Source organism: Kitasatospora sp. NA04385 (assembly GCF_013364235.1).
Classification (GTDB): domain Bacteria; phylum Actinomycetota; class Actinomycetes; order Streptomycetales; family Streptomycetaceae; genus Kitasatospora.
The window spans coordinates 4,751,895-4,807,910 of sequence record NZ_CP054919.1 but is presented as its reverse complement, the minus strand read 5'-3'; the positions used below and the strand labels follow the sequence as shown (position 1 = coordinate 4,807,910).

Annotated in this window: 51 protein-coding genes and 2 tRNA genes (2 of these 53 running past the window's edge); 14 read left to right on the top strand and 39 right to left on the bottom strand. The window is 75.0% G+C overall.

What is annotated here, in order from left to right:
- From HUT16_RS21545 to HUT16_RS21530, 4 genes are all read right to left on the bottom strand, one after another.
- Positions 1-324, bottom strand: partial view of a cupin domain-containing protein gene (locus HUT16_RS21545; RefSeq protein ID WP_176189749.1) — the start only. It extends 546 nt beyond the left edge of the window; only the first 324 of its 870 coding nucleotides appear in the window; it begins with the start codon at positions 322-324; its stop codon lies off the left edge, out of view.
- Positions 325-388: 64 nt separating this feature from the next.
- The gene (locus tag HUT16_RS21540; RefSeq protein ID WP_176189748.1) at positions 389-589 is read right to left on the bottom strand and encodes a hypothetical protein; all 201 of its coding nucleotides are present in this window, start codon (positions 587-589) and stop codon (positions 389-391) included.
- An 88-nt stretch (positions 590-677) separates the two neighbouring features.
- Positions 678-1,088 (bottom strand): hypothetical protein, encoded by a 411-nt coding sequence (locus HUT16_RS21535; protein WP_176189747.1) that lies wholly within the window; start codon positions 1,086-1,088, stop codon positions 678-680.
- 184 nt (positions 1,089-1,272) lie between these two features.
- Positions 1,273-2,304 (bottom strand): LuxR C-terminal-related transcriptional regulator, encoded by a 1,032-nt coding sequence (locus HUT16_RS21530; protein WP_176189746.1) that lies wholly within the window; start codon positions 2,302-2,304, stop codon positions 1,273-1,275.
- 157 nt (positions 2,305-2,461) lie between these two features.
- On the opposite strand from HUT16_RS21530, the gene HUT16_RS21525 reads away from it, so the two are divergent.
- Complete coding sequence (locus HUT16_RS21525) at positions 2,462-2,641, top strand: hypothetical protein (RefSeq protein WP_176189745.1); 180 nt, start codon at positions 2,462-2,464, stop codon at positions 2,639-2,641.
- A gap of 56 nt (positions 2,642-2,697) precedes the next feature.
- Positions 2,698-2,949: a response regulator transcription factor gene (locus HUT16_RS21520; RefSeq protein ID WP_176189744.1), complete on the top strand. Its 252-nt coding sequence runs from the start codon at positions 2,698-2,700 to the stop codon at positions 2,947-2,949.
- A gap of 91 nt (positions 2,950-3,040) precedes the next feature.
- Here HUT16_RS21520 and HUT16_RS21515 read toward each other — a convergent pair whose 3' ends face one another.
- The 5 genes from HUT16_RS21515 to HUT16_RS38420 all read right to left on the bottom strand — a co-directional run bounded on the left by HUT16_RS21515 (position 3,041) and on the right by HUT16_RS38420 (position 7,968).
- Positions 3,041-3,553 carry a hypothetical protein gene (locus tag HUT16_RS21515; protein WP_176189743.1) on the bottom strand — a complete coding sequence of 171 codons (513 nt, stop codon included), beginning with the start codon at positions 3,551-3,553 and terminating at the stop codon, positions 3,041-3,043.
- 163 nt (positions 3,554-3,716) lie between these two features.
- Positions 3,717-4,343, bottom strand: a complete 627-nt coding sequence (locus HUT16_RS21510; RefSeq protein ID WP_176189742.1) for a SurA N-terminal domain-containing protein — start codon at positions 4,341-4,343, stop codon at positions 3,717-3,719.
- Between the two features lie 115 nt (positions 4,344-4,458).
- Entirely contained in the window at positions 4,459-6,033 is a 1,575-nt protein-coding gene (locus HUT16_RS21505) for a serine/threonine-protein kinase (protein WP_303392087.1), read from the bottom strand.
- Entirely contained in the window at positions 6,030-6,635 is a 606-nt protein-coding gene (locus tag HUT16_RS21500; protein WP_176189741.1) for a hypothetical protein, read from the bottom strand. The genes HUT16_RS21505 and HUT16_RS21500 overlap by 4 nt, the downstream gene beginning before the upstream one ends.
- Before the next feature lie 100 nt (positions 6,636-6,735).
- Complete coding sequence (locus HUT16_RS38420) at positions 6,736-7,968, bottom strand: N-6 DNA methylase (RefSeq protein ID WP_254897924.1); 1,233 nt, start codon at positions 7,966-7,968, stop codon at positions 6,736-6,738.
- 341 nt (positions 7,969-8,309) lie between these two features.
- Here HUT16_RS38420 and HUT16_RS38415 point away from each other — a divergent pair, with 341 nt between their 5' ends.
- On the top strand, positions 8,310-8,900 hold the full coding sequence (locus HUT16_RS38415) for a hypothetical protein (protein WP_254897923.1): 591 nt from the start codon (positions 8,310-8,312) through the stop codon (positions 8,898-8,900).
- 107 nt (positions 8,901-9,007) lie between these two features.
- Complete coding sequence (locus HUT16_RS21490) at positions 9,008-9,628, top strand: DUF4352 domain-containing protein (RefSeq protein ID WP_176189739.1); 621 nt, start codon at positions 9,008-9,010, stop codon at positions 9,626-9,628.
- A 99-nt stretch (positions 9,629-9,727) separates the two neighbouring features.
- On the opposite strand, the gene mfd is transcribed toward HUT16_RS21490, so the two are convergent.
- Positions 9,728-13,360, bottom strand: coding sequence for a transcription-repair coupling factor (gene mfd / locus HUT16_RS21485; RefSeq protein WP_176189738.1), 3,633 nt, complete (start codon positions 13,358-13,360; stop codon positions 9,728-9,730).
- An 810-nt stretch (positions 13,361-14,170) separates the two neighbouring features.
- Between mfd and HUT16_RS21480 the strand changes: the two genes are divergently transcribed.
- A complete protein-coding gene (locus tag HUT16_RS21480) occupies positions 14,171-15,478 on the top strand; it encodes a nucleotide sugar dehydrogenase (RefSeq protein WP_176189737.1) in 1,308 nt (435 codons plus the stop codon).
- Positions 15,479-15,536: 58 nt separating this feature from the next.
- On the opposite strand, the gene HUT16_RS21475 is transcribed toward HUT16_RS21480, so the two are convergent.
- Together HUT16_RS21475 and HUT16_RS38410 are read right to left on the bottom strand one after the other, a co-directional pair.
- The gene (locus HUT16_RS21475; RefSeq protein ID WP_176189736.1) at positions 15,537-16,784 is read right to left on the bottom strand and encodes a hypothetical protein; all 1,248 of its coding nucleotides are present in this window, start codon (positions 16,782-16,784) and stop codon (positions 15,537-15,539) included.
- Between the two features lie 162 nt (positions 16,785-16,946).
- Positions 16,947-17,939: an SUKH-4 family immunity protein gene (locus HUT16_RS38410; protein WP_254898339.1), complete on the bottom strand. Its 993-nt coding sequence runs from the start codon at positions 17,937-17,939 to the stop codon at positions 16,947-16,949.
- Positions 17,940-18,943: 1,004 nt separating this feature from the next.
- Here HUT16_RS38410 and HUT16_RS38400 point away from each other — a divergent pair.
- Positions 18,944-19,156 carry a hypothetical protein gene (locus HUT16_RS38400; RefSeq protein ID WP_254897922.1) on the top strand — a complete coding sequence of 71 codons (213 nt, stop codon included), beginning with the start codon at positions 18,944-18,946 and terminating at the stop codon, positions 19,154-19,156.
- Positions 19,157-19,288: 132 nt separating this feature from the next.
- On the opposite strand, the gene HUT16_RS21465 is transcribed toward HUT16_RS38400, so the two are convergent.
- The 5 genes from HUT16_RS21465 to HUT16_RS21445 form a co-directional block, all read right to left on the bottom strand.
- On the bottom strand, positions 19,289-20,290 hold the full coding sequence (locus HUT16_RS21465; RefSeq protein ID WP_176189735.1) for an SMI1/KNR4 family protein: 1,002 nt from the start codon (positions 20,288-20,290) through the stop codon (positions 19,289-19,291).
- Between the two features lie 133 nt (positions 20,291-20,423).
- Entirely contained in the window at positions 20,424-21,530 is a 1,107-nt protein-coding gene (locus HUT16_RS21460; protein WP_176189734.1) for a DegT/DnrJ/EryC1/StrS aminotransferase family protein, read from the bottom strand.
- A 92-nt stretch (positions 21,531-21,622) separates the two neighbouring features.
- Positions 21,623-22,759, bottom strand: a complete 1,137-nt coding sequence (locus HUT16_RS21455; RefSeq protein WP_254897921.1) for a DegT/DnrJ/EryC1/StrS aminotransferase family protein — start codon at positions 22,757-22,759, stop codon at positions 21,623-21,625.
- A 110-nt stretch (positions 22,760-22,869) separates the two neighbouring features.
- The gene (locus HUT16_RS21450) at positions 22,870-23,853 is read right to left on the bottom strand and encodes an NAD-dependent epimerase/dehydratase family protein (protein WP_176189733.1); all 984 of its coding nucleotides are present in this window, start codon (positions 23,851-23,853) and stop codon (positions 22,870-22,872) included.
- Entirely contained in the window at positions 23,850-24,992 is a 1,143-nt protein-coding gene (locus HUT16_RS21445) for a Gfo/Idh/MocA family protein (RefSeq protein ID WP_176189732.1), read from the bottom strand. The genes HUT16_RS21450 and HUT16_RS21445 overlap by 4 nt, the downstream gene beginning before the upstream one ends.
- A gap of 351 nt (positions 24,993-25,343) precedes the next feature.
- On the opposite strand from HUT16_RS21445, the gene HUT16_RS21440 reads away from it, so the two are divergent.
- A complete protein-coding gene (locus HUT16_RS21440; RefSeq protein ID WP_176189731.1) occupies positions 25,344-25,799 on the top strand; it encodes a YwqJ-related putative deaminase in 456 nt (151 codons plus the stop codon).
- A gap of 92 nt (positions 25,800-25,891) precedes the next feature.
- A complete protein-coding gene (locus tag HUT16_RS21435) occupies positions 25,892-26,362 on the top strand; it encodes an SUKH-3 domain-containing protein (protein ID WP_254897920.1) in 471 nt (156 codons plus the stop codon).
- Positions 26,363-26,408: 46 nt separating this feature from the next.
- On the opposite strand, the gene HUT16_RS21430 is transcribed toward HUT16_RS21435, so the two are convergent.
- Positions 26,409-27,674, bottom strand: coding sequence for a sensor histidine kinase (locus HUT16_RS21430; RefSeq protein WP_176189730.1), 1,266 nt, complete (start codon positions 27,672-27,674; stop codon positions 26,409-26,411).
- 272 nt (positions 27,675-27,946) lie between these two features.
- Between HUT16_RS21430 and ppc the strand changes: the two genes are divergently transcribed.
- Positions 27,947-30,703 carry a phosphoenolpyruvate carboxylase gene (gene ppc, locus HUT16_RS21425; RefSeq protein WP_176192790.1) on the top strand — a complete coding sequence of 919 codons (2,757 nt, stop codon included), beginning with the start codon at positions 27,947-27,949 and terminating at the stop codon, positions 30,701-30,703.
- 81 nt (positions 30,704-30,784) lie between these two features.
- On the opposite strand, the gene HUT16_RS21420 is transcribed toward ppc, so the two are convergent.
- The 6 genes from HUT16_RS21420 to HUT16_RS21395 form a co-directional block, all read right to left on the bottom strand.
- Positions 30,785-31,027 carry a hypothetical protein gene (locus HUT16_RS21420; RefSeq protein WP_176189729.1) on the bottom strand — a complete coding sequence of 81 codons (243 nt, stop codon included), beginning with the start codon at positions 31,025-31,027 and terminating at the stop codon, positions 30,785-30,787.
- Between the two features lie 151 nt (positions 31,028-31,178).
- A complete protein-coding gene (gene pth, locus HUT16_RS21415) occupies positions 31,179-31,754 on the bottom strand; it encodes an aminoacyl-tRNA hydrolase (RefSeq protein WP_176189728.1) in 576 nt (191 codons plus the stop codon).
- Positions 31,755-31,863: 109 nt separating this feature from the next.
- The gene (locus HUT16_RS21410; protein WP_176189727.1) at positions 31,864-32,475 is read right to left on the bottom strand and encodes a 50S ribosomal protein L25/general stress protein Ctc; all 612 of its coding nucleotides are present in this window, start codon (positions 32,473-32,475) and stop codon (positions 31,864-31,866) included.
- Positions 32,476-32,729: 254 nt separating this feature from the next.
- Positions 32,730-33,710: a ribose-phosphate diphosphokinase gene (locus tag HUT16_RS21405; RefSeq protein ID WP_176189726.1), complete on the bottom strand. Its 981-nt coding sequence runs from the start codon at positions 33,708-33,710 to the stop codon at positions 32,730-32,732.
- A gap of 154 nt (positions 33,711-33,864) precedes the next feature.
- Complete coding sequence (gene glmU / locus HUT16_RS21400; RefSeq protein ID WP_176189725.1) at positions 33,865-35,310, bottom strand: bifunctional UDP-N-acetylglucosamine diphosphorylase/glucosamine-1-phosphate N-acetyltransferase GlmU; 1,446 nt, start codon at positions 35,308-35,310, stop codon at positions 33,865-33,867.
- Between the two features lie 123 nt (positions 35,311-35,433).
- Positions 35,434-35,504, bottom strand: a tRNA-Gln gene (locus HUT16_RS21395).
- A 241-nt stretch (positions 35,505-35,745) separates the two neighbouring features.
- On the opposite strand from HUT16_RS21395, the gene HUT16_RS21390 reads away from it, so the two are divergent.
- The 3 genes from HUT16_RS21390 (at position 35,746) to HUT16_RS21380 (ending at position 38,349) form a co-directional block, all read left to right on the top strand.
- Positions 35,746-36,729, top strand: a complete 984-nt coding sequence (locus tag HUT16_RS21390) for a fatty acid desaturase (RefSeq protein WP_176189724.1) — start codon at positions 35,746-35,748, stop codon at positions 36,727-36,729.
- The gene (locus tag HUT16_RS21385) at positions 36,726-37,436 is read left to right on the top strand and encodes a TetR/AcrR family transcriptional regulator (RefSeq protein ID WP_176189723.1); all 711 of its coding nucleotides are present in this window, start codon (positions 36,726-36,728) and stop codon (positions 37,434-37,436) included. The genes HUT16_RS21390 and HUT16_RS21385 overlap by 4 nt, the downstream gene beginning before the upstream one ends.
- 61 nt (positions 37,437-37,497) lie before the next feature.
- Entirely contained in the window at positions 37,498-38,349 is an 852-nt protein-coding gene (locus HUT16_RS21380) for a DMT family transporter (protein WP_176189722.1), read from the top strand.
- A gap of 23 nt (positions 38,350-38,372) precedes the next feature.
- On the opposite strand, the gene HUT16_RS21375 is transcribed toward HUT16_RS21380, so the two are convergent.
- Positions 38,373-39,170, bottom strand: coding sequence for a methyltransferase domain-containing protein (locus HUT16_RS21375; protein WP_176192789.1), 798 nt, complete (start codon positions 39,168-39,170; stop codon positions 38,373-38,375).
- Between the two features lie 118 nt (positions 39,171-39,288).
- On the opposite strand from HUT16_RS21375, the gene HUT16_RS21370 reads away from it, so the two are divergent.
- Positions 39,289-39,786 (top strand): MarR family winged helix-turn-helix transcriptional regulator, encoded by a 498-nt coding sequence (locus HUT16_RS21370; protein WP_176189721.1) that lies wholly within the window; start codon positions 39,289-39,291, stop codon positions 39,784-39,786.
- 16 nt (positions 39,787-39,802) lie between these two features.
- Here HUT16_RS21370 and HUT16_RS21365 read toward each other — a convergent pair whose 3' ends face one another.
- The 5 genes from HUT16_RS21365 to HUT16_RS21345 all read right to left on the bottom strand — a co-directional run bounded on the left by HUT16_RS21365 (position 39,803) and on the right by HUT16_RS21345 (position 44,358).
- A complete protein-coding gene (locus tag HUT16_RS21365; protein ID WP_176189720.1) occupies positions 39,803-41,344 on the bottom strand; it encodes a nucleoside-diphosphate sugar epimerase/dehydratase in 1,542 nt (513 codons plus the stop codon).
- Between the two features lie 57 nt (positions 41,345-41,401).
- Positions 41,402-42,274 carry a response regulator transcription factor gene (locus HUT16_RS21360; RefSeq protein ID WP_176189719.1) on the bottom strand — a complete coding sequence of 291 codons (873 nt, stop codon included), beginning with the start codon at positions 42,272-42,274 and terminating at the stop codon, positions 41,402-41,404.
- A 155-nt stretch (positions 42,275-42,429) separates the two neighbouring features.
- Positions 42,430-43,389, bottom strand: a complete 960-nt coding sequence (gene galE, locus HUT16_RS21355) for a UDP-glucose 4-epimerase GalE (RefSeq protein ID WP_176189718.1) — start codon at positions 43,387-43,389, stop codon at positions 42,430-42,432.
- Positions 43,390-43,459: 70 nt separating this feature from the next.
- Positions 43,460-44,119 (bottom strand): LuxR C-terminal-related transcriptional regulator, encoded by a 660-nt coding sequence (locus tag HUT16_RS21350; protein ID WP_176189717.1) that lies wholly within the window; start codon positions 44,117-44,119, stop codon positions 43,460-43,462.
- A 166-nt stretch (positions 44,120-44,285) separates the two neighbouring features.
- Positions 44,286-44,358, bottom strand: a tRNA-Thr gene (locus tag HUT16_RS21345).
- A gap of 180 nt (positions 44,359-44,538) precedes the next feature.
- On the opposite strand from HUT16_RS21345, the gene HUT16_RS21340 reads away from it, so the two are divergent.
- Positions 44,539-46,452, top strand: coding sequence for an FUSC family protein (locus tag HUT16_RS21340; protein WP_176189716.1), 1,914 nt, complete (start codon positions 44,539-44,541; stop codon positions 46,450-46,452).
- A gap of 237 nt (positions 46,453-46,689) precedes the next feature.
- Here HUT16_RS21340 and HUT16_RS21335 read toward each other — a convergent pair whose 3' ends face one another.
- The 9 genes from HUT16_RS21335 to rsmI form a co-directional block, all read right to left on the bottom strand.
- Entirely contained in the window at positions 46,690-48,501 is a 1,812-nt protein-coding gene (locus HUT16_RS21335; protein WP_176189715.1) for an ABC-F family ATP-binding cassette domain-containing protein, read from the bottom strand.
- 71 nt (positions 48,502-48,572) lie between these two features.
- Positions 48,573-49,559, bottom strand: a complete 987-nt coding sequence (locus HUT16_RS21330) for an aldo/keto reductase (protein WP_176189714.1) — start codon at positions 49,557-49,559, stop codon at positions 48,573-48,575.
- Positions 49,560-49,636: 77 nt separating this feature from the next.
- Entirely contained in the window at positions 49,637-50,563 is a 927-nt protein-coding gene (locus HUT16_RS21325) for a 4-(cytidine 5'-diphospho)-2-C-methyl-D-erythritol kinase (protein WP_176189713.1), read from the bottom strand.
- Positions 50,563-51,450 (bottom strand): 16S rRNA (adenine(1518)-N(6)/adenine(1519)-N(6))-dimethyltransferase RsmA, encoded by an 888-nt coding sequence (gene rsmA, locus HUT16_RS21320; protein ID WP_176189712.1) that lies wholly within the window; start codon positions 51,448-51,450, stop codon positions 50,563-50,565. The genes HUT16_RS21325 and rsmA overlap by 1 nt, the downstream gene beginning before the upstream one ends.
- A 16-nt stretch (positions 51,451-51,466) precedes the next feature.
- Positions 51,467-52,042 carry a Uma2 family endonuclease gene (locus HUT16_RS21315; RefSeq protein WP_176189711.1) on the bottom strand — a complete coding sequence of 192 codons (576 nt, stop codon included), beginning with the start codon at positions 52,040-52,042 and terminating at the stop codon, positions 51,467-51,469.
- A gap of 54 nt (positions 52,043-52,096) precedes the next feature.
- Positions 52,097-52,975: a TatD family hydrolase gene (locus HUT16_RS21310; protein ID WP_176189710.1), complete on the bottom strand. Its 879-nt coding sequence runs from the start codon at positions 52,973-52,975 to the stop codon at positions 52,097-52,099.
- The gene (metG, locus tag HUT16_RS21305) at positions 52,975-54,576 is read right to left on the bottom strand and encodes a methionine--tRNA ligase (RefSeq protein WP_176189709.1); all 1,602 of its coding nucleotides are present in this window, start codon (positions 54,574-54,576) and stop codon (positions 52,975-52,977) included. The genes HUT16_RS21310 and metG overlap by 1 nt, the downstream gene beginning before the upstream one ends.
- A gap of 74 nt (positions 54,577-54,650) precedes the next feature.
- Positions 54,651-55,067, bottom strand: coding sequence for a hypothetical protein (locus HUT16_RS21300; protein WP_176189708.1), 417 nt, complete (start codon positions 55,065-55,067; stop codon positions 54,651-54,653).
- 291 nt (positions 55,068-55,358) lie between these two features.
- Positions 55,359-56,016 carry the 3' portion of a 16S rRNA (cytidine(1402)-2'-O)-methyltransferase gene (gene rsmI / locus HUT16_RS21295; protein ID WP_176189707.1) on the bottom strand. The gene runs 188 nt beyond the window's last position, so 658 of the gene's 846 nt are visible here — the last part of the coding sequence; the start codon falls outside the window, past its right edge; it ends in the stop codon at positions 55,359-55,361.

Here is a 56,016-nt window from a genome sequence, read left to right as displayed (position 1 = left end):
CCAGTGGTTGAGGTAGCGCAGTTGCAGGGTGGCGTCGTGGTCGCGGATCAGGGCGCGGACCCGCTCCGGGTCGGGGCAGCCGTCCAGGGCGCGGCCGGCGACGATCCGCGGCGGGCAGTAGTCGGCCTCGGGGACGGTGCCCTCCGCGGTGAACAGGCCGGCGTAGGGGCTGCGCAGGGTTCCCCCGTCGACGAGGTCGAACAGGCCGTGCACGGTGAGCAGTTCGGTGGGCGGGTCGGCGGGGCGGAGCAGGACCGGGCCCCGGCGCCAGTGCGCGCGCAGGAAGGTCTCGGGGTCGTCGACGCAGCGTGCCAGCCAGTCCATGGCCGTGGGTTCCTCTCCGGTGCGGTGGGCGGTGCGGTCCGGCGCCCCGCGGGGTGGACCGGGATCAGATGACGTCCGGGTAGCACTCGCCGCAGCCGTTCGGGGTGGCGTGGCCGGCGCTGACCGTCCCGGCCTCGGCGGCCTGCGCGGCGGCGGCCGGTGCGAACACCGCACCGCCCACGGCGGCGGCCACCGCCACCGACAGGGCGGCCTGGCGGGCGAGCGCGGCGAACTTCGAGGTGGACTCGGTGGTGGTGATGCCCATGACGGAACTCCTTCGATGAAAGGGGTGAAAGGGATTTTTCGGTCGGCGACGGGCAGGCGGTGCCCCGGCGCGGACCGGGATGGTGCGGTCAGGCGGTCGGGATGCGCAGGGCCAGCGGTTCGGCGCCGGGCCGGCAGGTGAGGTGGCAGCCGCGGCCGGGGGGCAGCAGCAGCCACTGGCCGGGGCGCAGTCGCAGGCCCCGGTCGCTCCCGGGGGTGGACCGGACCTGGCAGGCGCCGTGGAGTTGGAAGAGCAGCAGGGCGCTGCCCTCCCCCGGGGTGAGTTCACCGGCGGGTTCCACGGGCCGGCCGAGGAGCCGGCGCAGGGCGTCGGCCCAGCGGGCCGCTCCGGACGCCGGGGCGGCACCGGACGGCTCGCCGTCCGGGTGGTCGTCCTCGGTCCACAGCAGGGCCGGTCCGCCGCCGAGCCGGCGGCGCAGGAAGGCGGCGACCTCGCGGGCCGGGTCGGCCGCTCTCGCCCCCTCCGGTTCCCACTGCATCGCGTTCGCCTCCCTTCCGCCGTCCCGGTGGGGCCCGGTGTGCCCCGCTGAGAACAATGGTGCGGCGCGGCGCGCCCGGCGGACAGTCACGGACAGTCGGTCCCGGCCCGGCGGTCCCGGGGTCGCGTGACACGGCGGGGCGTGGACGGCGGGGGCGGCGGAGTGCGGACGGCGGGGCGGCGGATCAGTCGTCGAGCAGGCCGGCCCGGGCGGCGGCGACCCCGGCCTGGAAGCGGCTCTCGGCGCCCAACTCGTCCATGATGTCGGCGATGTGGCGGCGGGCGGTGCGCAGCGACATGCCCAGGCGGCGGGCGATCGCCTCGTCCTTGAGCCCGGCGGCGAGCATCCGGACGATGGTGCGGTCGAGTTCCTGGGAGACCTGTTCGAGGCCGTCCTCGGCGGCGGCGGCGAACGGCCGGGCGAGCGTCCAGGTCTGCTCGAAGATGTCGCACAGGTAGGCGAGCAGGGCCTCCTGACGGACCACCAGGGCGCCCGGGGAGCCGTCGCTGAGCGGCAGGAAGGCGAGTTCGCGGTCGAAGGCGATCAGCCGGCCGAACAGCTCGTGCGAGGTGCGGTACTCGGCGCCGAGCGCGGTGGCGGCCTCGGCGTACGCCTGGCTGGGGCCGTGGAAGCGCGCGGTGTGGTGGTAGAGGGTGCGGATCCGCACGCCGCGGCCCAGCAGGGCGCGGTCCCGGAGCAGTCCGGCCTCCATCGCGGCGGGGACCCGGGAGCTGCCGCCGGGCTGGATGGTGAGCACCTCGCTGCGGCAGGCGGCGGAGGCCCGTTCCAGGGCGGCCTGCACGCCGGGGAGGTCGGCGATCACCTCGATCGCGCCGGAGCCGTCCACCGCGCCCGGGCCGGCCTGCCGGTGGTGGGGCAGGAACGCGGCCACCAGGGCCTGGCGGTGGGCGAGTTCGGCGCGGCTGCGCTGGATCTCGGCCTCGACGGGGGCGGCCAGCGCGGTGATCGCGCTCTGCGGGGGCAGCGCGTGGCCGCGGCCGGGGTCGGCCGGGTCCGGGTGGATCAGTCGCCAGTCGGCGAGGCGGCGCAGCGCGTCGGGGGCGGCGGCCGGGTCCAGCCCGCGCTCCCGGAGGTGCCCGGCGAGGGCCGCCGGGTCGAGCCGGCCGTGTTCCAGCACCCAGCAGTAGGCCGCGGCGTCGACCGGGTCGGGGGTGAACTCGGCTTCGAGCGGTGGGGTTTGGGCTATTAGGTCCATTTCCGTCCCCAGGTCATCTTGCTGCCAGAGCAGTTGGTGAGGTGGCCGTGCAATGGCTCGGACGCCTGCGGGTGCCCATGCTGGTTCCCAGGCGCCGGTGCTCCGACCGGGACCCGGGCGCCGACGACCCCCTTCCCACCCTCAGGAGGACCCTGCCATGAAGCGGTTCGCTCGCATCCTCGCCGTCGCCGGTCTGCTCGCCGCCCTGGCCGGTGCCGCGCCCTGGTCGGCTGCGGACGGCCGGTCGGCCACGGCCGTCACGGTGGCCGGGGCGGCGCCCTCGGGCGACACCTCCTGGGGCAGCTGCGACCTGCCGCTGTGCCGACCGCTGAGCTGAGCCGCCCTCCTCCTCGCTTCCCCCCCTCTCCGCCCGCACCGATGAAGGGACCGCAGATGCCGGCCGTTCCGCCCCGCCCCGCCCCGGACCCGACCGAGGGCCTCAGCCGACGCGAGCACCAGGTGCTGGAGCTGCTCACCCACGGCGCCACCTACGCGGCGATCGCCCGCCGCCTGCAGCTCAGCCCGCACACGGTCGACACCTACCTGCGCCGGATCCGGGCCAAGACCGGCGCCACCAACCGGATCCAACTGGCGCTCCTGGCGCACGCCGCCCGGCACCCCGCCCCGGCGGCCCGGGCGAGCTGAGCGGGCGGGGCCGGTGGTGACGGGCGGGCGGGCGCGGCCGGACGGTCGCGCCCGCCCGCCCGGTTCGGTCTCGGCCCGGATCCGATCCGGGTCAGCGGCGGCGGCGGGTCCTGGTCGCCAGGGCCATCAGACCGGCCAGGAGGCAGCCGAGGGCGGCCAGGCCGATCAGCGGGAGGGCCCCGGCGCTCCCGGTCTCGGGGAGCCGACCGCCAGCGCCGGAACCGGGCACCGGCTGCGGGGTGCCGCTCAGGTCCGGCGCGGGGCTCGCGGACGGTGGCGGCGGGGGGACGGTGACCCGGTAGGAGACGGCGTCGCCGGACGCGTTCGGGGCGCTCGGCCCGTACGCGGTGCGGTCGTCGCCGCCGCCCTCGGCGCCGGTGCAGGGCGGGCCGCCGCCCGGGTCGCAGGCCGATTCCGAACCTGCGGCCGTCGTCAGGTGGCCGGGCACCGCCGGGTCCGGCCCGCTCGGCCGCTGGACGCCCGCCCCGCGCAGGGTCGCGGGCACGGCGGGGGCCGCGGCGAGCGGGACGAGCAGTCCGGCGGCGGGCAGCACCGCGCACAGGGCGCGCAGCCTCCTCGGCAGGGGTGGACGGCGCTGGACCACGGACGACCTCGCAACCGGTGCGGCGGGCTGGGCAGGGAACCCAGCCTCACCGGCCCGTCGCCCTTCGTCCGGCGGACACGTCCGACGCGCACGGGCGCTCACTCGTCCGGCCGAGGAGCGCCCGGGGACGGCCCGGAGCCCGCGCAGGGCTAGCGGGCCGCGGTCACAGGGCCTGGGTGCTCGCCGCCGGGAGCCAGTTCTCGGTGCTGCCGGTGAGGCTGATCCGGGCGGTGTCCCAGCTGCCGTAGCGCGGGTTGACCTCGATGTGCAGGGCGGTGCCCGCGTCGACCAGGGCCTTGCGGATGGCGGCGTCACCGGCGGGGCTGTTCGGGTCCTGGCCGGCGGCCAGCTTCACCAGGCCGATCTGCTGGCGGTAGAAGCCGTCGACGTCGCCGGACGGGACGCCCTGCTTGGCGCGCAGCAGTTCGGCGAGCTTGGTGTCGCTGCCGACCGTGCGCGCGTCCGCGGACCTGGCCTGGTCGACCTCGGACTGGCTGACGGTGATCCGGTGGTCCGCCAGGGCGCGGGCGACGACCTTGCCGAGGATCAGGTCGGAGACGGCGTGCCGGGCCAGGCCCGGCTGCTCCTCGGCGGCGGCGCCCGCCTGCGCGGCGCCGTCCCGGACGGCGGCGACCCGGGCCTCGACCTGGGCGATGCTGATCCGGTCGCTGCCGACCACGGCGGCCGCCCCCTGGTGGGCCGGGGCGCCGCCGCAGGCGGCGAGCGCGGCGGCGGCGACCGCGGTGCCGAGTGCGGCGCGCAGTCGGCGGGCGGAGCTGGTGCGGATCACTGGGGCCTCCTGGGCGGTGGAGCGCGGTCCGGTGGTGCTCTGCGTACGTGGCTGGGACGAACACTATTGACCGCCGACCCCGAGGGCCAGACCCCCGCCGCCGTCCGGCGCGGCGCTACGTCGCGTAGGGGTTGGTGGTGGTGCGATGGCGGCCGAGCCGTTCGAGGTGGGAGCGCAGCCGGCGGACGTCGGGGTGGTGCGGGCCGTACCGGCGCTCGGTCTCCAGGAGGAGTTCGAGCAGGGCGTGCCAGCCCTCCTCGGGCCGGCCGGTGGCGGCGAGCAGCAGGCCGGTGCGTTCGCGGACCTCGACGGCGTGCGGGGAGCCGGGCGGGAGGGCGGCGAGGACGGCACGGTACTCGGCGAGCGCCTCGGCGGCCAGGCCGAGGTGGTCGAGGCAGCGGGCGGCGTGCCGGCGGTGGTCGAGCGCGGCGGGGTCGTGGGGCGCGGCCCCGGCGGCGAGTCGGCGCAGTTCGGGCAGGGCCTCGGCCCAGCGCTGTTCGGCGAGCAGGGTACGGGCCCGGATCGCGCGCACGGTGCGCACCAGCGGCGCGTCCTCGCCCTGTTCGGCGGCGGCCCGGGGCAGCAGCCGGGCGGACAGGTCGAGCACCTCGGTGTGGCGTCCGGACTCGACCAGGTCGGAGAGCCGGGCGCAGGCCGCGCCGAGCGTCTCGGTGCCGGGCGCGGCCGGGGGTGCGACGGCCGGGGCGGGGGTCGGCGGCACGGCGGGCGGGGTTTGGAACGCCGCGAGGACGGGGGCGGCGGTGGGCTGCGGGTGGTGGGGGTAGCGGTAGGGGTCGCCGGGGTCGGGGACGGCGGGCAGCCGGGTGCGGACCCGGCCGGTGGCGGCGGGCAGCATCGGCAGCAGCACGGCGTGCACCTCGACGGCGTCGGCGGGCCGCTCCTCGGGGCGCTTGGCCAGCAGCCGCAGGACGAGCGACTCCAGGGCGGCGGGCACCTCGGCGCGCAGCCGGCGCAGCGGGACGGGCGGGTCGTCGACCTGGCGGCGCAGCACGGCGAGCGCGGTGGGGGCGGGGAAGGGCGGTTCGCCGGCGAGCATCTCGTGCAGCATGCAGCCGAGCGCGTACAGGTCGCTGCGGCCGTCGGCCCGGGCGGCCATGGCCTGTTCGGGGGCCATGTAGGCGGGGCTGCCGATCGGGCTGCCGGTGAGGGTGAGCCGGGTGGCACCGGGGTCGAGGGCGGTGGCGATGCCGAGGTCGAGCAGGATCGCCCGGCCGTCCGGGCGGATCATCACGTTGCTCGGCTTGAGGTCCCGGTGGACCACCTGGGCGCCGTGCACGGCGGCGAGCGCGGCGCACAGCTGTCCGGCGACGGCGGCGGCCCGGTCGACGGGCAGCGGGCCCTCCTCGGCGACCAGGTCGGCCAGGCTGAGGCCGGGGACGCGCTGCATCACCAGGTACAGCTCCTCGCCGTCGGTGCCCGCGTCGTAGACGGTGACCAGCCCGGGGTGGTCGAGCCCGGCGCCGATCCGGCACTCGCGCAGGAAGCGCCGGCGCAGCAGGTCGGCCTGGCTGTCGCCGCGCCCGGCGGGGCGGGGCAGCGCGTCGGTGCGCAGCAGCTTCACCGCGACCTGCCGCTCCAGCCGCTGGTCGTGGGCGGACCAGACCTGGCCCATCCCGCCGTGCCCGATCTTCTCGTCGAGCAGGTAGCGCTCGCCGACGACCCGGCTCACTGCGGCCCGTCCCCGGCCTGCCGGCGCAGCAGTTCGCCGAGTTCGCGCAGTTCGGCGGCCCCGGTCGGGGCCGCGGGCGCGACGTGGGCCGCGGGCGCGGCGTGGGCCGCGGGCATCGCGGGCACGGTGGGCGCGGCGGCCGGGTGGGGCTGCACGGGCAGCTGGGGCTGCACGGCCGGGTACGGCCCGGCGGGGTGGGCGGGCTGCGGGTACCCGGCGGTCGGGTACCCGGCCTGCGGATATCCGGGCTGCGGGTAGGCGTACCCGTACGGCTGGGGGTAGCGGGCCGGGGCGGTGGCGGGCCACTGCTCGCGCCGGTTCATCAGCAGGAAGTGCACGGGGGTGGCGAGGAAGAGCGGCAGCAGGAGCAGCCCGGCGGTCAGGTTGTCGATCGGCTCGCCGTTCGGGGTCAGCCCGAGCGAGATGAACAGCGCGACCTGCATCAGGCCGAACACCGCCGCGCCGACCTTGTCCGCCGTCCGGCGCCGGTCGACGGCCAGCACCATCGACGGCACCATGCCGAGCAGTCCGAGGGTCAGCACCGGTATCAGGGCGAGCAGCGCCGTCAGCCCTTTCCGGTACGGGACGGCGCGGGCGGGCATGGTGGCTCCTCGGCGGCGGCGGTACGTGCTGCGCACACGGTACCGGCCCGGACCGACCGGCCGGGAGCCCGTTGCCGTCCCGTTGCGGGCCGACGCGCCGTCAGGCCGGTTCGGTGGCCCCGGCGGCGAGCGTGTCGGTGAGCGCCCTGGTCAGGGTGCGGGCCTCGGCGGTGGCGGCGGCGAGGGCGCTCTCGTAGGCGGCGATCCGGCGGAACGCGGCGCCGAGGCGGCGCTGCCGTTCGATCGGGACGCGCGGCAGCTCGACCCGGCGGATGTCCAGCCGGCTGGTGGTGGACGCGTAGCTGCTGGCCCGCCGTCCGGCGCCGGTGGCGCGCAGCTGGCCGGCCAGGAAGTCGGGGTCGAGCAGCTCGGGGTCGGGCCGCAGCAGGTGCAGCCGGGGGCCGAGGGCGGCCCCGGCGTAGGGGCTGCCGGGGTGCACGGCGCGGGCGCCCTCGTCGCCCAGGGCCGGGACCAGCACGTCCCCGTGACGGACCGTCAGGACGTCCCCGGCGTCGGTGGCGGCGCTCGGCGGGACGGCGGCCTGGAGGTCCTGGTCGGTGAGCAGCGGGGTGCGGCCGCCGGGCCGGGCGGGGGCGCCCTGGCCGGAGGAGTGCACCTCCAGGGCGCCGGCGCGGGCGAGTTCGCCGATGCTGACCTGCGGCGGCGGGGCGTCGGCGGCGGTGGTGACGGCGGGCAGCGCGGTGTCCAGGTCGGCCAGCCGGGCGAGTTCGGCGGTGAGCCGCTCGCGCAGTCCGGCGAGCAGGTCGGGGGCGGCCCCGGCGGGGGCGGCGGGCAGGTGGCGGGCCGGGGTGAGGTCGGTCTCGTCGTCCAGCAGGTCGATCGCGGGGACGGCGCGGGAGCGACCGGGGCGGTCGGCGGGCAGCGGGGCGCCGGTGCGGGCGGCGGTGTCGAACTCCTGCCAGGCGGCCCGCACGGCGTCGGTCGGCGCGGCCCGGTCGGGGCCGCCGTCGGCGGCGGCGTCCAGCAGCAGGACGTGCCGGAACCCGTCGCCGGGTTCCGGTCCGCGCAGCACCCACACGTGCAGCGGCACCCCGTACGGCGGGGCGGTGCCGGCGGGCAGCGCGGCCACGGCGCGCAGGGCGCCGGAGCGGACGAGTTCGGCCCGCACCCGGCGGCCGGCCCGGCGGGAGGCGACGGTCGGCGGGAGCAGCAGGACGGCGGTGCCGCCGGGGCGGGTGTGCGCCAGGCAGTGCAGCACCCAGGCGAGTTCGGACTCGCCGCGCGGCGGGACGAGCCGGCCGGGCCAGCGCGAGTCGTACTGGAGCTGGTCGTGGCCCCAGTCGCGCTCGTTGTAGGGCGGGCGGCAGACCACCGCGTCGGCGGTGCGGCCGGGGAAGGCGTCGGCGCGCAGCGCGTCGCCGGCGCGGACGTCCAGCGGGAGCGGTCCCGGCGCGTCGGCGGGGCGGCCAGGGCGAGGCGGAGCAGGGCGACGCCGGCCAGCGCGGGGTCGCCCTCCTGGCCGAGGCGTTCGGTGCCGGGGGCGGCCAGCAGGGTGCCGCCGGTGCCGCAGGCCGGGTCGAGCAGCGTGCGGGCGGCGTCCGGGCCCGGGGCGTCGTCGGGGCCGGACAGGGCGAGGGCGGTGAGCAGGGCGGCGGTGTCGGCCGGGAGCGGCGGCTGGACCCGGGGGTTGGCCTCGGCGTACCGGGTGAGCAGTTGCCCGTACGCGTCGGCGGGGGCGGTGTCGGCGGTGAGGCGGGCCAGCAGGCGGGCCAGGTCGAGGTGGGTGGCCCCGGCGATCAGCGGCAGGTCGAGGGCGGCGGGGGCGTCCGGGCCGAGGGTGGCGGCGGCGGTGCGGCGCAGGGCCTTGGGGAGGGCGGTGGCGAGCCGGGTGTCGGGCTGCCGGTCGAGGTCGGCGCGGGCGGCCGGGTCGCGGTGCAGCAGCAGCAGGACGGCGCCGGCCGTGACCAGGGGGGCGGCGGCCGGTCCGGCGGGGTCGCGGAGTGTCTCCAGCTGGCGCCAGACCCGTTCCAGCAGCGGGAGTTCGGCGAGTTTGCCCTGGGCGCGGAGCCACTGCTCGACCTGGTCGAGGCGGAAGGCGGGGCTGGTCTCGGTGCCGCCGGCGGGTTTCGGGAAGTCCGGGTGGCGGCGGCGCCAGTTGGAGACCGCGGCCCGGCCGACGCCGGCCAGCCGGGCGATCTCGGCGGCCGTGACCTCGGGGCGGTCCGGCATCTGCGGTCTCCTTCGCGGCGGCGGGCGTGGCCACGCAGCATAGCAACTCCACTCCTCCGAATCGTTCACAGGTGAACGGAGAGGTTTGGTGAATCGCAATTGACACTGTTCACAGCAGAGTGGTTCAGTAGGGCCGTCGCCGGAACCGCCGGCCGCCGCAGACCTCCCTGGGGGGAACCGCCATGTCCGTCCGCATCCGCACCCGTCGCACCGCCGCCGTCCTGCTCGGCACCGCCCTGCTCGCCGCCGCGGCCACCGCCTGCGGCCCGACCGACAGCAGCGTCGCCACCGCGCCCAAGAGCAGCGCCGCCGCACCCGCCGCGACCGGCGGCGAGGCGTCCGCCCCGGCCGCCGCGCCGGAGTCGGGCGGCGCCGGGGCCCCGGCGGTGGCGAAGGTCGGCGACACCATCGCGCTGACCGGCCTGGAGAAGAAGGACACCGCGGACGTCACCCTGGTGAAGGTGGTGGACCCGGCGGAGAGCTCGAACGAGTACCTCCAGCCCGCCGAGGGCAAGCGCTACGTCTCGGTCCAGTTCCGGATCAAGGCGACCGGCTCCGCCGCCTACACGGACACCCCGGCGACCGGTGCCAAGCTGATCGACGCCCAGGGCCAGAGCTTCACCTCGACCTTCGCGGAGACCAAGGCCGGCCCGGAGTTCCCCGGCTCGGTGAACATCGCCCCCGGGGACAGCAGCCTCGGCTTCGTCACCTTCGAGATCCCGGCCGACGCCAAGCCCGACAAGGTCCAGTACGCCCTGAACAGCGGCTTCGCCGAGCAGTCGGGCCAGTGGAAGCTGGCGTGACCCGGGCCGCCGGGGGGCGCCGGAACGCGGACGGGGCGCCGGGGGGCGCCCGCCTGCCGCCCTCCGGCGCCCCCGCTGACGGGTGCGCGGCCGTGCCCGCTACCGCTTGAGGTCCTCGAACATGGTGCTCAGGAACTCGGCGCACCAGGACAGCAGCTCCCGCCCGACCAGCGGCTTGCCGCCGATCCGGCCGCCGCTGCCCGGCCGCGGCACCAGCAGCTGCCGGGCGGCGGACTTGACCTGGGTGCGCGGGTAGAGCCGGTTCAGCCGCAGCTGCTGGGACTCCCGCAGCTCGACCGGCCCGAACCGGACGAAGGAGCCCTGCAGCGTGATGTCGCCGATGCCGCAGCGCCGGGCGAACAGCCGCAGCCCCGCCACCAGCAGCAGGTTCTCCACCGGCTCGGGCAGCTTGCCGTAGCGGTCGGTGAGCTCCTCGCGGACCTGCGCGATGTCCTCCTCGGCGTTGACCGCCGCGATCGAGCGGTACGCCTGGAGGCGCAGCCGCTCCCCCGGCGCGTAGTCGTGCGGGACGTGCGCGTCCACCGGCAGCTCGATCTTCACCTCCAGCGGCTCCTCCTCCGGCTCCCCGCCGCCGCCCTCCAGCGACTCGCGGAACTCGGCGACCGCCTCGCCGACCATCCGCATGTAGAGGTCGAAGCCGACGCCCGCGATGTGCCCGGACTGCTCGCCGCCCAGCAGGTTGCCGGCGCCGCGGATCTCCAGGTCCTTCATCGCCACGTACATGCCCGCGCCCATCTCGGTGTGCTGGGCGATGGTGGCCAGGCGCTCGTGCGCGGTCTCGGTGAGCGGCTTCTCCGGCGGGTACAGCATGTACGCGTAGCCGCGCTCGCGGCCGCGGCCGACCCGGCCGCGCAGCTGGTGCAGCTGGGACAGGCCGAAGGTGTCGCCGCGCTCCACGATCAGGGTGTTGGCGTTGGAGATGTCGATGCCGGACTCGACGATGGTGGTGGACACCAGGACGTCGAACTCCTTCTCCCAGAAGTCGACGACGACCTTCTCCAGCTGGGTCTCCCCCATCTGCCCGTGCGCGGTCGCCACCCGGGCCTCCGGCACCAGGTCCTTCAGCCGGGCCGCCGCCTTGTCGATCGACTCGACCCGGTTGTGGATGTAGAACACCTGGCCCTCGCGCAGGAGTTCGCGGCGGACCGCGGCGGCGATCTGCTTCTCGTCGTACGGGCCGACGAAGGTCAGCACCGGGTGCCGCTCCTCCGGCGGGGTGGTGATGGTGGACATCTCGCGGATGCCGGTGACCGCCATCTCCAGGGTGCGCGGGATCGGGGTCGCGGACATGGTCAGCACGTCCACGTTGGCCCGCAGCTTCTTCAGCTGCTCCTTGTGCTCGACGCCGAAGCGCTGCTCCTCGTCGACGATCACCAGGCCCAGGTCCTTGAACCTGGTCTCCGAGGAGAACAGCCGGTGGGTGCCGATCACCACGTCCACCGAGCCCTCGAACAGGCCCTCCAGCACCGCCTTCGCCTCGGTGTCGGTCTGGAACCGGGACAGCGCCTTCACGGTGACCGGGAAGTTCGCGTACCGCTCGGCGAAGGTCGAGAAGTGCTGCTGCACCAGCAGCGTGGTCGGCACCAGCACCGCCACCTGCTTGCCGTCCTGGACGGCCTTGAAGGCGGCTCTCACGGCGATCTCGGTCTTGCCGTAGCCGACGTCGCCGCAGATCAGCCGGTCCATCGGGACGGACTTCTCCATGTCCGCCTTGACCTCGCCGATGGTGGTCAGCTGGTCGGGCGTCTCCGCGTACGGGAAGGCGTCCTCCAGCTCGCGCTGCCACGGGGTGTCCGGGCCGAAGGCGTGGCCGGGGGCCGCCATCCGGGCCGAGTACAGCTTGATCAGGTCGGCGGCGATCTCCTTGACCGCCTTCTTGGCCCGCTGCTTGGTCTTCGCCCAGTCCGCGCCGCCCAGGCGGTGCAGCGTCGGCGCCTCGCCGCCCACGTACTTGGTGACCTGGTCGAGCTGGTCGGTCGGCACGAACAGCCGGTCGCCGGGGTGGCCGCGCTTGGCGGGCGCGTACTCCAGCACCAGGTACTCGCGGGTGGCGCCCTGCACGGTGCGCTGCACCATCTCCACGTACCGGCCGACGCCGTGCTGCTCGTGCACCACGTAGTCGCCGGCCGCCAGCGCCAGCGGGTCGATCGCGTTGCGGCGGCGGGACGGCATCCGGCGCATGTCCTTGGTGGAGGACCGCTGGCCGGACAGGTCGGTCTCGGTGACGACGGTGAGCTTCAACTCCTCGTCCACGAAGCCGTGCTCGATCGAGCCGCAGGAGACGTACACCACGTCCCGGGTCGGGGCCTCGGCGAGGTCGGCGACCAGCCGGGCCGCGATGCCCTCGTTGCCGAGCACCTCGGCCAGTCGGGACGCCGGGCCGTGGCCCTCGGTGACCATCACCACCCGCCAGTCGGCGGCCAGCCGCTCCCGGGCGTCGGCGATCGCCCGCGCGGTGTCGCCGCGGTAGGCCTCGACGGCGTGCATGCCCAGGGTCAGGGTGTCCGCATCGCCCTGCCAACCGGCGGCCCCGCCGCGGGCGAGGACGTCGTTCACGGTGGAGTCGCTGGTGGCGAACGGGCTGACCGACCACCACGGCAGGCCGATCCCGGCGGCGTGCTCGCGGACGTCCGCCAGCGACCACAGCGAGGCGGCCGAGACGTCGATCGCCTCCAGGTCGATCGGGCGGTCGGCGCCCGCCGCCGCGGCCACCCAGGACGCGGCCAGGAACTCCTGGCTGGTGGCCACCAGGTCGGCGGCCCGGGTGCGGACCCGCTCCGGGTCGCACACCACGGCGATCGAACCGGCCGGCAGCACGTCCAGCAGCAGTTCCATGTCGTCCACCAGCACCGGGGCCAGCGACTCCATGCCCTCGACCGCGATGCCCTGGGCGATCTTGTCCAGGATCTCGCCCAGCTCGGGGTGGTCGGCGGCCAGGGCGGCGGCCTTCGCCCGCACCTCGTCGGTCAGCAGCAGCTCCCGGCAGGGCGGCGCCCACAGGCCGTGCTCGGCGATCTCCAGCGACCGCTGGTCGGCGACCTTGAAGTAGCGGATCTCCTCGACGTCGTCGCCCCAGAACTCCACCCGCAGCGGGTGCTCCTCGGTCGGCGGGAAGACGTCCAGGATGCCGCCGCGCACCGCGAACTCGCCGCGTTTCTCGACCAGTTCGACCCGGGCGTAGGCGGCGGCCGCCAGCTTGCGGGACACCTCGCCCAGGTCGTGCTGCTCGCCGCGCCGCAGCGCCACCGGCTCCAGCTCGGCCAGCCCCTTCACCTGCGGCTGCAGCACGCTGCGCACCGGCGCCACCACCACCTGCACCGGCCCGGCGGCCGCGTCGTCGGCGCGCGGGTGGACGATCCGGCGCAGCACGGCCAGCCGGCGGCCCACCGTGTCGGAACGCGGGGAGAGCCGCTCGTGCGGCAGCGTCTCCCAGGCCGGGAACTCGGCGACCGCGTCGGGGGGCAGCAGCGAGCGCAGCGACGCCGCGAGGTCCTCGGCCTCCCGGCCGGTGGCGGTCACGGCCAGCACCGGCCGGCCCGCCTCGCCGCCGCGGGCGGCCAGCGAACGGGCCAGCGCGGCGATCGCGAACGGCCGGGCGGCGGGCGGGCCGACCAGGTCGAGGTGCTGCCTGTGCCCCGTGGCCGCCGCCTCGATCGCCTCGGCGAGGGCGGCGTCCCGTACGACGACATCGAGCAGTCCGGACAGGCTCATACGTCAGTTTCTCCACGACGGGGAGTGGCCCGGCGCAGGAGGCGGCCGGGCAGCGCGACAGCCCGGAACGCGGTGCGCCCCGGGGGGTGTCCAGCCTACGCCGCACCGCCGCCGCGCACGCGGTGCGGCGCTCACAACGGCCCGCGGCCGCCCCCGCCCCGGGTGCTCCCCGCCCCTTTGGGCCCCTCCCCGCCCGGACTCACCGGTATCCGGTCGGGCTCGTCCAGAGATCATGCGGTCGACACATTTCTGTCACTGTGCGGCCATGGTCGCCGCGCACCATGGATGTCAGCGCAGGCCGCATCCAACCGTGGGGGATGGCTGCGGAAGCGCGATCGCACCTCGATGGGGGTCGGGAGTGCGAAGGCCGGGCGACCCTGGGTGGGGGCGCCCGTGCCACTCACGCCGGGACTCGCGGCGCCCGCTCCCGGGCGGGCGCCGCGGATCTCGGCGTCCGGGTGTCCGGCCGACGGATTTCCCGGAATTCCGGCGGCCGATTCCGGGGGCCTCGGGGAATCCCGGCGAAATGCCCGGTCGAACCGGCGACAGCACGGCCGCCCGCCGAACCCGTGGGACGCACCGGAACGGCACCCCGAGGGAAACTCCGACCGCACCGCCGGGAGGGGGATGCGCGTTCCCGGCGCCCGGGCCGCCGAAAACGCGCCCGTCCGGAGGCCGTCGGGCCGGGTCGGCCGCGGTCGGCCCATCGGCATCGATTCGGGCGAAGCCGCCCGCGCGGAGGCCGCCGCTCCGTACCCTCGTGTGAAGAAGGTGTGGGGACACCGGTCATTTCCAGGGGGTTTCTTCGTCATGCGCGTCGTCATCGCAGGTCAGGGCTATGTCGGACTCCCGCTCGCGGTTCGCGCCGCCGAGGTGGGCCACCGCGTCGTCGGGTACGACGTGGACGAGCGCCGGATCAAGCGGCTCGCGGTCGGCGAGTCGTACGTCGAGGACATCCCCGGGGAGCGGCTGCGCCCGCTGCTCGACAGCGGGGCGTACCTGCCCTCCGCCGACCCCGCCGACGTCGCGGGGTTCGACGTCGCGGTGATCACCGTCCCGACGCCGCTGCGCGAGGGGGTGCCCGACCTCTCGTACATCGAGGCGTCCGCGAAGCTGCTGGGCCGGCACCTGAAGCCCGGCGCGACGGTGGTGCTGGAGTCCACCACGTACCCGGGCACCACCGAGGAGCTGCTCGCCCCGCTGCTGGAGTCGGGCTCCGGGCTGCGGGCCGGGGCCGACTTCCACCTCGGCTACAGCCCCGAGCGGATCGACCCGGGCAACCCGGTGTGGAAGCTGGAGAACACCCCGAAGGTCGTCTCCGGCACCACCCCCGAGGGCCTGGCCGCCGTCAGCGGCTTCTACGGGGAGTTGGTCGAGCGGACGGTGCCGGTCTCCTCCTGCAAGGAGGCCGAGCTGACCAAGCTGCTGGAGAACACCTTCCGGCACGTCAACATCGCCCTGGTCAACGAGCTCGCGATGTTCGCCCACGACCTCGGCATCGACGTCTGGGAGGCCATCGACGCGGCCTCCACCAAGCCCTTCGGCTTCCTGCGCTTCACCCCGGGCCCCGGCGTGGGCGGGCACTGCCTGCCGATCGACCCCTCGTACCTGTCCTGGCGGGTCGAGCGCGCCCTCGGGCAGTCCTTCCGGTTCGTCGAGCTCGCCAACGACGTCAACAGCCACATGCCGGACTACGTGGTGCGCCGCCTCACCGAGGCGCTCAACCAGCGCCGCCGCAGCGTGAACGGCTCGCGCGTGCTGGTCCTGGGCCTCGCCTACAAGGCCAACACCGGCGACGCCCGGGAGACCCCGGCGGCCCGGGTCGTCGACCTGCTCACCCGCCAGGGCGCGGAGGTCCGCGCCGCGGACCCGCACGTGGTGGCCGGCGTCCACGTCGCCGAACCGCACATCCCCGGCCAGCGCACCGCCGCCCACGAGGGCGGCCCGCTCGCCGCCGTCCACCGCGTCGAGGCCACCCCCGAGGAACTGGCCGCCGCCGACGCCGTCGTCCTGCTCGCCGACCACGACGAGTTCGACTACGACGCCGTCACCACCCACGCCCGCTACGTCCTCGACTGCCGCCGCCGCCTGACGGGGGCGACGGTCGAGGTGCTGTAGGAGAGCCCGCCAGGGGCTCGGGGAACGGCGGGGCCCGTTCCCCTGCGGGCCGGGAAGCTCAGCCCCGGCGCTGGATGCGGTTGCGGTCCGGGCGGGTGTCGTGGTCGATGCCGTCGTCGACGATGACGATCTTGGGGACGATGCGCTCCTCGACCGTGGCGTCCGGCTTCGTCTCCGGCTTCGGTTCCGGCTTCGCCTCGGGCTTCGTCGCCGGCTTCGGGGGCAGCGGGGCCTTGCTGAGGTCGGCCGGGGGAGCCGTCGGGGCCGCGGGAGCCGCCGGGGCCGCTGCGGTGTGCGGCTTGCGGGGGTCCTCCTGCTTGGGCCTGACCGGGCCCAGGACGGTGGTGGGCTGGTCGACGGCCGGGGACTTGGCGAGGTCGGCCTTCTTGGCGGCGACGGCCTCGGCGGCGTCCTCCGGGTCCTCGATGGCGCCGACGGCCGCGCCGGTGAGGGAGGCCAGGGTGCCCTTGATGTGGTCGAGGTGGGTCTGGACCTTGTCGAGGCGCTTGGTGAAGTCGGCCTGCTCGCGCTCGCTGGCGGCCCTGATCCGGGCGGCCTTCTCCTGCGCGGCGGCGAGCGCCGCGTCCGCCTTGGCCTGGGCGTCGCCGTCGAGGCGGCGGGCCTCGTCCAGCATCGCCTCGCGGTGCTGCTCGGCCTCCTTGACCCGGGCGTCGGCCGCGGCGGTGACCTTGGCCACGGCGGCGTCGGCGGCGGTCTCGGCGGCGGCGAAGTCCTCGTCGGCCTTGCGGCGGCGCTCGGCGAGGGTGCTCTCGGACTGCTCGGAGGCGTTGGCCGCGGCGACCCGGACCCGGGCGGCGTGGCCGGTCGCGGCGTGGATGACGGCGCGGGACTCGGCGTCGGCCTCGGACCGGATGCGCTCGGCCTCGGCGCGGCTGCGCTCGTCGGTGCGGCGGACGAACTGGTCGGTCTCCTCGCGCAGCTTGGCGGCGAAGTCCTTCGCCGCCTTGGCGGCGGCCTCGCCGGCCTCGTGGGCGGCGTCCCGGGCGTCCTCGCCGGAGCGCTTGGCCTTGGCGTGGATGGCGTCGGCCTCGTTGAGGGCGATGCCGAGCAGGACGGCGGCCTGGTCGCTGAGCTCGGCGAAGTCCGGGTCGGGGGCGTCGTCGGCGGCCTGCTTGATGTCGGCGAGCCGCTTCTCCATCTCGCGCAGGCCCCCGCCCAGGACGCTGAGCCGCTCCCACGCCTCGTCGCGGGCGCGGCTGAGCGCGGTGACGGCCGCGTCGACCTGGTCGGGCGCGTAGCCGCGCCGGGACGGGGTGAAGCCGTACTGGGACACGGCGTCGCTCATTTCGGCTGTTCTCCTCGTGCTCGCGGGCTGCGCGGCCCCGCCGGGTTTGCCTGGTGCAGGTGGGTCGGGCGAACCGTCCCATTGACCTATTTTGCGCAGATACGAACGCAAACCAAACAGGGGCCGTCGCGCGGCCGGAGGAACCGGCCGCGCGACGCGGGGCTAGAGCAGGCCGTCCCAGAGCTGTTCGACCAGGACGGCCCACCAGCTCTCGGGGGTGTGCACGGCGGCCGGGTCGACCGCCATCAGCTGGGCCTGGAGGTCGGTGGTCCAGCGTCCGGCCTGCTCGGGGTTGAGGCCGAGCCGCAGGCGCCACATCCGGGCCAGCACCACCAGGCAGCCGACGAACTCGGGGACGCCGGTGTTGACGAAGCGCGGCGGCTCGGCCGGGTTCTCCAGGTCGACGGCGACCACCGCGGCGGTGCCGTACTGGACGCACAGCTGGCGGCCGTAGTCGTTGCCGAGGACCAGGTAGCCGCCGAAGTCCGGGCCGGACGGCAGGCCGCGCTCGGCGGCCAGCTCGGCCAGCGTCGGGATGGGGCGGCCCTCCTGGGCCTGGGCCCAGAAGAACGGCGCGAACTCGCGCGGCAGGCCGACCCACATCAGCGTCTGGGCGACCGGCTCCGGCACGCCCTGGCGGGCCACCGCGCGCTGCTCGAACCGGAACATCGAGGGGCCGAACATGCTGCCGAACTCCGCCGCGAGCTGCTGCGGCGGCGCGGGCGGCAACTGCTGGACGGTGCCGGGCGCGGGCAGCGGCACCCGGACGGTGCGCGGGCGCGGCGGCGCCGACACCAGCTGGTGCATCTGCTCGACGTGCTCGCTGAGCACGTTCATGCCGGCCTGCCGGGCCGCGGCGTCCCGCCCGTACGGGGCGGTGTGGCTGATCCGGGCGTTCGGCCAGGACGCCCGCACCATCCGGGCGCAGTAGCCGCCGGGCAGGTCGCACAGCTCCAGGTCGGTGTGCACCTCCAGCACCTGGTCGGCGGGCACGCCCAGGCGGCGCAGCTCGTGGAACGCCTTCCACTCGGGGTGCGGGGTGCCGAGCTCGGAGGTCATCACCATGCTCAGCTCGGAGCCGTCGGGGCCCCGGTAGTTGACCACGGCGGTGGTGCCGGGGCCGACCGTGGGCGGGCCGGCCGGCGGCGGGGCCACCGGCGCGGGCGCACCGGGCGGGAAGCCGCCGGGCTGCGGGCGCCGGGGAACGGCGGCGGGGCCTGGAACGGCGGCGCGCCCTGCGGGGCCGGGGCGCCGGGGAACGGCTGGCCGGGGCCGCCCTGCATCGGGAACGGCGGGTGGCGCCCGGCGGCAGCTCGATCGCCGGGGCCAGCTGGGTGGCCTGGTGGGCGACGGCGGCGGCCCGGGCGCGGGGCGGCGGGCGGGCGCCCTCGGCGCGCAGCCCGGCGGGGGCGGGCGGCGGGGCGCCGGGCCGCCGCGGCCGCCGGAGTGCGGGCGGGGCCGTCGTAGGAGGGCAGCAGGTCGTTCGGCGGGGCGGCGGGGCGCGCCCGGGCCGCTGCGGCCGCCGGAGTGCGGGCGGGGCCGCCGGTGGAGGGCAGCAGCTCGTTCGGCGGGGCGGCGGCGGGGCGCCGGGGCCGCCGCGGCCGAGCGGGCCGGGGCCGCCGGGGACCCCGGGCGGCACGGGCGCGCCGGGGCCGGGGGCGCCGGGCAGGCCCATCAGGCCGGGCGGGCCGTCGGTGGCGAGCATGGTCGCCGCGTAGTTGACCCCGGGCCCGGCGGCGGGCGCGGCCGGAGGTACGGCGGCGGGGCGGCGGGGGCATGGCGGGCGCGCCGGGGCCGGGGTACGGCGGGTGGCACCGGGCGGCACGGGCGCGGCGGGGGGCGGCACGACGGCGTTGGGGGCGAGCACGGTGGCGTCCTCGGAGCCGGGGAAGGCGCGGCCCCCGGGGGCGCCGGGCGGCGGGACGGGCAGTCCGGCGGCGGGCGTGCCGGTGAAGTAGCTGGGGCCCTCACCGCCGGGCTCCAGCGGCGCGGCCTGCTGAACGGGCGGCTGCTGGACCGGCGGCTGCGGCGCCGGAGCGGGCGCGGGCACGGCAGCGGGCGCGGCGGCGGGTGCGGGCGCGGCGAGGCGGTCGGCCTCGGCCGCGAGCGCGGCGGCCCCGGCCTCCTGCAGCCACTGCGGGGGGCTGAGCAGGAAGGAGGTGGCCTCGACGGCGCCGCGCACCGGCTTGGCGGCGCCGGCCGGGTTGGGCTCGCTCTCGGAGCCGTACAGCTCCTCGTACTGCCGCACCACCTCGTTGACCGGCAGCGGCGGCCAGAGCGTGCTGGCGCCGCTGTCCCGGGCGATCACCAGGCGCGGCGAGCTGCCGGGGCCGCCGGTGTGCTCGCTGCCGTCGACGGCCCAGCAGACGTAGCCGAGGTCGAACTCGCGGACCTTCACCTCGCGGTGCTGCGAGCGCGGCACCCCGGCGTTGATCCAGTCCTCGGCGGTCTCCTGCGCCTGCGCGTACGTGGTCACCACGTCTCGTCCCACCCCTGTCCTTCGGTCAGTTCACCGGGACGGCGCGGGCGAAGCCGCCGTCCACCATGAGTTCGGCGACGGTCTCCAGCTCCGCGGGGCTGCCCGCGAGGCGCAGCAGGAACGCGTCGAAGCTGTCGCCGCAGGGCAGCAGGAGGCGCTGCACCCGCTGTTCGACGGGTTCCTCGGAGCCGTCGTCGCGGGCGTCGTCGTAGGGCAGGAAGCCGACCGAGCCGGTGCCCTCGCCGCGGACCCTGACGGTCAGCAGGCCGCCCTGGAGGTAGGCGACGGCGAGCTGGTCCTTGGGCAGGTGGTCGCGCAGGCACTTGTTGGCGTACACCAGGTCGTCGGTGCCGTACTCCTCGCTGAGGGTGAGGAACGGCTGGTCGACCAGCAGGCCGAGGTCGACGTCGAGCGCGACGCCGACCGGGCCGCGGCCGCCGGCGAGCTTCAGGAAGTCCCGGTAGGCGGTCGGCAGCGGGTGGCCGAGGCGCTGCTCGGCGCGCTGGACGAGGTCCTCGGTGACGGCGAGCGGGTCGCCGCCGTCCTTGGCCAGCGCGAAGTGCGCGGGGCGGTGGTCCTGGAGCGGGCGGGTGCCGCGGCGGGTGTGGTCGGCGGTGGAGCGGGCCAGGCCGCCGTGGTGCCGCAGCAGCGCCTTGACCTCGACCGGGACGAGTTCCATCCGGCGCCAGCCCTCGGGGGCGCCGCCCACCGCGTGGTGCCAGGTCCAGCCGGGCGGGGTGGCGACGGCGGTGTCCAGGTCGGCCCAGAGCTCGTGGCCCTGGGTGTAGAGCGCGGCGTTGGCCGACACGTAGTCGGTCAGGCGCAGTTCGTCGACGCCGAAGCCGGCCGGCGGGTCGGCGACCTCGGCCGCGGCGGCGGCGTACGGCGCGAAGTCGGGGTAGCCGTTCTCGTCGACGCGCACGCCCCCGGGGTGCCGCTGGGCCCGGACCGGGTCCGGGAACTGCACCACCTGGCCCGCGTAGGCCGCGTTGGGCGCGGCGGCGGTGCCGGGCCGACCTGTCGTCATCTGTGGTCCCCCACTGGCAGAAGCCGATTTCCTCGGGGACCAGCGTAGGGCAACGGCCGTTCGCGTTCGGGGTACGGTCCCACCCTGCCCGGGGGCCCGGCCGGACGCGGCCCGGCCGGGCGGTCGCCGCGGGTCAGCGGGTGCGCAGCGCGGCGGCCAGCGCCTCGGCGACCCGGGTCTGCTGGACCTCGGTGAGCTGCGGGAACAGCGGCAGGGTGAGCAGTTGTCCGGCGGCCCGCTCGGTGACCGGGAAAGCGCCTTCCGGATGGCCGAGGTGGCGGAACGCGGGCTGCAGGTGCACCGGGACGGGGTAGTGCACCCCGGCGCCGATCCCGGCCTCCTGGAGGGCGGCCAGCACGCGGTCGCGGCCGTGCCCGACCCGGACCGCGTACAGGTGCCAGACGTGCTCGTTGCCGGGCAGGGTGCGCGGCAGGGTGATCCCGTCCAGGCCGCCGAGCAGCTTGTCGTAGCGTTCGGCGGCGGCCCGGCGGAGCTCGTTCCAGCCGGGCAGCCGGCGGAGCTTGGCGCGCAGCACCACGGCCTGCAGGGTGTCCATCCGGGAGTTGAAGCCGAACTTCTCGTGGACGTACTTGCGGGCCGAGCCGTGGTCGCCGATCAGCCGCACCGCGTCGGCGAGTTCGGCGTCGTCGGTGACCACCGCGCCGGCGTCGCCGTACGCGCCGAGGTTCTTGCCGGGGTAGAAGCTGGTGGCCGAGATCCGCCCCCAGCTGCCGGACGGCCGGCCGTGCCGGGTGGCGCCCTGCGACTGGGCGCCGTCCTCGACCACCGGCAGCCCGTCGGCGATCTCCAGCAGGTGCTCCATCGGGGCGAGTTGGCCGTTGAGGTGGACGGGCATCAGCGCGACGGCCTGCCCGGTCCGGGCGGCGGCCTGCTCGACGTCGATCAGCAGGTGGTCCTCGTCCACGTCCACCAGGACCGGCCGCAGCCCGGCCCGGACCACCGCCTCGGCGGTCGCCACGAAGGTGTTCGCGGGCAGCACCACCCCGCCGCCCGGCTTCAGCTCCAGCGCCCGCAGCGCCAGTTCCAGCGCGTCGGTGCCGTTCGCCGTCCCCACCGCGTGCCCGGTGCCGGAGAACGCCGCGTACTCCCGCTCGAACGCGGCCACGTCGGGGCCCTTGATGTAGGCCCCGCTCGCCAGCACCGCGTCGAAGCCCGCCCGGACCTCGTCGGCGATCTCGGCGTGCGAAGCGTGCAGGTCGACCAGGGGGATGTTCGTCACGAAGGGGTGACCTCTCAGACCAGGGGCGCGGGGGACCGCGCGAATCGGAGGACGGACGGCGGGAGGATCGCGGCGGGGAGGCGCCCCGGGGGTCAGCGCCCCAGGGCCGTCCTGAGCGCCGAGACGACGTGCTCCACCTGCTCGTGGGTGAGCGAGTGGTACAGCGGCAGGATCAGCGTCCGCGCGGTGATCTCCTCCGTCACCGGGAGCGGGACCCGCGCGGTGCCCTTGTACGGGGCCTCCAGGTGGGCGGCCATGATGCCGCGCCGGGCGGAGACGCCGTCGGCGGCCAGCCGGGTCAGGACCTCGCCGCGGTCGGGGGCGTCCTCGGGCAGCCGCAGCCACAGCGACTGGAAGTTGGAGGTGCCGTGGGACGGGTCGCCGACCAGCCGGGCGGCCAGCTCCTCCCCCAGCAGTTCCCGGTAGCGGTCGGCGAGTTCGCGCCGCCGGGCGACCATCGCGGGCAGCTTGCCGAGCTGGACCAGGCCGATCGCCGCCTGGACGTCGGTCATCCGGTGGTTGAAGCCGATCTCGTCGTAGGTCTCCACGACGCCCGCCCCGCCCGCCCCGGCGTGCCGGTCGGCGGCCGAGACGCTCATCCCGTGCTCGCGCAGCCGCCGCAGCCGGGCGGCGAGCCCGGCGTCCTGGCAGGTGACCATGCCGCCCTCGCCGGTGGTGAGCAGCTTGCGCGGGTGGAAGGAGTACGCGGCGACGGCGGCGTCCGCCCCGGCCGGGCGGCCGCGCAGGGTGGAGCCGGCGGCGCAGGCGGCGTCCTCGACCACGGTGGCGCCGCGGGGCTCGGCCAGCGCCCGGATCGCGTCCAGGTCGACCGGGACGCCGCCCTGGTCGACGGCGACCACGGCCCGGGTGCGGTCGGTGAGCAGCGGGGCGACGGTCTCGGCGGTGAGGTTGCCGGTGGCCGGGTCGACGTCCGCGAAGACCGGGGTGGCGCCGACGTAGGTGACGGCGTTGGCGGTGGCGATGAAGGAGAGCGAGGGGACGACGACCTCGTCGCCGGGGCCGACGCCGGCGCCGATCATCGCCAGGTGCAGGGCGGTGGTGCAGGAGGAGACCGCGACGGCGTGCGGCACGCCGAGGAACTCGGCGAACGCCCGCTCGAACGCGGCGACCCGGGGGCCCTGCGCGACCCAGCCGGAGCGGACCGCCTCGGCGGCGGCCTCGGCCTCCTCGTCGCCGAGCCAGGGGATCATGACGGGGATGGTGGACACGGTGGTGCTCCTTCGCATCACGCACGGCTCCGCTTCGCGCGGTCCTACGGGGTGGCCGCCGCCCGGGGCGGCGGGGCGGGTCTAGCGCCCGGCCGGGGCCGGCCCGGGCGCTAGAGCTGCTCGCGCCACCAGGCGACGAGCCTGCGCAGCCCGTCGGTGAGCCCGAGTTCGGGCTTCCAGCCGAGGTCGCGCTCGGCCGCGGAGACGTCGGCCAGGCGCCGGACCACGCCGCCGGCGGTGTCCCGGGCCGGGCCGTGCTCGACGTCGAGGTCGGAGTCCATGGCGGCGAGCAGCGCGTCGGCGAGGCCGCGCAGCGAGACCTCGCTGCCGGAGGCGATGTTGTAGACCCGGTCGGTGACGGGGGCGGCGGCGGCCAGCAGGTTGGCCCGGGCGATGTCCTCGGTGTAGACGAAGTCCATGGTCTGGGCGCCGTCGCCGAAGATCAGCGGGGGCTGTCCGGCGGCGATCCGCTCCATCCAGCGGATGAACACCTCGGTGTAGCGGCCGTGCACGTCCATCCGGGGGCCGTACACGTTGAAGTACCGCAGGGCGACGTAGTCGAGGCCGTGCATGGCGTGGAAGCTGCGCAGCAGGCCCTCGTTGAAGACCTTGGCGGCGCCGTACAGGGTGTCGTTGTGGTACGGGTGCTGGGTCTCGGGCGTCGGGAAGGTGTCCGCGAGGCCGTACACCGAGGCGGTGGAGGAGGCGATCACCTTGCGCACGCCGGTCTCGGCGGCGGCCTCGACCACGTCGAAGGTGCCGTCGACCATGACCTCCAGGGCGAGCCGGGGTTCGGCGGCGCACTGGGTGATCCGGATCGCGGCGAGGTGGAACAGCAGGTCGGTGCCGGTGCCGAGCAGGTCGCGCAGCAGGGCGCGGTCGCGGATGTCGCCGTCGACGACCCGCAGCTGCCCGGGGGCGGCGAGTTCCCGGGCGCGGGCCAGGTTGGCCGCCCGGCCGCGGACGAAGTTGTCGAGGACGACGACCTCGCGGGCGCCGGCCTCGACCAGCTGGTCGACGACGGTGGAGCCGATGGTTCCGGCGCCGCCGGTGACCAGGCAGCGGGAGCCTTCGAGGGGGACGGCGGCGTTCATCGGGCGGCGGCCTTCTGCTGGTCGGGGAGCTGGTCGGGGAGCTTGCGGGTGATCAGGGCGGCGTCGTCGGAGGCGTCCACCGGGACGGTGGCGCCGCCGAGTTCGAGGCTGCGGGAGGCGGCGTGCAGCAGGCGCAGCACGCGCAGCCCGGCGCGGCCGTCGGTGAGCGGGGCGCGGCCCTCGGTGATGGCGGCGGCGAACTCGCCCATCACGTTGCGCAGCGCCTCCTGCTCGACCAGGGCGGGGGCGACCACGTCGCCGACCCGGTAGGAGATCAGGGCGCGGTGCCGGATGGCGTCGGTGAGCTCGTCGGGCGGGGTGAGGTCGACGCCGCGGTCGTGGACGGCGAGCCGGGCCTGCGGGTTGAGGTCGTCCCAGACCAGGGTGCGGCGGGAGCCGCCGATCAGGGTGGTGCGGACCTTGGTCGGGGAGAGCCAGTTGACGTGGCAGTGGGCGAGCGCGCCGTTGGACAGGTGCAGCGTCAGGTAGGCGACGCAGGCCCGGCCGGCGCCGATCGGGTCGGCGGCCTGGGCGCTGACGCCGACGGGTTCGACGCCCGGCGGCAGCACGAAGTCGAGGATCGACAGGTCGTGCGGGGCGAGGTCCCACAACACGTCGACGTCGGGCTGGACCAGGCCGAGGTTGATCCGCACCGAGTCGAAGAACTGGATGTCGCCGATCTCGCCGCCGTGCACGAGTTCGCGGATCCGGCGCACCACCGGCGTGTAGCAGAAGGTGTGGTCGCACATCAGGACCAGGCCGCGCTCCTCGGCGAGGGCGACCAGGTCGGCGGCCTCCTCGACGGTGGTGGTGATCGGCTTCTCCACCAGGACGTGCTTGCCGGCCTCCAGGGCGGCCCGGGCGAGCCGGTGGTGCACGCCGGCGGGCGTGGCGATGGCCACCGCCTGGACGCGCTCGTCGGCGAGCACCTGCTCGTAGGAGGTGGTGGAGGCGACCGTCGAGTACTCGCCGAGGACCCGGCGGGAGCGCTGCTCGTCGAGGTCGCACAGCCAGTGCAGCCGCAGTGCGGCGGTCTGCTGGGCGTTGCGGACCAGGTTCGGGCCCCAGTAGCCGGCGCCGACCACGGCCAGTCCGATCCGCCGGTCCGGTTGCCGTTCGGTGCTGCCCGGTGTGGGCACGTGTTCCCCTGGCGCCTCGTGCGCCACGACGTTCGACCCCATCGCAAGACCCCCCTTGCCGCCGCGTCGCTCGAACGGTACCGGCCCGGCCGGGCCCATCGGGGCACAATCGGCAAAACCGGTGCGGACCACCAGGGGCGCGCGGGGCGGGAGTTCGTCCCTCCGTACACCTCCGCGCGCCCCGTGTCCGCACCCCGGCGCGGCGCGCCGCGAATCGGTTTGGCAGGCTGGACGCCCTGGGGCGAGGATTCACTGTCAGTGGCTCTCGCTACCCTGCGTGTCCACCGTCCGTCAGCAGACCCCCGGCAGCGGAGAACTGCCGGTGCGCCGCACCAACGCCGAGGAGCAGTCATGGACCAGTCGGGCCCGCCGCCCGTGCTGCGGCACCAGCGCGACAGCCTGCTGCCCGCGGTCGCGGCCGCGCTGTCGCTGCGCGGCGGCGAGGTGCACACCCTGGCCGGGGAGAAGTCGGAGCCGGCGCCGATGCTGCACCCGCTGGTCGGGGAGTTCCTGGCGGCGCTGCCGGTGGAGAAGCGCGAGCGCTTCATGGGCCGCTGCCCGGAGGCGGCGCTGCTGTCCCAGTACCTGGGGCAGGTCGACGCGTCCCGCTCGAAGCGGGCCGCCCGCAAGCCGATGACGGTGCAGGAGGCGCGCAAGGCGCTCAAGGGCGCCCGGATGACCACGCTGCGGATCCGCGAGGAGGGGGACCCGGCGCACGGCACGCACGCGCCGCCCTGCCGCTCCTGCGCCCCGCTGCTGGACCACCTGAACGTGGCCAGCGTCGCGGTCGGCCCGCCCGGCCGCTGAGCGCGCACGGCCCGCAGTCCCCCGTCCCCGACCCACCGGAGCACGCCCTGAACGCCAGCACCGTCCGCACCCAGCCCCGCTTCCCGGCCGACGTGGCCGCCGCGCTCAAGCAGGCCGGCTGGCACCCCGGCCGCTGGGAGATCCGGCAGGCCGAGCAGTGGGCCGACGCCCTGGTCGCGTACGGCGGCCCGCTGGACCCGCAGCACTCGGTGTTCCCGGCCGCGATCGAGGCCTGGGCCGAGTTCGGCGGCCTGGCCTTCGACGTCCCCGGCCCGGGCGACACCCTGGCCCGCACCCCGTTCCTGCTCGACCCGCGCTGCGGCCTGCACGCCCCGCGCACCCTGGCCGACCTCGGCCGCGCCCTGGACGTCCGGCTCGCCCCGCTCGGCGAGGAGCTGTACGGGCAGGCCCTGCTGGCGATCGACGAGCGGGGCCGGGTCTACAGCCTCGACCACACCGGCGAGTGGTACCTCGGCCCCAGCGTGGACCGGGCGATCGGCACCCTGGTGCTGGGCCACGCCCCGCACCGGCTGCGCACCGCGGACGGCCGGGCGGACGGCTGAGCGGACGGCTTCACACCGCGGACGGCTGGGCGGACGGTCGGGCCGGTCAGGCCGGGGGCCCCGCCGGGCGCCGCAGCCGGGACGGCAGCACCGCCTCGACCCGGAACCCGCCGCCGTCCTCCGGCCCGGCGTGGAAGGCGCCGCCGAGCGCCACCACCCGCTCGCGCATCCCGACCAGCCCGTTGCCGCCGCTCGGCAGCGCCACCTGCGCCGCCCCGTCCGGGCACGCGTTGACCACCGACACCCGCACCCCGTTGGGCACGTACGCGAGCAGCACCGACACCCGGGCCCCGCCCGCGTACTTGTGCGCGTTGGTCAGGCCCTCCTGGACCACCCGGTACGCGGTCTGCTCGGCCTCCGCGACGTACTCCCGGCGCTCGCCGCTGACCGTCAGCGCCACCGCCATGCCCGCCACCCGGGACTGCTCGACCAGCTCCGGCAGTTCGGCCAGGCCGCCGACCGGGGCCTCCACCTGCTCCTGCGGCTCGGTCATCCGCAGCACCCCGAGGATCTCCCGCAGCTCGTCCAGCGCCTGCCGGCCGGTCTCGCCGATCAGCTGCGCCGACTGCCGGGCCTTCGCCGGGTCCTTGGGGACGATCCGCTCCACCGCCGCGGCGTGCACCACCATCAGGCTGACCCGGTGCGCGACCACGTCGTGCATCTCCCGGGCGATCCTGGTGCGCTCCTCCGCCCGGGCCCGCCAGGCCCGCTCCCTGGCCTGCTCGGCCAGCAGGGTCAGCTCCGTCTCCAGGCCCTGCGCGCGGTCCTTCAGCGACTCCACCAGGCGCCGCCGCGCCCCCACGTACAGGCCGGTCACCATCGGGGCCACCGCCATGCCGACCGCGACGAACGCCGCGATCACCACGAACACCCAGGTCGGCGGCAACGGGTCGGCGGGCGCCTCGGCGGGCGCGGTCATCGCGAACAGCACCGTCCCGAAGGTCTCCACCATCGCGACCGCCGACAGCACCACCACCCGGGCCCGCCGCAGCGGCCACTCCCAGGTCGCCGCGAGGGTGTACAGCGAGACCACCAGCAGCACCACGCCGAAGAAGCCGGGCACGAACACCAGCGCCACCACCACCGGCACCACCGGCCACCTGCGCCGCACCAGCAGCGACGCCCCGGCGAGCGCCCCCAGCGCCACGCACACCGCCGTCACCGGCAGTCCCCAGCCCAGCCGGTCCCGGACCAGCCCGTACGCCCCGGCGGCGCACTCCAGCCCGGAGACCGCCGCCAGCCCCACGTCCAGCACCGCGCTGCGCCTTCGCGCCCACCACCACGGGCCGTCCCCCGACGGCTTCTCACTCATGACCGACACGATACGCAGTCGCCCCGGGCGGCAGGCGTGCCGACGGGTGCCGTCCCGCGTCCGGCGGGTTCCCGGCCCTCCCCGACCTGTCCGCCATCCGGCCACCTCTCCGTCCTGGCACCCCGTGCCACCTATGCTGTTGCCCGTCGGACAGCGCGGTCCGCACCCGTCACCCGCACCGCGGTGATGTCAGAGCCGTTGCCGAACCCCACCACCACAGGGAGACAGCCGTGACCGCTCCGGTCCCCACTCCGGCGGACAGCCCCTCCGTGATCGCCGACGCGGACGACAACGCCGCGCTGCGTGCGGACATCCGCCGCCTCGGCGATCTGCTCGGGGAGACCCTGGTCCGCCAGGAGGGCCCCGAACTGCTGGGCCTGGTCGAGCAGGTGCGCCTGCTGAGCCGCACCGACGGCGAGGCGACCGCACAGCTGCTGGCGGAGATCGACCTCGACACCGCCGCGAAGCTGGTCCGCGCCTTCTCCACCTACTTCCACCTGGCGAACGTCACCGAGCAGGTGCACCGCGGCCGGGAGTTCGCGGCGCGCCGGGCCCGGGAGGGCTCGCTGCTCTCGCAGACCGTGGACGAGCTGAAGGACGCCGACCCCAAGCACCTGGCGGACACCCTGGCCAACCTCGCGGTGCGCCCGGTGTTCACCGCGCACCCGACCGAGGCGGCCCGCCGCTCGGTGCTGAACAAGCTGCGCCGGGTCGGCGAGCTGCTGGAGCGCATCCACCGCGAGCAGGCCGCCACCGGCCGGGTCGACAGCGCCCGGCAGACCTCGGCCCGCCGCCAGGCCGACCGCCGCCTGGCCGAGGTGATCGACCTGCTCTGGCAGACCGACGAGCTGCGGATCGCCCGCCCGGAGCCCACCGACGAGGCCCGCAACGCCGTCTACTACCTGGACGAGCTGTACCGCGACGCCGTCCCGGAGGTGCTGGAGGAGCTGCACGAGGAGCTGGCCCGGGTCGGCCTGACGCTGCCCGAGGGCGTGCGCCCGCTGACCTTCGGCACCTGGATCGGCGGCGACCGCGACGGCAACCCGAACGTCACCCCGCGGGTCACCTGGGACGTGCTCAACCTCCAGCACGAGTACGGCATCAAGGACGCCCTGGAGGCGGTCGACGACCTGCGCGCCTCGCTCTCCACCTCGGTGCGGCTGGCCGGGGCCTCGGAGGAGCTGCTCGCCTCGCTGGACGCCGACCTGGCGCACCTGCCGGAGCTGAGCCCGCGCTACAAGCGGATGAACGCCGAGGAGCCGTACCGGCTGAAGGCCACCTGCATCCGGATCAAGCTGGAGAACACCCGCGACCGGCTGGCCGCCGGCACCCCGCCCACCCCGGGCCGCGACTACGTCGGCACCCGGGACCTGCTGGCCGACCTGCGGCTGATCCAGGACTCGCTGCGGGCCCACCGCGGCGGCCTGATCGCCGACGGCCGGCTGGCCCGGGCGATCCGCACCATCGAGGCGTTCGGCCTGCAGCTGGCCACCATGGACGTGCGCGAGCACGCCGAGGCGCACCACCACGCGCTGGGCCAGCTCTTCGACCGGCTCGGCGAGGAGGCCTGGCGCTACACCGACATGCCGCGCGAGTATCGCCAGCGCCTGCTGTCCAAGGAGATGCGCTCGCGCCGCCCGCTGGCCCCGACCCCGGCCCCGCTGGACGCCGCGGGCGCCAAGACGCTGGGCGTGTTCACCACCATCCGCGAGGGCTTCGAGCGCTTCGGCGACGAGATCGTCGAGTCGTACATCATCTCGATGTGCCAGGGCGCGGACGACGTGTTCGCGGCCGCGGTGCTGGCCCGCGAGGCCGGCCTGATCGACCTGCACGCGGGCATCGCCAAGATCGGCATCGTGCCGCTGCTGGAGACCACCGACGAGCTCCAGGAGGCCGACCGGATCCTGGACGAGATGCTCTCCGACCCGTCGTACCGGCTGCTGGTGTCGCTGCGCGGCGACATCCAGGAGGTCATGCTCGGCTACTCGGACTCCTCGAAGTTCGGCGGCATCACCACCTCGCAGTGGGAGATCCACCGCGCCCAGCGCCGGCTGCGCGACGTCGCGCACCGCTACGGCATCCGGCTGCGGCTCTTCCACGGCCGCGGCGGCACCGTCGGCCGCGGCGGCGGCCCCTCGCACGAGGCGATCCTCGCCCAGCCGTGGGGCACCCTGGAGGGCGAGATCAAGGTCACCGAGCAGGGCGAGGTGATCTCCGACAAGTACCTGCTGCCCTCGCTGGCCCGGGAGAACCTGGAGCTGACCCTCTCCGCCACGCTGGCCGCGTCCGCGCTGCACACCGCGCCCCGCCAGGCCCCCGAGGAGCTGGCCCGCTGGGACGCCGCGATGGACCAGGTCTCCGAGGCCGCGCACACCGCGTACCGCGCGCTGGTCGAGCAGGAGGACCTGCCGAAGTACTTCTTCGCCGCGACGCCGGTCGACCAGCTGGCCTCGCTGCACCTGGGCTCCCGCCCGTCCCGCCGCCCCGACAGCGGCGCCGGCCTGGACGGCCTGCGGGCCATCCCGTGGGTGTTCGGCTGGACGCAGTCCCGGCAGATCGTGCCCGGCTGGTACGGCGTGGGCTCCGGCCTGGCGGCGGCCCGCGAGGCCGGCCTGACGGACGTGCTCGACGAGATGCACGCCAACTGGCACTTCTTCCGCAACTTCCTGTCCAACGTCGCCATGACGCTGGCCAAGACGGACCTGCGGATCGCCCGCCACTACGTGGAGCAGCTGGTCCCGGCCGAGCTGCACCACATCTTCGACCAGATCGTCGCCGAGCACGACCTCACCCTGCGCGAGGTGCTGCGGCTGACCGGCGAGTCGGAGCTGCTGGAGCACAACGAGGTCCTCAAGCAGACCTTCACCGTGCGCGACGCCTACCTCGACCCGATCTCCTACCTCCAGGTCGCGCTGCTGCGCCGGCAGCGCGAGGAGGTCGCGGCCGGCCGCCCGGAGGACCCGCTGCGCGCCCGCGCGCTGCTGCTCACCGTGAACGGCATCGCGGCGGGCCTGCGCAACACCGGCTGATCCGGCCCGCACCGGGAACGGCGGCGGCCCGCCCCCTCGTCATCGAGGGGGCGGGCCGCCGCCGTTCGTCGTCCCCGCCGTTCAGGCCCGCTTGCGCTTGCGCAGCCAGGCCGCGGCCCCGCCCGCCACCACGACCAGGCCGCCGCCGACGGCGTACGCGCCGGCCGCGCCGACGGAGCCGGTGGGCGGGGCGAGCCGGGCGGCGGCGGGCTCGGGAACGGGGCTGGGCTCGGCGGCCGCAGCGGCCTGCCCCGCCCATCCTCCGGCGGCCAGGCACAGTACGGTGCCGCCGACGACCTTGCCCACGCGCTTCGACCGGATCACGGTCCATACCCCCATAGACGGCACTTCAATCCTTGCTGTACCGGCTTCGACGGTATCCGATCCCGCGCGGTTTCTGACCCCAGGTCAGCTTCCTCCGGGCAAGCGTTGCATGAACGTTGTGTACGGAGAGCAGTCAGCGGCCCGGCGGGGATCAGGAGTTGTAGTTCTGCTGGGCCCGCTCCAGGCCGTCGGAGAGCAGCGCCTCGACCGCGTCGGCGGCCCGGTCGACGAACCAGTCGAGGTCCTTGCGCTCGGTGGAGGAGAAGTCCTTGAGCACGAAGTCGGCGACCTCCATCCGGCCGGGCGGGCGGCCGATCCCGCAGCGGACCCGGTGGTAGTCGGGGCCGAGCGACTTGGTGAGCGACTTGAGCCCGTTGTGGCCGTTGTCGCCGCCGCCGGTCTTCAGCCGCAGCGCCGCGTAGTCGAGGTCGAGCTCGTCGTGGACGGCGACGACCGCCGAGGTCGGCACCTTGTAGAAGTCGCGCAGCGCGGTGACCGGGCCGCCCGAGAGGTTCATGAAGCTCATCGGCTCGGCGAGGACGACCCGCCGGCCGGCCAGCCGCCCCTCGGCGACCTGGGCGCGGCTCTTGTGGGCCTTGAACCGGGCGCCGATGCGCTGGGCCAGCAGCTCGACCACCATGAAGCCGATGTTGTGCCGGTTGCGGGCGTACTCCTTGCCCGGGTTGCCGAGGCCCACCACCAGCCAGGGGCCGTCGTACTCGCTCATGCCGCTCCTCACGCGGGTGTTCTCCGTACCGTCACATCATCCCGGACACGCCGCTGCCCCGGCCGTCCGCGCACGGGGCGGGACGGCCGGGGCAGCGAAGCGGCGGTGATCAGGCCTCGACGGCCTCGGCGGCGGCAGCCTCGGTCTCGGCCTCGGCAGCCTCCTCCTCGGTGGCCTCGGGGGCCTGGGCGCCGATGACCTGCAGCACGACGGCGTCGGCCTCGACGGCCAGCGAGACGCCGGAGGGCAGGGCGATGTCGCCGGCGGTGATGGAGGCGCCGGCCTCCAGGCCCTCGACCGAGACGGTGACCGACTCGGGCAGGTGGGTGGCCTCGGCCTCGATCGGGAGGGCGTTCAGCACGTTCTCGATCAGGTTGCCGCCGGGGGCCAGCTCGCCCTCGGTGTGGACCGGGATCTCGACGGTGACCTTCTCGCCGCGCTTGACCAGCAGCAGGTCGACGTGCTCGATGGAGCGCTTGATGGCCTCGCGCTGCACGGCCTTCGGCAGCACGAACTCGTCCTTGCCGTCGATCGGGACGACCAGCAGGGCGTTCGGGGTCTTGAGGGCCATCATCAGGTCGTGGCCGGGCAGGTTCAGGTGCACCGGGGCGTGGCCGTGGCCGTAGACGACACCGGGGACGAAGCCGGCGCGACGGGCACGACGGGCGGCACCCTTGCCGAACTCGGTGCGGGCTTCGGCGGCAAGGCGGATCTCGGACACGGCTGCACTCCTCGTGAAGCGAAGGGGTGCAGGAACGACAGAACCGCCGGGCCACACCCTCAAGTGTTGGGGGGACGCTCGGCGGTTCGATCAAGGCGCATCGTTCTCGCGCGTCGATCACGGAGCACCAGAAGGGCATCCCTCGCCGAGCAGTCTCCCAAGACTAACCGGGGTGTGGCACGGACGTGAAATCGGCCCCCCGCTCCGGGCGGAGCGGGGGGCCGATTTCACGCCCGGCGGGGCCTGACGGCGGGTCAGTGCACGCCCTCGAAGAGGCTGGTGACCGAGCCGTCCTCGAACACCTCGCGCACCGCGGCGGCGATCGACGGGGCGATCGACAGGGTGGTGATCTTGTCCAGCTGGAGCTGGGCCGGGGTCGGCAGGGTGTTGGTGAAGACGAACTCGCTGACCCGGGAGTTCTTCAGCCGGTCCGCGGCGGGGCCGGAGAGCACCCCGTGGGTGGCGGCGACGATGACGTCGGCCGCACCGGCGTCGAACAGCGCGTCGGCGGCGGCGCAGATGGTGCCGGCGGTGTCGATCATGTCGTCGACCAGGACGCAGACCCGGTCCTTGACGTCACCGACCACCTCGGCGGACAGGATGGTGTTGGCCTGCGACATGTCGCGGCGCTTGTGGATGATCGCCAGCGGGGCGCCGAGCCGGTCGCACCACTGGTCGGCGACCTTCACGCGGCCGGCGTCCGGGGAGACGATGGTCAGCTTGGAGCGGTCCGGGACGCGGTCGCCCACGTAGTCGGCCAGCATCGGCAGCGCGAACAGGTGGTCCACCGGGCCGTCGAAGAAGCCCTGGATCTGCGCGGTGTGCAGGTCCACCGCCATCAGCCGGTCGGCCCCGGCCTGGCGCAGCAGGTCGGCGACCAGGCGGGCCGAGATGGGCTCGCGGCCGAGGTGCTTCTTGTCCTGCCGGGCGTAGCCGTAGAACGGGAGGATCGCGGTGATGCTGCGGGCCGACGCGCGCTTGAGCGCGTCGATCATGATCAGCTGCTCCATGATCCACTGGTTGATCGGAGCCGTGTGGCTCTGGATCACGAAGCAGTCGGCGCCGCGGGCGGATTCCAGGAAGCGGACGTAGATCTCGCCGTTGGCGAAGTCCAGGGCCTTGGTCGGGACGAGTTCGGTGCCCAGTTCGCGGGCGACCTCCTCGGCAAGTCCGTGGTGGGCACGGCCGGAAAAGAGTTTGAGCTTCTTCTCACCGGAGGTCGTGATCCCGCTCACTGCACCGTCTCCTCGTGTATTGCCACTCTGGGTGAGTACGCCGAGGCACGGCCGAACAGGCCCGATGGCGCACGTGTGTACTTCAGGTTACGCGCCCCGGGCCGCGGCCGGTGGCCGGGGACCACTCCGCAAGATCCCCGGCCGCACCGTCCGACTACTGCGTCCCACCCGCCTCGGCGGCCGCGCGGGCCGAGGCCGAACCCGGCCGCTTCCGCTCAACCCAGCCCGCGATGTTGCGCTGCTGGGCCCGCGCGACGCCCAGCGAACCGGCCGGGACGTCGTTGGTGATCACCGATCCGGCGGCCGTGTAGGCCCCGTCACCGACCGTCACCGGGGCGATGAACATGTTGTCGGAACCCGTGCGGCAGTGGGCCCCGATGACCGTCCGGTGCTTGTTCACCCCGTCGTAGTTCACTGTGACGGACGCCGCACCGACGTTGGTGCCCTCGCCGATGGTCGCGTCCCCGATGTACGACAGGTGCGGGACCTTCGCCCCCTCGCCGAGCTCGGAGTTCTTGATCTCCACGTAGGTGCCGGCCTTCGCCCCCCGGGCCAGCTTCGTGCCGGGCCGCAGGTACGCGTACGGGCCGACGGTGGCCTCCGGGCCGATCTCGGCCCGGTCGGCCGTGGTGTTGCTCACACGGGCGCCCGCGCCGACCGAGGTGGCGGTCAGCGTGCTGTTCGGGCCGACCTCGCAGCCCTCGCCGAGGTGGCTGGCGCCGTGCAGCTGGGTGTTGGGGTGGACCAGCGCGTCCGGCTCGTAGGTCACCTGCACGTCGAACCAGGTGGAGGCCGGGTCGACCACCGTGACGCCGGCCCGCATCGCGTCGGCCAGCAGCCGGTCGTTGAGCAGCCGGCGGGCCTCGGCCAGCTGCACCCGGTCGTTGATGCCGACGATCTCCCGGTGGTCGGCGGCCAGCACCGCGCCGACCCGGTGGCCCTCGCGGCGCAGGATGCCCAGGGTGTCGGTCAGGTACTCCTCGCCCTGCACGTTGTCGGTGCCGACCAGCGACAGGGCCAGCGCCAGCAGCTTGGCGTCGAAGGCGAACACCCCGGAGTTGATCTCGTCCACGGCGAGTTGCTCGGCGGTGGCGTCCTTGTGCTCGACGATCGCGGCGACCGCGCCGTCCGGGCCGCGCAGGATCCGGCCGTAGCCGGTCGGGTCGGGGACGCGGGCGGTCAGCACGGTGACGCCGTTGCCCTGCTCGGCGTGCGCGGCGGCCAGCGCGGCCAGGGTGGCGCCGGTGAGCAGCGGGGCGTCGCCGGTGGTGACCAGCACGGTGCCGTCCAGCTCCACGCCGTCGGCGGCGAGCGCCTGCAGCGCGGTGCGCACGGCGTGGCCGGTGCCGTTCTGCTCGGTCTGGACGACCGGGCGGGCGGCCGGGTGGTGCTCGGCCAGGTGCGCCTGGACCAGCTCGCGCCGGTGGCCGACCACCACGACCAGCTGACCGGGCGTCAACTCCTCGGCCGCGCTGACCGCGTGGCCCACCAGGGAGCGGCCGCAGATCTCGTGCAGCACCTTCGGCAGTGCCCTGGACTTCATCCGGGTGCCGCCCCCGGCGGCGAGCACGATCACGGCGGCGGGCTGGTTGGCACTCACGCGGGAGGACTCCTCGGTCGATGCGGGGTTGAGGGCGCACCGAGGATACCCAGAGGAGACCGGCGGAAAGGGAACGGAAACGGTCCGAAAGGGTCGGGCCGGTCGGAAACCGGCCGGAACGGGCTCCGCCGCTAGGATTCGAACCCAGACAAAGGCCTCCAAAGGGCCCTGTGCTGCCATTACACCACGGCGGAAAGGGCGCGTCGCGCGCCCAGCACAGCCTACGGGTTGACGGCCCGTTGCTCCACCACCTTCGGCGAAGGCACACGAACGACGCCCCGCCCCCGGGCCGCCGACCGGCCGGGGTCCGGGGGGAGAACAGTGCGACACGTCCGCCCGCGGGCCTTCCGCTTGACCGGGCCCGGTACCTACGATGCCGTAGGTTACGGCCACGTAGGTACTCGCAGGCCCCCTCCACACCCCCCGGGAAGCGCCATGACCATCCAGGCCGGGCAGGCGCCGCCGCGCGCCGCCGAGGACGACCGGACCGCCGCCGAACAGGGCGCGACCATACTGTCCGCCACCAGGGGCGGCGAGAAGCAGGGCGCGCTGGAGCGCGTCACGCTGTCCCTGTTCATCGCCGTGCCGTTCCTCGCCCTGTTCGCCGCCGTCCCGGTGGCCTGGGGGTGGGGGCTGTCCTGGCTGGACGCCGGCCTCGCGGTCGGCATGTACTTCCTGACCTGCCACGGCATCACCGTCGGCTACCACCGCTACTTCACCCACGGCGCGTTCAAGGCCAACCGGCCGCTGCGGCTGGGCCTGGCGGTGCTCGGCTCGATGGCCGTCGAGGGCCCGCTGGTGCGCTGGGTCGCCGACCACCGCAAGCACCACCGCTACTCCGACAAGGACGGCGACCCGCACTCGCCCTGGCGCTACGGCGAGAACCTGCCGGCGCTGCTCAAGGGCCTGTGGTGGGCGCACATGGGCTGGCTGTTCGACGAGGAGCAGACCCCGCAGCTCACCTACGCGCCCGACCTGGTCCGCGACCCGGCGATAAGGGCGATCTCCCGGCTGTTCTGGCTGTGGACGCTGCTCTCGATGGCCCTGCCGCCGCTGGTCGGCGGCCTGGTGACCTGGAGCTGGCAGGGCGCGCTGAGCGCCTTCTTCTGGGGCTCGCTGGTCCGGGTCGCGCTGCTGCACCACGTCACCTGGTCGATCAACTCGATCTGCCACGCGGTGGGTTCGCGCCCGTTCAAGTCCCGCGACCGCTCCGGCAACGTGTGGTGGCTGGCCGTGCTGTCCTGCGGCGAGTCCTGGCACAACCTGCACCACGCCGACCCCACCTCGGCCCGGCACGGCGTGCTGCGCGGCCAGGTCGACTCCTCCGCCCGGCTCATCCGCTGGTTCGAACGGGCGGGCTGGGCGCACGACGTCCGCTGGCCCGGCGCGGAGCGGATCGCCGCCCGCCGCGCCGCATGAGTCAGCGCCTACAGCATGATGGAGGGGTGAACGGGACCAACGGAGACAGCACCGGCCATCAGCCCGCGCGCCGCACCGGGGGCAAGGGCGGCGGCCGGGTGCGGATGACCGGCAAGCAGCGCCGCGAGCAGCTGCTGGAGATCGGCCGGTCGGTCTTCGCCGAACGCGGCTACGACGGCACCTCGGTCGAGGAGATCGCCGAACGCGCCGGGGTCTCCAAGCCCGTCGTGTACGAGCACTTCGGCGGCAAGGAGGGGCTGTACGCGGTGGTCGTCGACCGCGAGATGCAGCTGCTGCTCGACATGGTCACCGGCGCGCTCACCGGCGGGCACTCCCGCGAGCTGCTGGAGCAGGCCGCGTTCGCGCTGATGGACTACATCGACACCTCCACCGACGGCTTCAAGATCCTGGTCCGGGACTCGCCGGTGACCCAGGCCACCGGCTCGTTCGCCTCGCTGATCGGCGACATCGCCACCCAGGTCGAGGACATCCTCGGCCTGGAGTTCAAGTCCCGGGGCTTCGACGCCAGGCTGGCGCCGATGTACTCGCAGATGCTGGTCGGCATGGTGGCGCTGACCGGCCAGTGGTGGCTGGAAGTGCGCAAGCCCGCCAAGGCTGAGGTCGCCGCCCACCTGGTCAACCTCGCCTGGCACGGCCTGGAGGGCCTGGAGCGGCACCCCAAGCTGGTCGGCGACCGCAAGAACTGACCGCGGCCCGGTCCCCGCCACCGGGGGCAGCCGGGCCGGCACGCACGACAGGGACGGTCCCGTGGCGGTCTTCCTGCTGGCCCTCGGCGCCGCCTGCTGCCTGGGCGCCGGATTCGTCCTGCAGCAGCACGCCGCCCAGCGCGCGCCCAGCGGGGACCTGCTGCGCTGGCGGCTGCTGCTGGACCTGATGCGGATGCCGGACTGGCTGCTCGGCATCGCCTTCATGATCGGCGGCCAGGTGCTCTCCGCGCTCGCCCTCGGCGAGGGCGAGGTCGCCCTGGTGGAGCCGCTGCTGGCCACCAACCTGGTCTGGGCGATGCTGCTGGCCCGCCGGATCACCGGCACCCGGCTGGGCCGCTCCGGCTGGGTCGGCGTCGCGCTGATCGCCCTCGGCGTCACCGCGTTCATCGCCGCCGGCCAGCCCCGGGGCGGCGGGCCCGCCGCCGGGCCGCTGCGGTACTGGCTGGTGTTCGGGATCGTCTCCGGCCTGGCCCTGCTGCTGGTCACGGTGGCCCGCCGGCTGCCGCTGTTCGAGGAGGCCACCCTGCTGGCGCTGGCCGCCGGGCTGCTCTACGGGCTGCAGGACGCGCTCACCCGCACCACCTTCGACCGGATCGACCGGGACGGGGCGGCGGCCGCGCTGACCGCCTGGCCGGCGTACACCGTGCTCGGGCTGGGCGTGATCGGCCTGCTGCTGGTGCAGTCCGCGTTCGAGGCGGCGCCGCTGCGGATGTCGCTGCCCGCCCTCACCGCCGCCCAGCCGCTGGCCGGGATCGCCTGCGCGGTGGGCTTCCTCGGCGACCGGCTGCGGGTCACCCCGGGGGCGCTGGCCTGGCAGAGCGCCGGGCTGGCCGCGATCGTGGTGGGCGTGGTCGTGCTGGGCCGCCACCCGGCGCTGCCCGGCGCGAAGTGACCGCCCGTCAGCGCTCCACCGCTTCAGCGCTTCACCGCGACGGCGAAGACCCGGCGGAACGGGAACAGCGTGCCGTGCCCGGTCGCCGGGTACGCCCGGCGCAGCAGCGCCCCGTACTCGGCCAGGAACTCCGTGCGCTCCGCCTCCCCGGGCAGCCGGTCCAGCACCGGGCGCAGGGTGGAGCCCTTGACCCACTCCAGCACCGGGTCGGGGCCGGGCAGCACCATCGTGTACGTGCTCTCCCAGACGTCCGCGGTGCAGCCGGCCGCCATCAGCGTCCGGGCGTAGCGCTCCGGCGGGTGGCAGGAGGCGTCCGGGCGGACGGTGCCCAGGCGCCCGCGCCAGTGCGGGGCGCGGCGCAGGTCGGCGAGCAGGGTGTGGCTGGGGGCGGCGAAGTTGCCGGGCAGCTGGAAGGCGATCACCCCGCCGGGGCGCAGCGCGGCCGCCCAGCGCGGCAGCAGGTCGAGGTGGTCCGCGGTGTCGGTGTCCATCCAGTGCAGCGCGGCGTTGGAGGCGATCAGGTCGGGCCGCTCGGGCGCCGGGTCGTACGCGGTGACGTCCTGCTCCCGGTACTCGGCGGTGGGCTCGCCCCCGGCGCCGCGGGCCTCGGCGAGCAGCTCGGGCGAGGAGTCCAGCCCGAGCAGCCGGGCGTCCGGCCAGCGGCGGCGCAGGGCGGCGGTGGAGTTGCCCGGTCCGCAGCCGAGGTCCAGCACGGTGGGGGCCGGGGGCAGTCCGGGGACGCGCGCGAGCAGGTCGTCGAACGGGCGGTTCCGCAGGTCGGCGTAGCGCAGGTACTGGTCGGCGTCCCAGTGGGCGGGCATGGCGCGGCTCCCGAAGTATCTCGACATCAAGATATTCCTGTTACCGCCGAGACTTCCTTTGTTATCTCTTGATGTCAAGAGACTTCACATCGACACACCCCCCGATACACTGATCGCCATGGAGGACGAGGTCGACCGCCTGGTCGCAGCATGGCGCCGAGAGCGCCCCGACCTCGACGTGGAACCGCTTGAGGTCCTCAGTCGGGTGAGCCGTCTCGCCCGCCACCTGGACCGGGCCCGCCGCACCGCCTTCGCCGAGCACGGCCTGGAACCCTGGGAGTTCGACGTCCTCACCGCGCTGCGCCGCGCCGGGGACCCGTACCAGCTCTCCCCCGGCCAGCTCCTCACCCAGACCCTGGTCACCTCGGGCACCATGACCAACCGGATCGACCGCCTCACCGCCAAGGGCCTGGTCGTCCGCCTCCCCGACCCCGACGACCGCCGCGGCGTGCTGGTCCGCCTCACCGACGCCGGCCGCGACAAGGCCGACCAGGCCCTGGCCGGCCTCCTCGCCCACGAGCGCGAGATCCTCTCCCAGCTCGCCCCCGCCCGGCAGACCGAACTCGCCGCCCTCCTGCGCGACCTGGTCGCCCCCTTCGACCGCGCCGGGCAGTGACCGCCGGGGGCCCGCCCTAGAAGCCGTCCGGGTACGGGGTCGCCAGGGCCGGGGCCTTGGTGCGGGCGGTCTGGTAGCCGGGGAGGAGGGCCGCGAGGCGCTCGCGGACCTCGGGGTCGGAGTTGACGGTGGCGGCGCCGTAGAGGCCGGTGAGGCCGCCCGCCAGGTCCTCGGGGACGGTGGCGTGGTCGGCGACGGTGGCGAAGATCCGGGGGTGGGCGGTGGGCAGGCGCTCCTCGTTGTCGGAGAACAGGGCCTCGTTGAGCTTCTCCCCGGCCCGCAGGCCGGTGTAGCGGATCTCCACCTCGTCCGCGCCGAGCTGGACCTGCTCGGCGAAGTTGTGCACCAGGTCGACGATCCGGACCGGCTCGCCCATGTCGAGGACGAACACCTCGCCGCCCTCGGCCATCCGCCCGGCCTCCAGGACCAGGCCGACCGCCTCCTCGATGGTCATGAAGAAGCGGGTGACGTCGGGGTGGGTGACGGTCACCGGGCCGCCGCTGCGCAGCTGCTCCTCCAGTACGGACAGCAGCGAGCCGCGCGAGCCGAGGACGTTGCCGAAGCGGACGGCGGCGAAGACGCCGGTGCCGAGGTTGCGGGCGTCCCGGGCGTTGGCCTGGACGATCAGCTCGGCCAGCCGCTTGCTCGCGCCGAGCACGGACGTCGGGTCGGCGGCCTTGTCGGTGGAGATCAGCACGAACCGTTCGACGCCGGTGTCGAGCGCGGCCTCCACCAGGTGGTCGGTGCCCAGCACGTTGGACTTCACCGCCTCGCTGGGGTGGCGCTCCAGCAGCGGCAGGTGCTTGTGCGCGGCGGCGTGGAAGACCACGTCGGGCCGCAGGTCGCGGAAGATCTGCTGGATCCGCGGGCGGTCCCGGATGTCGGCGATCACCAGGGACTCGTCGGTGAGCAGCGCCTCGCCCCAGATGTCGAGCTGGAGCCGGTGCAGGTTGGACTCGTCGTGGTCGAGCATGTAGAGCGCGGCGGGCCCGAACGCCTGGACCTGGCGGCACAGTTCGCTGCCGATCGAACCGCCCGCGCCGGTGACCAGGACGCGCCGGCCCTCGATGACGGTGCGCACGTCCGGGGAGGCCACGTGGACCTCGTGCCGGCCGATCAGCCGGTTGACGTCCAGGGTCCGCATGTCGGAGCCGACCACCTCGCGGCGCAGCGCGGACAGGAAGGACGGCAGGTAGCGGACGGCCGCGCCGGCGGCGGCCGCGGCGGTGGCGAGCTCGCGCACCCGCTGGTGCGGCAAGCCGGGGATGGCCAGCACCACGACCTGGACGCCGTGGGCGAGGGCCAGCGCGGTGAGGTCGGCGAGCGGCCCCAGGACGGGGCTGCCGGAGACGTCCAGGCCGGCCTTGCCGGGGTCGTCGTCCAGGACGCCGACCGGATGGAGGCCGAACTCCGGGGTCCGGTCCAGGTCGCGGACCAGGGCGGTCCCGGCGGAGCCGGCTCCGACGACCAGGGTGCGCAGGCCGGTCGAGCCGGCCCGCTGGGCGGGCAGCGGGGTGCGGGCCCCGTGCGGGCGTGCGGCAGTGCGGTGCGTCGGCATCTGACCTCCGGTCTACCTGACTCACGGAGTGGAACGTACGGGAAGGGCGGGGCTCGTTCAGCCCGCGCCGGGGCCTGCGGCAGAGGCGACGGTCGGCGGGGGGACGGGGACGGGCGGCCCGGGCGGCTCCGAGGGGGCGATCCCCGCCCGGCGGGCGACCGCGACCGCCGCGAGCGTGGAGTGCACCCCCAGTTTGCCCAGGACGTTCTGCATGTGGGTGCGGACGGTGTGCGGGGAGAGGAACAGCCGCTCCGCGACGGCCTGCCGGCCGAGGCCGGCGACCATGCAGCGCAGCACCTCCTCCTCGCGGGGGGTGAGCGCGGCGACCAGGCGCTCGCTCTCCGAGCGGTCCCGGCGGGCCGAGGTCAGTTCGCGGATCACGCCGGTGAGCAGCGCGGGCGGCAGGTGCGTCTCGTCGCGCCGGACACCGCGCACCACCGTCATCAGCGCGCTGAGCGAGCTCTCGCGCGCCACCCAGCCGTGCGCCCCGGCCTGCAGGGCGCGGGCGGCCCGCTGCGGGTCGTCGGCGGCGGCCAGCAGGACGGCCCGCACCTGCGGGTGGGCCCGCCGGATCCGGGCGACCAGGGCGATCCCGTCGGTCAGCGGCCGGGCCTCCTCGGCCCGCCCCGCCGGAGCCTGACGCATCGTCAACTGCGGCTGCGCCGGCCGCTGCTGCGGCACCGGCGAGGCGGGCCGGGGCGCGGGTAACGCGGCCGGGTCGCGGGCCGGCGGCACGGCGCCCAGGTCGACGTCGACCAGCACCACGTCGTACGGGCGGTGTTCGGTCACCGCCCGTTCCAGTGCGCGTTCGGCCGCCACCGCGCTGCCCGCCGCCCCGACGTCCACGTCGGGTTCGGCGGCCAGTGCCGTGGCGAGCGCCTCGGCGAAGATCCGGTGGCCGTCGACCACCAGGACGCGTGTACGCCCCATCGTCCTTGCCCCCCTGCTCGTGGCCCGACCCCCACCGGTGCCGCACTCAGCCTACGGGCGCGCGCCGGTACGGCGTGGGGGTTTGGTGAAGTTCCTGTACACAGGGTCTTCGGGGGTCGGTCCGGGCCCGCCCGTCGTGGCGGAGGCGGGGCTGGTCAGGCGCGGTGGGCGAGGGTGAACTCCCAGGCGTCGGCGACGATCCGGTCGAGGTCGGGGTGGCGCGGGGTCCAGCCGAGGGCCTCGCGGGCGCGGTCGGCGGCGGCGACCAGGACGGCCGGGTCGCCCGGGCGGCGGTCGGCGACCTGGACGGGGATCTCCCGGCCGGTGACGCGCCTGACGGACTCGATGACCTCGCGCACCGAGAAGCCGGTGCCGTTGCCGAGGTTGCAGATCAGGTGCTCGCCGGGCCGGGCGGCGGCCAGCGCCAGCAGGTGGGCCTCGGCGAGGTCGGCGATGTGGATGTAGTCGCGGATGCAGGTGCCGTCGGGGGTGGGGTAGTCCTCGCCGAAGACCGCGATGTGCGGGCGCTGCCCGAGCGCGGCCTGGAAGACCAGCGGGATCAGGTGCGACTCCGGCTCGTGCCGCTCGCCGTAGCGGCCGTAGGCGCCGGCCACGTTGAAGTAGCGCAGGCTCACCGCCGCCAGGCCGTGCGCGATCGCCTCGGAGGTGATCAGGTGGTCCACGGCCAGCTTGGTGGCGCCGTAGGCGTTGGTCGGCGAGGTCCGCGCACTCTCCTTGATCGGCACCTGTTCCGGCTCCCCGTACACCGCCGCCGTCGAGGAGAACACCAGCCTGCCCACCCCCGCCTTGCGCATCGCCGTCACCAGTTCGAGCGAACCGGCCACGTTGTTGCGCCAGTACTTCTCCGGGTCCGCCACCGACTCCCCCCCCTGCGAGGACGCCGCGAAGTGCAGCACCGCGTCGAAGGAGGAATCCAGCACCCCGGCCGCGTCCTGGATCCGCCCCCGGACGAACTCCGCCCCCTCCGGCACCCCCTCCGCGAACCCGGTCGACAGGTCGTCCAGCACCGTCACCCGGTGGCCCGCCTCCAGCAGGTGCGCCGCCACCACGCTCCCGACGTAACCGGCTCCGCCCGTGACCAGGTACTTGCCCATGCCCTCTGACCTCCACGACTTTCGGGTGTTCCTCGTCCGGAGCATAGGGCACCCGGCTGAACGCCCCCGGTCAGGCCAGTTGGTCCAGCAGCCCGGTCCGGGCGGCCAGTGCGGCGGCCTCCAGCCGGGAGCGCGCGCCCAGTTTGGTCAGCACCCGCTGGACGTGCGTGCGGGCGGTGGACGGGGCGATCCGCATCGCCGCGGCGATCGCCGCGGTGTCCTCGCCGTCCGCGATCCGGGCCAGCACCTGGACCTCCCGCCTGGTCAGCAGCCGCAGCAGCCGCAGCGCCTCGTCGTCCGGCTCGGCGGCCGGCCACAGCAGGTGCTCGAACGCGGCCCGCAGCACGTCCACCGCGACCGCCACCTCCCCGACCCGGACCCGCGCGATCGCCCGGTCCACCACCTCGATCCGCTCGTCGCTGCGCACGTACCCGGCCGCCCCCGCCGCGAACGCCGCCGCCACCCGGCCCGGCGCGCCCAGCGGCCCCAGCACCACCACCGCGATCTCCGGCCGCTCCCGGCGCAGCCGCCGCAGCGGCTCGAACGGGTCCTCCGCGCCGCCGCCCGTCCCGAGCAGGCACACCTCCGGCCGCCGCCCCGCCACCAGCTCCAGGACGGACCCGCACGGCGACCCGATCCCCAGCACCCGGTGCCCGCGCTGCTGCAGGGCGGACCCCAGCGCCTCGGCCATCAGCCGGTGGTCGTCCACCACCACGAGCCGTGCGCTCATCCCGCGCCCTTCCCTCCCCGGCCAGACAGACGCACCATCAGAGCGCACAATCGCCGGGCCCGCCAGAGCACCTCCGGAAGCGGAGTCCGGAAACCGCCGGGAGCGGGGAAACGCGGGGCCCGGAAACGCGGAAGGCCCCGCCTCGCGGCGGGGCCTTCCCGATCTGAGCCCCCATGCGGAATCGAACCGCAGACCTTCTCCTTACCATGGAGACGCTCTACCGACTGAGCTATAGGGGCTTGTTGCTCCGGGCGCCTGGCGGCTCCCCTTGCGACGAGGAAGACTTTACATGCTCGGCCGACCCCATGGGAAATCGGCTTCCTCCAGGTCGGAGGGCTAAACTGCCCGAGAAGACCCGATCTGCCGTGCAATGTCGCCCAGCAGCCGCGAACTCCCGTGCAGCGAAGGCGCGTGATCCTGTGTCAGCCCCCGGCCGCAGCCCCGCTTCCGGCGACCCCTCCGCCTGGTGGGCGCTGGCCCTGCGGCCGACCAGGCCGGTGGTGCCGCGGGCGCTGGTGGTGCGGGCGGCGCTGGGGATGGCGGTGCCGCTCGGGGCGGGGCTGGTGTGCGGGCGGCTGGCGCTGGGGGTGTTCGCGGCGCTGGGCGCGATGCACGCGACGATGAACGACCGGGTGGAGCCGCTGCGGCTGCGGGCGCCGCGGATCGCGCTGGCGCTGGCCGCGTCGACGGCCGGCATGCTGATCGGCGCGGAGCTGCAGTACCGGGGCGCGGGCGGGCTGGAGATCGGGGTGGCGCTGACCCTGGTGGGCTTCGCGGGCGGGGCGCTGTCGGCGACCGGGCCGCGCGGCTCGGCGGCCGGGATGCTGCTGCTGGTGTCGGCCTCGCTGGGCGGCGGGATGGCGCTGCCGCACCCGTGGTGGGCGGCGCCCGCGATGATGCCGTGCGGCGCGGCGCTGGTGCTGCTGATGGGGGTGCGCTACCGCACCGACCTGCGCACCGATCCGCGCACGGTGGCCCTGGCGGAGGTCTACCTGGCGCTCGGCGGCCTGCTCGCCGCCCTCGGCACCCCGGACGGCGCGGCCGCCCGCCGGCTGCTCACCGGCCGACTCAACCAGATGCAGGACCTGCTGCCGCCGCCCCGCCCCGGGCGCCGCGAGCCGGAGAAGGTGCGCCGGCTGCGCCGCTCGTACGAGGCCGCGCTGGGCGCGACCGAGGCGGCGGCGGGGCTGCTGTGGGCGTGGCGGCCGGTGCCGCCGGAGCTGGCGGCGTTCCCGGCCCGGCTGGCCGCGCAGATCACCGGCGGCCCCGAGCCCGGGTACCCCGACTGGCGGCCCGACACCCCGTCCCGGACGGCGTTCGACACCGCGCTGCGGGCCGCCGCCGACACCGTCGCGGGCCGCTGGGCGCCGCTGGACACCGCCGCCCCGCCGCCGCCCGACCCGTGGCGGCTGCGGGTGCGGCTGCTGTCGCGCGGCTCGGTGCGCTACGGGCTGCGGGTGGCGCTGTGCGTGGCGGTCGCCGAGGCGGCGGTCAACCTGCTTCCGCTGGACCGCAGTTACTGGGTGCCGATGACGGTGGCGTTCGTCCTGAAGCCGGACTTGGGCTCGGTGTTCCAGCGGGCGGTCAGCCGGGCGCTGGGCACCGTGCTGGGCATCGCGGTCACCGCGGTGCTGCTGGCGCTGACCACCGACCCCTGGGCGCTGAGCCTGGCCATCTCGCTGTGCGTGGCGCTGCTGCCGTACTCGACGGCCGCGCACTACGGGCTGAACACCATCGTGATGACGCCGGTGGCGCTGCTGCTGGTGCAGCTCGGCGGGGAGAGCGGCGCGGCCGAGTTCTGGCCGCGGGTGCTGGACACCGCGCTGGCCAGCGGCATCGTGCTGGTCTTCGGCTACCTGCTGTGGCCGGAGCGGCCGCCGCACCGGATCGAGCCGGGCATCGTCACCGCCGCCACCACCGTGCGCCGCTACCTGGCCTCGGTGGTGGCCGGGCGCTCCGCGCCGGTCGCCGAGGTGTGGCTGCGCCGCACCGCGTACCGGGCGCTGGCCGACGCCCGCCGGCAGGTGGACCTCGGCCTGGCCGAGCCGCCGCCGGCCGGGCGGCTCGCCGAGCGCTGGATGCCCACCACCGCCGCGCTGGAGCGGCTCTCCGGCGCGGTCGCCGCGTACGCCGCCCAGCTGCGGTACGGCGGGCGGGAGCCCGAGCCGGAGGTGATCGAACGGGTGCTGCGCTCGCTGGACCGGATCACCGCCGCCGCCCGCGACTACCGGCCGCCGACCGGCCGGATCGCCCGGCCGACCGAGCCGCACGACCCGGCCCGCAGCGCGCTGGCCCGGGCCGCCGACGAGCTCGACCTGCTGCTGGACGGCTGACCGGCCCGGGCGGGCGGGCGGGCCCTGGTCGCCCGGCCAGGGCCCGAGCTGGGCCACCGGAGCCGAGCGGGCGGCCGAAGTCCCGCCGGACGGCCGGGGCCCGAGCGGAGCTGCTGCGGTCCGCCGGACATCCGAGGCCCGGGCCCGAGCGGCCGAGGCCCGACCGAGCGGCCGAGCCGAAGTCCCCGCCGGGCGGCCACGGCCCCGCCGGGCGACAGCGGCCCCGGCCCGGGCGGCTCAGACCTGCTCGGCCAGCTCCAGCCAGCTCAGCTCCAGCTCCTCCTTCTCCTCGCGGACCTTGCGCAGCTTCGCGTCCAGCTCGGCGACCTTGGAGAAGTCGGCGGCGTGCTCGGCCAGTTGGGCGTGCAGCTTGGACTCCTGCTCGTCCAGCTTGGCGATCTGCCGCTCCAGCTTCTGCAGCTCCTTCTTGGCCGCCCGCAGGTCGCCCCCGGACAGCCCGGAGGTCTCGGCGGGGGCCGGGGCCTGTACGGCGGCGCTCGCGGCGGCGGCCTCCGCCATCGCGGTGCGGCGCTCCAGGTACTCGTCGACGCCGCCCGGCAGCATCCGCATCCGGCGGTCGCCGAGCAGCGCGTACGCGGTGTCGGTGGTGCGCTCGATGAAGAACCGGTCGTGGCTGATCACCACCATCGAGCCGGGCCAGCCGTCGAGCACGTCCTCCAGCTGGTTGAGCGTCTCGATGTCGAGGTCGTTGGTGGGCTCGTCGAGGAACAGCACGTTCGGCTCGTCCATCAGCAGCCGCAGCAGCTGGAGCCGGCGCCGCTCGCCGCCGGACAGGTCGCCGACCGGCGTCCACTGCTTGTCCTTGCCGAAGCCGAACTGCTCGCACAGCTGCCCGGCGCTCATCTCCCGGCCCTTGCCCAGGTCGACCCGGCCGCGGACCTGCTCGACGGCCTGCAGCACCCGGGTGGCCGGGTCCAGCTCGGCGACCTCCTGCGAGAGGTACGCGAGGCGGACGGTCTTGCCCACCTTGATCACGCCGCCGGCCGGCTGCACGTCGCCCTCGGTGGCGTACGCGGCCTGCATCGCCCGCAGCAGCGAGGTCTTGCCCGCGCCGTTGACGCCCAGCAGGCCGATCCGGTCGCCCGGGCCGAGCTGCCAGGTCAGCCGCTCCAGCAGCAGCTTGTCGCCCGCCTTGACGGTCACGTCCTCCAGGTCGAAGACGGTGCGGCCCAGGCGGGCGTTGGCGAACTTCATCAGCTCGGACTTGTCGCGCGGCTCCGGCACGTCCGCGATCAGGGCGTTGGCGGCCTCGATCCGGTAGCGCGGCTTGGAGGTGCGGGCGGGGGCGCCGCGGCGCAGCCAGGCCAGCTCCTTGCGGGCCAGGTTCTGCCGCTTCTGCTCCTCGGTGGCCTCGATCCGGGAGCGCTCGGCGCGGGCGAACACGTAGTCCGAGTAGCCGCCCTCGTACTCGCGGACCTCGCCGCGCTGGACGTCCCACATCCGGGTGCAGACCTGGTCCAGGAACCAGCGGTCGTGGGTGACGCAGACCAGCGCGGAGCGGCGGTTCTGCAGGTGCTTGGCCAGCCAGGCGATGCCCTCGACGTCGAGGTGGTTGGTGGGCTCGTCCAGCACGACCAGGTCGGGCTCGCCGAGCAGCAGCTTGGCCAGCGCGATCCGGCGGCGCTCGCCGCCGGAGAGCGGGCCGATCACGGTGTCCAGGCCGTTCGGGAAGCCCGGCAGGTCGAGGCCGCCGAACAGGCCCTGGACGATGTCGCGGATGCGGGCGTCGCCGAGCCACTCGTGGTCGGCCCGGCCGGCGATCACCTCGTGCCGGATGGTGGCCTCCGGGTCCAGCGAGTCGTGCTGGGTCAGCACCGCCAGCTGGAGCCCGCCGGAGTGGGTGATCCGCCCGGTGTCGGGCTCCTCCAGCTTGGCGAGCATCCGGATCAGCGTCGTCTTGCCGTCACCGTTGCGGCCCACCACACCGATCCGGTCGCCCTCGCTGACGCCGAGGCTCACCCCGTCCAGCAGGGCCCTGGTGCCGTACACCTTGGTGACGGACTCGATGGTGGCGAGGTTGACGGCCACGAAGCTGCACTCCTGAGGAAGGGGCTGGAACGAGCCTCCAGCCTAGTGCCGTGCGCGCCCCCGCTTCCGTCCTACCGGGCTCCGTCCAGCAACGCGCGCTGCTCGGCGGTCAGTTCCAGGTCCAGCGCGGCCAGGCTCTCGTCCAGCTGGGCCACCGAGGAGGCGCCGACCAGGGGGATGACCGGCAGTTCGCCGCCGAGCAGCCAGGCCAGCACGACCTGGTTGCGGGTGGCGCCGGTCTCCGCGGCGACGGCTTCGAGCGCGGCGAGGCGAGGCGCGGTGCCGGCGTGGTCGAAGGACGGGCCGAGCGGCTTGTCCTCCCGGACGTAGCCGCCGCCGAGCAGCGGGGAGTAGGCGACCATGGTCAGCTCCGGGTTCTCCTTGAGGTAGGAGATCAGGTCGCCGTGCACGGCGGCCTGGTCGCCGTCGGCGGAGAGGAAGCCGGGCAGGTCGGCGCGGCGGCGCAGGTAGCTGTGGCCGTACTGGAGCACCTCGTAGCCGGGGAGCCCGGCCCGCTCGGCGATGTTCCGGGCCCGCTCGACCCGCCAGGACCAGTGGTTGGAGACGCCGAGCAGGCCGACCGTCCCCTCGTCGACGAGCTCGCCGAACGCGTGCACCGTCTCGGCCAGCGGGACCTTCGTGTCCTCGATGTGCGCGTACAGCAGGTCGAGCTTCTCCACGCCCAGGCGCTTGCGGCTGGCCTCCGAGGAGGCCCGGATCACCTCCGCCGACAGGCCCTCGCCGTTCTCGACGAACCCGGTGCCGGGGGCCTTCGGACGGGCGCCGAGCTTGGTCGCGATCACCACCTCGTCGGTGATCCCGCGGCTGGCCCGCCACCGGCCGAGCACGTTCTCGCTGATGCCGCCCTGGCCGCCGTCGTGCCAGTACGCGTAGTTGTTGGAGGTGTCGATGAAGGTGCCGCCCGCCTCGACGAAGCGGTCCAGCACGGCGAAGGAGGTGGCTTCGTCGGTGAGCGTGCCGAACAGCATCGCCCCGAGGCTGAGCACGCTGACCTCGCGACGGGTGCGCGGGTCGGTTCCGATGGTGCGCTTGCGCATCCGGGTTCCCCTCGTTGTCCGCGGCCCGCCCGGTGCGGGCCACGGGAGAGAGTCTGGAACCCGGAGCGCGCTCCAGGTCAAGCAGAGGTGTGGACCACCTGCGCGCCCGGGACCGGGCCGTGGGTGGGGTGGGCGGTGCGGCAGGTGCCGGAGGCGCGGAGGGCGGCGGCGATGTGGGCGGCGGCGTCGGCGTCCTTGGCGAGGAAGGCGCAGGTGGGGCCGGAGCCGGAGACCAGGGCGGCCAGGGCGCCGGCCTCGGTGCCGGCGTGCAGGGTGTCGGCGAGGGCGGGGCGCAGCGAGACGGCGGCGGCCTGGAGGTCGTTGCCGAGCGCGGCGGCCAGGGCGACGGGGTCGCCCTCGGCGAGGGCGGCGAGCAGGGCGGGGTCGGCGTCGGGGGTGGGGACGTCGGCGATCGAGGAGCCGAGGCCGGACTCCTCGCGCAGGCGGTCGCACTCGCGGAAGACGGCGGGGGTGGACAGGCCGCCGTCGGCGACCGCGAACACCCAGTGGAAGGTGCCGGCCACCGGCAGCGGCTCCAGCAGCTCACCCCGGCCGCGGCCCAGCGCGACGCCGCCGAGCAGCGCGAACGGGACGTCGGAGCCGAGCTCGGCGGCCAGGTCCAGCAGGGCGGGCAGCGGGGTGTCCAGGCCCCACAGGGCGTCGCAGGCGAGCAGCGCGGCGGCGCCGTCCGCGCTGCCGCCGGCCATGCCGCCCGCGACCGGGATGGCCTTGTCGATGTGCAGGTGGACGCCGGGCCCGGCGAGGCCGTGGTGGGCGGCGAGCAACCGGGCGGCGCGGGCGGCCAGGTTGCCGTCGTCGAGCGGGACGGCGTCGGCGTCCGGGCCGTCGCAGCTGAGCGTGACGCCCTCGCCGGGGGTGGCGGTGACCTGGTCGCCGAGGGCGACGGCGAAGAAGACGTTGGCCAGGTCGTGGTAGCCGTCGGGGCGGACCCCGCCGACCCCGAGCTGGACGTTGACCTTCGCGGGGACGCGGACCGTGACCATCACTGCTCCTGGGGCTGGGTCTTCGGCTTGTGCTCGGCGATCGCGGCGAACTGCTCCACCGTCAGCATCTCGCCGCGCAGCGTGTGGTCGATCCCGGCGCCGCGCAGCGCCTCCTCGGCGGCGGCGGGCGAGCCGGCCCAGCCCGCCAGCGCGGCCCGCAGCGTCTTGCGGCGCTGGGCGAACGCGGCGTCCACGACGGCGAACACCTCGCGGCGGGTGGCGGTGGTGGACGGCGGGTCGCGGCGGACCAGCGAGACCAGGCCGGAGTCGACGTTCGGCGCGGGCCAGAACACGTTCCGCCCGATCGCCCCGGCGCGCTTGACCTCCGCGTACCAGTTGGCCTTCACCGAGGGCACGCCGTAGACCTTGTTGCCGGGCTTGGCGGCAAGCCGGTCGGCGACCTCGCTCTGCACCATCACCAGGGTGCGCTCGATACTGGGGAAGGTCTCCAGCATGTGCAGCAGCACCGGCACCGCGACGTTGTACGGCAGGTTGGCGACCAGCGCGGTGGGCGCGGGCCCGGGCAGCTCGGTGACGTCCATCGCGTCGCTGAGCACCAGCTCGAAGTTCCCGGCCTTCGCGGGCATCCGCCCCCGCACGGTGTCCGGCAGGTGCCGGGCCAGCAGCGGGTCGATCTCCACCGCCGTGACGTGCCGCGCCACCTCCAGCAGCGCCAGCGTCAGCGACCCGAGCCCCGGCCCGACCTCGACCACCGCGTCCTGCTCCGTCACCCCCGCCGCCCGGACGATCCGCCGGACGGTGTTCCCGTCGATGACGAAGTTCTGCCCGCGCTGCTTGGTCGGCTTCACGCCGAACGCCTCGGCCAGCGCACGGATGTCGGCGGCGCCCAGCAGGTTGCCGTCGGAGGTGGGTTCGGTGGTGCTCACCCGCCAAGGATACGGGTCAGAGCTCGACCAACTGCTTGAGATCGATCTCGACGGGGAACGGCAGCTCGGTGCGGAGCAGTCCCTCGTGCACGGCGACGGGGAGGTAGACGCCCTGCAACTCGTCACGCCGGAACTCGTGGACGACGGGCAGGTCGTCGTCACCGCGCTCGACACGCCAGTAGGAAGGAATGCCCTTCTCGGCGTACATTCCGGGCTTGCTGAAGCGGTCCATGACACGTGAGCCGGGTGACACCACCTCAACGGCCAGGACGACCGACTCGGGCGGAGTGCACTCCAGCTCGAATACGTTCAAGCCGGTCTTGTCGAAGACGACGACGTCAGGCAGGAGGACGGTGTACTCGTCGAACAGAACGCACCTCTCGGCATCCGCGACATAGGGCTCGACCCGAGCCCCGCGAAGCGCCGAGTACAGCTCGTTCCGTACCCGGTCATGCCACCACTTCGTCTGCCCACGGACCACGATCGCTCCGTCCACCAGTTCCCATTTGAACGGCAGATCGATCACGTTGAGCTGGTCGTACGTCCAGCCGTTGGAGGGCGGGCGCATCCAGTCGATCGGTTCGGCGGTCATCTCAGCCTCCTCACTGCCTCCATGCTAACGAGCGCACCCGCCGTCCGGGTGCGGTCAGTAGCCGAAGGCGCGTGCGGTGTTCGCCGCGATCGCCGTGGCCAACTCGTCTTCGCCGAGCGCCAGGTGCTCGGCCATCGCGCGCAGGGTGACCGGGATGAGGTAGGGGGCGTTGGGGCGGCCGCGGTAGGGGTGGGGGGTGAGGAAGGGGGCGTCGGTCTCGACCAGGACGCGGTCGAGGGGGGTGGCGGTGAGGGCCTCGCGCAGGGCGTGGTTGGCCTTGTAGGTGACGGGGCCGGCGAAGGAGAGGTACCAGCCGTGTTCGGCGCAGGTGCGGGCCATCGCGGCGTCGCCGGAGTAGCAGTGGAAGACGGTGCGCTCGGGGGCGCCCTCTTCGAGCAGGAGGTCGATGACGTCCTGGTGGGCGTCGCGGTCGTGGATGACCAGGGCCTTGCCGTGGCGCTTGGCGATCTCGATATGGCAGCGGAAGGACTCCTTCTGCAGGTCGACGCCTTCGGGGCCGGTGCGGAAGTAGTCGAGTCCGGTCTCGCCGACGGCCAGGACGTGCGGGAGGGCGGCGAGACGGTCGATCTCGGCGAGGGCCTCCTCCAGGGCCGCGTGGCCGCCGGGCGCGCGGCGCTGCCCGGACCAGCCGTCGGGGTCGCCGAGGAAGATCCGGGGCGCCTCGTTGGGATGCAGGGCGACGGCGGCGTGCACCTGCTCGTACTGGGCGGCGAGGTCGGCGGCCCACCGCGAGCCGGGTACGTCGCAGCCGACCTGGACGACGGTGGTGACGCCGACCGAGGCGGCCCGGGCCAGGCCCTCGGCGGGGGTGCCGGACTGCATGTCGAGGTGGGTGTGCGAGTCGGCGACGGGGACCGCGAGCGGCTCGGGGAGCGGCGGCGGGGTGCGGTCCTGTTCCTTCTTGCCGGCCATCAGGAGGCTGCCTTCTCTTCGAGTCGGGGGAACAGGATCCGGCCCTTGGTGACGGTGGCTCCGGCGGGCAGCCGGCCCCAGTCGGCGACGGTGGCGATCGGCTGGTCGGCGAGCGCGCCGAGCGCGGGCCCGGCGCCGAGCGAGGCCCAGAGCTCGGCCGCGGAGTCCGGCATCACCGGGTTGAGCAGGACGGCGGTGGCCCGCAGCGCCTCGGCGGCGGTGTACAGGATCGTGGCGAGCCGGTCCCGCCCGTCGGGGGACTTGGCGACCTTCCAGGGCTCCTGCTCGGTGAGGTAGCCGTTGACCAGCTTGACGAACTCGAAGACGGCGGCGATGCCGCCCGCGAAGTCGAGCTCCTCGCCGATCTTCCGGTCCGCCTCGGCGGTGGCCCGCACCAGCGCGTCGGCGACGGCCTGTTCGGCGGGCCCGTGCGCGGTGGCGGCGGGGAGCGCACCGTCGAAGTACTTGCCGACCATCGCGGCGACCCGGGAGGCCAGGTTGCCGAAGTCGTTGGCGAGTTCGGAGGTGTAGCGGGCGGTGAAGTCCTCCCAGGAGAACGACCCGTCGGTGCCGAACGGGATGGCCCGCAGGAAGTAGTAGCGGTACGCGTCGACGCCGAAGTGCGAGGTCAGGTCGGTGGGCGCGATGCCGGTGAGGTTGGACTTGCTCATCTTCTCGCCGCCGACCATCAGCCAGCCGTTGGCGACCACCCGGCGCGGCAGCGGCAGTCCGGCGGCCATCAGCATGGCGGGCCAGATGACGGCGTGGAAGCGCAGGATGTCCTTGCCGACCAGGTGCACGGAGGCGGGCCAGAGCCGGGCGAAGCGCTCGGGGTCGGTGCCGTAGCCGGCCGCGGTGATGTAGTTCTGCAGGGCGTCGACCCACACGTACAGGACGTGTTTGTCGTCCCAGGGCAGCGGGACGCCCCAGTCGAAGGTGGAGCGGGAGATCGACAGGTCCTTGAGGTCCTGCTCGACGAAGCGCAGCACCTCGTTGCGGGCGGTGGCGGGCTGGATGAAGTCCGGGTGGGCGGCGTAGAACTCCAGCAGCTTCGGGCCGTACGCGGAGAGCCGGAAGAAGTAGTTCTCCTCCTCCAGCCACTCGACCGGGCGCCGGTGGACGGGGCAGAGCTTCTCCTCGTCGGTGGCGCCGGGCAGCAGTTCGCCGGGGAGCTTGTACTCCTCGCAGCCGACGCAGTACGGGCCGGTGTAGCTGCCCCGGTAGATCTCGCCCTTGTCGTAGAGGTCCTGGACGAACTCCCGCACCCGGTCGGTGTGCCGGGCCTCGGTGGTGCGGATGAAGTCGTCGTTGGCGATCCGCAGGTGCTCCCAGAGCGGCTTCCAGGCCTCCTCGACCAGCCGGTCGCACCACTCCTGCGGGGTGACGCCGTTGGCCTCGGCGGTGCGCAGGATCTTCTGGCCGTGCTCGTCGGTGCCGGTGAGGTACCAGACGTCCTCGCCGCGCTGGCGGTGCCAGCGGGTCAGCACGTCACCCGCGACCGTGGTGTACGCGTGGCCCAGGTGCGGCCGGTCGTTCACGTAGTAGATCGGGGTGGTGACGTAGTACGCGCCGGTACCGGTGTGCTCTTCCAAGGCCGCCATACCCCGGAATCCTAGTGGCCGGGCCGTTCCCGGCCGGACCGGCCCCGACGGGGTCGGCCCGGGCCGGGCCGGGGTCAGCCGGTGCGGCGCAGCCAGGCCAGCCAGCGGCGGCGGGCCCGCATCCGGGCGGGCTCCGGCGGCCCCTCCGGCTCCGCGCTGGGCGCGTACCCGGATCCCTTATGCATGACGGCGGCCACGCCGGCCACCCGGCCGGCCCGCATGATCCGGACCCGCTCGCCGCCGCAGCCGGGGCAGACCAGCTCCCGCAGCGGGGAGGGGACCCGGACGCCGTTCGCCGTGTACTCGACGACGGTGCGGCCGTCCCTGGCCGTGTGGTGCTCGATGTCGTACGCCTGCTCCCAGCCGTAGCCGCAGTTGAGGCAGGCGAAGGAGTACGCCTCGTGGACCGTCTGCACGGGGGCGGGACGGCTGGTCGTGCCGAGGCCGCTGGGTGCTCCGCCGTTCCGGGGGCTGTCGATCGTGTCGCTCATGCGCCACCTCGCTTCGCTCGGAGCCCGTCGCCCGGTCCTTCCGGCCGGGTGCGGGTTGTTCCATCCCAGGGAATGCCCGGGAGGGTCCGTCCGATGCCCGGCTTGCCAAGTCTTGGTCCCGAATTGGCCCTCCGCTGGGGTGCTCATTCCAACGTACGCGCGATTCCGGCCATTGCCATACAAACCGATCAACGTACGGCACGGACGGTGACGCTCCGGGAGCACCGGAGAGCGCCGGAGCGGGGCGGGCCGGGCGGGCCGGGCGGGGCGCCGGGCTCGGCCCGGCGGCGGTCAGGGCGCGTGCTTGGCCGCCACCACCGCGTCGAACACCACCGACTTGCGCAGGCCCAGCTCGGCGGCGACCGCGGCGATGGCCTCCTTGCGGCGCTCCCCGGCCTCCTCCCGGACGGCCACCCTGCGGGCCAGCTCGGCCGGGCCGACCTCCTCGGGCGCGGCGGGCGGGGCACCGGCCACCACCACGGTGATCTCGCCCCGGACGCCGTCCGCGGCCCAGGCGGCCAGCTCGCCCAGCGGGCCGCGCCTGACCTCCTCGTAGGTCTTGGTCAGCTCCCGGCAGACCGCGGCGGGGCGGTCGGCGCCGAACGCGGCGGCCATCGCCTCCAGCGTCTCGGCGATCCGGTGCGGGGCCTCGAAGAACACCATGGTGCGCGGCTCGGCGGCGACCTGGGCGAGCTGCCGGGCGCGGTCGCCGGCCTTGCGCGGCAGGAAGCCCTCGAAGGTGAAGCGGTCCACCGGCAGCGCGGACAGCGCCAGCGCGGTCAGCACCGCGGACGGGCCGGGCACCGCGGTGACCTTGATCCCGGCCGCGACGGCGGCGTCCACCAGCCGGTAGCCGGGGTCGGAGACCGAGGGCATGCCCGCGTCGGTGACCAGCAGCACCCGGGAGCCGTCCTGCAGCGCGGCCACCAGCTCGGGCGTGCGGGCCACC

Coding starts and splice junctions, on each gene's coding strand:
- HUT16_RS21540 (WP_176189748.1), bottom strand. CDS start 589: ATGGGCATCACCACCACCGAGTCCACCTCGAAGTTCGCCGCGCTCGCC.
- HUT16_RS21535 (WP_176189747.1), bottom strand. CDS start 1,088: ATGCAGTGGGAACCGGAGGGGGCGAGAGCGGCCGACCCGGCCCGCGAG.
- HUT16_RS21530 (WP_176189746.1), bottom strand. CDS start 2,304: ATGGACCTAATAGCCCAAACCCCACCGCTCGAAGCCGAGTTCACCCCC.
- HUT16_RS21525 (WP_176189745.1), top strand. CDS start 2,462: ATGAAGCGGTTCGCTCGCATCCTCGCCGTCGCCGGTCTGCTCGCCGCC.
- HUT16_RS21520 (WP_176189744.1), top strand. CDS start 2,698: ATGCCGGCCGTTCCGCCCCGCCCCGCCCCGGACCCGACCGAGGGCCTC.
- HUT16_RS21500 (WP_176189741.1), bottom strand. CDS start 6,635: ATGCCCGCCCGCGCCGTCCCGTACCGGAAAGGGCTGACGGCGCTGCTC.
- HUT16_RS21490 (WP_176189739.1), top strand. CDS start 9,008: ATGTCCGTCCGCATCCGCACCCGTCGCACCGCCGCCGTCCTGCTCGGC.
- mfd (WP_176189738.1), bottom strand. CDS start 13,360: ATGAGCCTGTCCGGACTGCTCGATGTCGTCGTACGGGACGCCGCCCTC.
- HUT16_RS21480 (WP_176189737.1), top strand. CDS start 14,171: ATGCGCGTCGTCATCGCAGGTCAGGGCTATGTCGGACTCCCGCTCGCG.
- HUT16_RS21475 (WP_176189736.1), bottom strand. CDS start 16,784: ATGAGCGACGCCGTGTCCCAGTACGGCTTCACCCCGTCCCGGCGCGGC.
- HUT16_RS21465 (WP_176189735.1), bottom strand. CDS start 20,290: ATGACGACAGGTCGGCCCGGCACCGCCGCCGCGCCCAACGCGGCCTAC.
- HUT16_RS21450 (WP_176189733.1), bottom strand. CDS start 23,853: ATGAACGCCGCCGTCCCCCTCGAAGGCTCCCGCTGCCTGGTCACCGGC.
- HUT16_RS21440 (WP_176189731.1), top strand. CDS start 25,344: ATGGACCAGTCGGGCCCGCCGCCCGTGCTGCGGCACCAGCGCGACAGC.
- HUT16_RS21430 (WP_176189730.1), bottom strand. CDS start 27,674: ATGAGTGAGAAGCCGTCGGGGGACGGCCCGTGGTGGTGGGCGCGAAGG.
- pth (WP_176189728.1), bottom strand. CDS start 31,754: ATGAGCGAGTACGACGGCCCCTGGCTGGTGGTGGGCCTCGGCAACCCG.
- HUT16_RS21390 (WP_176189724.1), top strand. CDS start 35,746: ATGACCATCCAGGCCGGGCAGGCGCCGCCGCGCGCCGCCGAGGACGAC.
- HUT16_RS21385 (WP_176189723.1), top strand. CDS start 36,726: ATGAGTCAGCGCCTACAGCATGATGGAGGGGTGAACGGGACCAACGGA.
- HUT16_RS21375 (WP_176192789.1), bottom strand. CDS start 39,170: ATGCCCGCCCACTGGGACGCCGACCAGTACCTGCGCTACGCCGACCTG.
- HUT16_RS21370 (WP_176189721.1), top strand. CDS start 39,289: ATGGAGGACGAGGTCGACCGCCTGGTCGCAGCATGGCGCCGAGAGCGC.
- HUT16_RS21365 (WP_176189720.1), bottom strand. CDS start 41,344: ATGCCGACGCACCGCACTGCCGCACGCCCGCACGGGGCCCGCACCCCG.
- HUT16_RS21360 (WP_176189719.1), bottom strand. CDS start 42,274: ATGGGGCGTACACGCGTCCTGGTGGTCGACGGCCACCGGATCTTCGCC.
- galE (WP_176189718.1), bottom strand. CDS start 43,389: ATGGGCAAGTACCTGGTCACGGGCGGAGCCGGTTACGTCGGGAGCGTG.
- HUT16_RS21350 (WP_176189717.1), bottom strand. CDS start 44,119: ATGAGCGCACGGCTCGTGGTGGTGGACGACCACCGGCTGATGGCCGAG.
- HUT16_RS21330 (WP_176189714.1), bottom strand. CDS start 49,559: ATGCGCAAGCGCACCATCGGAACCGACCCGCGCACCCGTCGCGAGGTC.
- HUT16_RS21325 (WP_176189713.1), bottom strand. CDS start 50,563: ATGGTCACGGTCCGCGTCCCCGCGAAGGTCAACGTCCAGCTCGGGGTC.
- HUT16_RS21315 (WP_176189711.1), bottom strand. CDS start 52,042: ATGACCGCCGAACCGATCGACTGGATGCGCCCGCCCTCCAACGGCTGG.
- HUT16_RS21310 (WP_176189710.1), bottom strand. CDS start 52,975: ATGGCCGGCAAGAAGGAACAGGACCGCACCCCGCCGCCGCTCCCCGAG.
- metG (WP_176189709.1), bottom strand. CDS start 54,576: ATGGCGGCCTTGGAAGAGCACACCGGTACCGGCGCGTACTACGTCACC.
- HUT16_RS21300 (WP_176189708.1), bottom strand. CDS start 55,067: ATGAGCGACACGATCGACAGCCCCCGGAACGGCGGAGCACCCAGCGGC.